Here is a 42,925-nt window from a genome sequence, read left to right on the forward strand (position 1 = left end):
CCAGGACCCAAAACCATGGCACAAGGATGGAGGCAATTCGCCGCCGTCCTCTCAGGCTTCCTCATCGCTCACCAACTTCCGTGAATCCCGTAGCCTCGGGGGTAGAGGGCTAGGAAGAAACCCTTTCTCCCGCCATCCTCAAATCCTCGACGAACCGTGCGAATTCCTCTTCCCTCGCTGCTTCGTCGGGCAGGCGCAGCAAATAGCTTGGATGCACCGTGATCCAGGCTTCGCCACCCTTATCAGGTAACTCCAGTGCCCGCCCACGTTCGCGGCCGATCGTCATCACCTTGCCGAACAGGCTTCGCGCCGCAGTCGCGCCGAGCGCGACCGTCACCCGGGGTTTCACCAGCACCCGCTCCTGGTCGATCCACCAGCGGCACGCCTCGATTTCGCCCGCGCCGGGTTTGGAATGAATGCGCCGCTTGCCGCGTTGTTCGAATTTGAAATGCTTGACCGCGTTGGTGACATAGACCGCCGCGCGCTCGATTCCGGCCTGCGCCAGCGCGCGGTCGAACATTTGCCCGGCCGGACCGACGAACGGCCGGCCCGCCAGATCCTCCTGATCGCCCGGCTGCTCGCCGACGAACATCAACGCGGTGTCGACCGGGCCTTCGCCGAACACGGTCTGTGTTGTGTCCTTGTACAAAGGACAGCGTGTGCAGCCCGCCGCCTCGTCGCGCAACGCGTCCCACGCCGCCTGGACATCTCCGCCGGTACGGCTGTGCATCTTGTCCTTCGCCGCCTCGATCATGCCGCTCTCCCGTGCTTGCGCCGCCGCGATCAGGCCAGGTACCAGCGCGGTTTCGGGCATGTTTTTCCAATATTTCTTCGGCATCTCCTTGAGCATCGCGCCGATCTTGACCCGCGCCGGATTGAAGATCGACGCGTAATAGGTCTTCCACACATCTTCGATCGGATCCCCGTCCGGCGCATCGCCCTTGGCCGCGCCGGGCCCCTGGCTTAGCGCCTTGCCGTCCCAATGGATCGAGATTTCGGGCGTCAGGATCGACCAGCGCATCGATGCGAAGCGGTTGACGAAGAAGGCCACGTTGGCGCGGACGATGTGATGCTCGGGTTCGAACCAGGCGACGAAGCGCGCACCATCCTCTTCCGACACTTCGCGGAAGCGCAGGAATGCGCGCATCTTGTGGATGTCGCGGCGCACCTGTGCGGCAAGATGGTCGAGCCGGCGGATCAACGGGTCGGCGCGATCGTCGATCAGCTTCGGCTGAATGAGTAGTCGCTTCAGCAGGGTATAGAGAAGCGCGAACCGCTCCGGATTGCTGTTCAATACAACGCTGCGCGCAAGGTCGAGAAAAGCGCGCGGCACCGAAAAGCCGGACGTGGCGAAAGAAGTTTGCGGCGTCGCGCCACCGGCAAACAAGTCGCCGTCGACATCGCCGACCTGCCAGACGACATCGTCCGGCGGCACCGCCTCGGCTGCCAGCCCGCGCGCGGCATCGCGCCAGCCCTCGAAATCGTCAGGCTCGGCAAGCGTGACAAGCCTCATCGCGACGATTTTACCGTTAAAGCGACACTAACCGCCATGATCATATGGTGAGCGCCGTGATAGCTGTGCAATCCGCTTTCGATCGAATCTCGCGTGGCGCAATGGCGATGCTGCTGCTGGTCCTGCTTGGCTATGGAATATTCTCGACGCCGGGGCTGATGGTCCGCTGGGGCGCGTCGCCGGGCGGGGTCGGCATTCTTGCGGCATGGAGCCTCACCGCGCTGTGGGCGCTTGCCACCACGATCCGCCGTTCGCGGTGGGCCGAATGGGTCGCGTTCGCGGTCATCGCGATCGGACTCCGGCTGGCCAGCGCTTGGCTGGCCGCGCCGCGCGTGTCGCCCGGCGATTCGCACTGGTATCTCGTGCTTGCGCACAATCTGATCGCCGGACGCGGGCTGGTGGTCGACGAGCCGTTCATGGGTGTCGCCTGCTACGCGCTTTTCCCGCCGCTCTATGGTGTTATTCTCGCGGGGTGGGGTGTGGTCGTCGGTTTCTCGACGCCTTCGCTGGTGGTGCTGTCGACGCTGATCGACCTCGGTACCGCCTGGTTGATCGTCCGGCTGGCGAGCTTTCTCGGTGTACGGCGCGCGGGGATCGCTGCGGCGCTGGTTTACCTCATCCTTCCGTCGGTGATCTTCTCCGCCCCGCTCGCCCAGAAAGAAGGATTGAGCGTGTTGCTGGTCCTGGCGCTTGCGTTGGGCTGGCTGCGTGCCGCGCGCGATGCGCGGCGTTGGCGTGATGCCCTTGCGATCGGCCTGCCCGCCGCTTTGCTTGCGCTGACTCAGCCGGGCGAGGCGATGCTCGCCTTGCTGTTCGGGCTGGTGTTGATCCCCGGCATCGGCTTGCGCCGTATCATGACGATCGGTGTACCGGCGGCGCTGATCGCGGTAGCGGTCATGCTGCCCTGGTGGATTCGCAATCTGATCGTGCTCGGCGCCTTTGTGCCGTTGACCAGTTCGGCCGGGTACAGCCTGTGGATCGGTAACAATGCCGATGCGACGGGCAATTGGCTGCCGCCACCCGAACAGCTGCGCGGCATGCCCGAAATCGCCTTCGGCAAGGCGGCGGCGGGGCTGGCCAGGGAATGGATCGTTCAGCACCCGGTTGGTTTCGTGCGGATCACCATCGCCAAGTTGCTGCGCGCCGCGGCGATCGGCGAATTCGGCGTGGTGCGCCTCGCTGCGATGAATCCGCCGATCTCCGCCGCGATCGGCGCGCTGCTGTTGCCGGTCTCGCATGGCGTGCATCTGTTGACCCTGGCGGGCGGCGCCGCCGCGCTTCGCCTGCGGCGCGATCCGGCGATCGCGGGGTTGACTGCGCTGCTGGTGGCGTGCGTCGCACAGCTTATGCTGTTCGGCATGTGGTTCGAATTCGGCGAGCGTCACCGCGAGTTCCTCACGCCTTTCCTATTGATCGCGGTGACCGTCGCGATACCGCGCTGGATACGGGTGAGTGACAGCCAGGGACTGCGACCCGCGATTGCCTAATCGCGTTCGTCGCTGCCCGGCGGAGTCGCCTCGGCACGTTCGAGTTCCTTCGGCTTGCGCGTCTCGAATATTTTGGCGAGCCGCGCTTCCTCAGCGCTGCTCAGCTCCTTGGCGGCGGCGGGGAACATCTCTTCCTCTTCCTCGTCGATATGGTGTTCGTAGCGGTGGCGCATTTCCCTGAACTTGGTCAGCCAGGCGCCCGTCGCCATGTCGATCTCTGCCAGTTCGCCAAGAAAATCGCCGATCTCCTTATGTTCGGACACCGAATGGCGCGCATCATCGCGCAATTCGGGATTGGCGAGCATGGTCGCGTAGAGCGATTCCTCCTCGGCGGCGGCGTGCGCCGAAACCTCGACGCGGAACGCCTCGAACAGGGTCTCGCGTTTCTCGCTTGCACCCGACGTCTCGCCGATTTGCGCGAGCAGTTTGCGGTGGCGATCGTGGTCGGCCTTGAGGTCGGCGAAGATGCGGGCGTCGGCCATGAAAATCTCCTGTCGGTTCGTGCAGGATAACCGACCGCGCCGCCGCTTGTTTCAATTGCGAATCGCTTTCACCCCAGTATCGACCGGCGCGCCGTCCGCCGGCATATCGGTGATCCAGCGCGTGAGCAACGCGATCGCCTCGGCATGGACGGTCGCGCGGCCCAGTTCTGGCATGGCGATGCCGGGGTCGGTGCTCTCCATGCGGAAAATCAGGATCGAGCGTTCGGGATGCCCCGGATCCACATCGAAATCGCGGCTGCCGCTACCGCGCCCCGCCGCGACCGGGCGTTTGAGGATGCCCCGCGCATTGGCGTCGGCCTGTTTCCAGTCGAGATAGAGTCCCGAATTTGACGCCGCGCCATTGGGGTTGTGGCAATGCGCGCAATTGGTCTCGAGATAGGCGGCGGCGCGATCGGCGAGCGGTGCGGCGTCATCGTCCCAGCGCGCCAGGCGTGGCGCATCGGCGGGCAGCCGGTCGATCATGCCGGCCTTGAGCAAAGCCTGAAGCTGTTTGCCGTCGTTGAGGTTGCGGATCTTCGGTCCGATTGGGGTGATCGCGCCCGACGATGCGTGGCAATCCTTGCACTGGTTCTGGTTGGGCACCGAATAGCTGATCGTGCGGCTTAGTCCCGACGGATCGGTGAAGGTCACCGGAATGCGCGTGCCGGCGCGCTTGAGTACCGCGTCGGTGCCATCGGCGTTCCACACATAGGGGATCGCGACCCAGCCGCCCGCGCGATGCAACAATAGCCGGGTCTCCAGCGCCTTGAACTTGCCCGCCTGTTGGTATCCGAACGTCTTCACAAGCGCGGACCCGACCGGCAGGTCGATGACCTTGTCCGGATCGTAGGCCGCGGCCTTGCCGCCCGGGACATAGAGATATCGCTGCTTCTCGGCATAGTCGGAGAAGAGCGGCGTGTTGAGCGTATAGGGGGTCACGCGGGCGGCGGGCGTGCGGGTCGCTGTATCGGTGAAGAGATCGAATTCCGACAAAGTCGCCGGATAACCGTCGCCGATGATCGCAGCATCGTTCACGCCGCGCGCGCCCGCTACCGCCGCGCCCAGGATGACCAGCGCGGCACAGGCGGACACGGTCGCAGCGATGCGCTGGGCGAGCCTCACCGCGCGGCCGCCTCCATCGCTTCGGGCAGTACGACCTTGGCGGGTTGCGCGCCCGCCACGCCCTTGGACAGGTCGATCGGCGCCGGCTTGGCCGTCTCCATCGGTGCCGCGAGCGCGAGACCCATGCCGAGCACCGTCACCTTGTCGGTCACCGCCAGGCTCGCCGTGTCGCCGGTGCCGTCCCACAGGATCGGGGGGATCGCTCCGCCGAACGCCGCCGCCAGCTGATCGCCACCCGGCAGTTGCGGTGCGAAGCCGGCCTTGCCATGACGATTGCCGCCGACCGCGATCTTGCGCGGCAGCGGATTATAGCGCGGGTCGGTAAAGGCATTGCGATAGCTGACGATCATCACGTTGGAGGTCGCGTTGCCCGACAGGTCGTTGTCGAACACATGGACATTCTCATTGGCCATCACCAGCACGCCGGTGCCGGTGCGCACGCTGGCGACGATATTGCCCTTGGGTGCGAAATTGGGCGTGTCGTTGTCGACCACCATGTTCTTGAAGACGCGAATATCGCGTCCGCCCATCACCGGCAGATTGGGCAGGTCGAACACCAGGATCCCGCCGGTATTGTGCGTCGCGGTGTTGCCATAGACATCGGCGTTGCGGCTGTTCTCGATCTCGATCCCGGCGACATTGCCCTCGGCGCGCGAGTTGCGCACGATGATCTGTTTCGACTGGCCGACATAGATGCCGGCATCGGACGCGCCTTTCACGATCGCGCCGTCGATCAGCACATCCGTGCTTTCGACCGGATAGACGCCGTAAGCGCCGTTGGTTTCCTTCGGCCCCCCGGTCCATTCGACGCGGACATTCTTGTAGACGATGCGGTCGGCGCCCTTGGATTTGATCCCGTCGCCCTTCGAATCCTCCACCGCGAAGTCGCGCAGCACGACATCGTCGGAGGTGACGAGCAAGCCCTCGCCCGCGCCCAATTGCCCCTTGAAGCTGAGGATCGTCTTGTCCGGGCCGGCGCCGCGCACCGTCACCTTGTCGACATCGAGCGACAGGCCGTCGGTCAGGTCGAAGCGTCCCGCGCCGATCTCGATCACGTCGCCCGGCGCCGCCTCGATCAGCGCGCCCTGCAGCCGCGACTGCGCATCGGCCCCCGGCGCGACGGTGACGGTCCTGGCCATGGCCGGGGCCGCGATGATCGCAAGTGCGGCGAACGGCAGGATGTGCTTCATATGCCTCTCCTTATTTTCCGGCATCATGGCGCGATCAGCCGAACAACTCCATCTGTTTTGCCTTGGGTGCAATCACCGCTTTCAGGCCGGCCTGATCGGTCAGCGCGCCGGGGCTCCAGTCTTCGGCGATCAGGAACGGGCGCATCCTGGTGATCGATACGGTCAGCCGGCCGATATCCTCGAGCCGAAGCCGCCGCCAGCGCCGTGCGGTAAGGATCGAATTGACCGCCTTCACCCCGAGTCCCGGCACGCGCAGCAGCATTTCACGCGGCGCGCGGTTGACGTCGACCGGGAACGAGCCGCGGAATTTGAGCGCCCAGGCAAGCTTCGGGTCGATGTCGAGGGGCAGCATGCCGGTCTCCGCATCGGTCGCCGCGACGACCTCGTCCGGCGCATAGCCGTAAAAACGCATCAGCCAATCCGACTGATACAAACGATGTTCGCGCATCAATGGCGGTCGCTGCAGCGGCAGGATCGCGCTGGCATCGGGGATCGGCGAGAAGGCCGAATAATAGACCCGCCTGAGCCCGAAGCGATCGTACAATGTGGACGCCTTGCGCACGATGTCGCCATCGGTCGCCGCGTCAGCGCCGACGATCATCTGCGTCGATTGCCCGGCCGGCGCGAATTTTGGCGCGGAGCGGTATTTTCGGCTCGCATCGGCGGTATCGATGATCGCCGACTTCATTTCGGTCATCGCACTCTCGATGCGCATCTCGGATTTTTCCGGCGCGAGCCGTTTGAGACCGCTCGCGGTCGGCAATTCGACATTGATCGAAACGCGATCGGCATGGAGCCCGGCCTGGTGCACCAGCTCGGAGTCGGCGTCGGGGATCGTCTTGAGATGAATATAACCGCGAAAATGGTGATCTTCGCGCAAGCTCCGCGCGACCTCGACGATCTGCTCCATCGTATAATTGGAGGAGCGGATGATTCCGGAGGAAAGAAACAGCCCCTCGATATAATTGCGCCGGTAAAAGGCGAGGGTGAGTTGCACCACTTCCTGCGCGGTGAAGCGCGCGCGGCGCACATTGCTGCTTTTGCGGTTAATGCAATAATGGCAGTCGAAGATGCAGCTGTTGGTCAGCAGGATCTTGAGCAACGAGATGCAGCGGCCATCGGGCGCATAGGCATGGCAGATGCCCATTCCACCATCGGTCGAACCAAGCCCCTTGCCGTCGCGTGAGCTGCGCTTGACCGTGCCGGACGAGGCACAGGACGCGTCGTATTTGGCCGCGTCGGCGAGGATTCCGAGTTTTTTCTGAACGTCGAGTTGCGCCATATGTTCAACATATGTTCTTTTGCGCAAAACGCAACACATTGATTGTGTTCAAATATAATTGTCGCTCGCGCGGCGAAAGGCGACGGCGATCAAGGTAGACGGGCGGAGTCAAATCCGGTCGGCGACGACTTTGGCTGGGTCGTCGCCGAACCCGGGCGTTAGATAGGGGAGACGCCGAAATATTTGAGCGCGCCGAGGGCGACCAGCAGGACGGCAATGGCTAGGATGATGTTCGCGACATTGATGCTGCTGCGTTCGACGACGACGTGTTCGTCGCTGCGGACTTCTGGCATGATCGAAACTCCTTATTGTTACGGTGCTAGAACCACCCGTTGTCACAACTGTTCCGCGCCGGCGGCCAGCGGCGCTGAATTCGCCGACATTACCGGCAAAGCGAATTTTATCGTTGCCATGTCACAATCGCCATCCTCCACCTCGTCTTGTTTACGACGGTGCATGGTGCACCCCGGAGAGTGACGATGACGCCAAGGATCAACAATCCGTTCAAGGCAGTGCCCGAGGGCATGAAAGCGATGATCGCGCTGGAGGCGAGCCTGGCGGCGAACGGGCTGGAGCACGGCCTGAAGGAGCTGGTCAAGATGCGCGCGTCGCAGATCAATGGTTGCGCCTATTGCCTGCACATGCACGCGACCGACGCGCGCGCGCATGGTGAGAGCGAGATGCGGCTTTATATGCTCAATGCGTGGCGCGAATCGCCCTTGTATAATGATCGCGAACGGGCGGCACTGGGCTGGACGGAGGCGCTGACAAAGGTCGCGGAGACCGGAGCGCCGGATGCGGATTATGACCTGTTGTGCGACCAGTTCAGCGAGGAGGAGCGAGTGCAGCTGACTCTGGCGATCGGTGCGATCAATCTGTGGAACCGGCTGCAGATCGGCCTTCGCGCGATCCATCCGATGGACGAGACACGTGCCGCCTCGTGAGGACGCGACCGAATTGTTCGAGGCGCAGCGGCCGCGGCTGCTGCGCCTAGCCTATCGTATGCTCGGCTCGGTCAGCGAAGCCGAGGATGTGGTGCAGGACGCGTGGCTGCGCTGGCGCCGGGTCGATGGCGCGGTCGATCATCCGGCCGCCTTTCTCTCGCGCATCGTCACGCGATTGTGCCTCGATGTGATGAAATCGGCACGCGTGCGACGCGAAACCTATGTCGGCGAATGGCTGCCCGAGCCGCTGTTCGACCCGGTCGAGGACGACGAGCCAGCCGATGACCTGACCCTAACATTGATGTTGGCGCTCGAACGCCTGTCGCCGCTGGAGCGGGCGGCGTTTCTGCTCCACGACGTGTTCGGGGTCACGTTGAACGAAGTCGCGACGACGCTCGATCGCGACGCGGGTGCGGTGCGCCAGCTCGCGGTGCGGGCGCGCAAGCATGTCCATGACGCGCGTCCGCGCTTCCCGGTCGAACAGCACGAGGCGGATCGCATCGCCGAGGCGTTCTTCACCGCGTCGCGCAGCGGCGACACCAAGGCGCTGCAGGCGCTGCTCGCGGACAATGTCGTGCTGCATGCCGATGGCGGCGGCCGCGTTCTCGCCTTCCGCAATCCGATCATCGGCATCGATCGCATGCTGCGCCTGTTCGCCGGCCTGTATCGCAAGTTCGGCGAAAACGGGATGGTGATGCTCCGCCCGGTGTGGATCGACGGCCTGCCCGGTTATGTCAGCAGCGAGCGCGGCGAGATATTGCAGACCACCGCGCTGGCGATCGAGAATGGCCGGATCGCCGGGATCTATATCATGCGCAATCCCGACAAGCTGAAGCATGTCGCACTGGCGTTGGCGGCCGAGGGGCAGTCCGGATTGCCCCATTGACCCATCATCAAAGGACAATCCGAGCCATGAGAACCACCTGCATCGTCATTGCGACGCTCCTTGGACTGGCCATGGCAGCGAATGGCGTGTTCATGCTCGCCGTCCCGCTCGACTGGTATTTCGCGGTGCCGGGGGTGACCTCGACCGGCGCGTTCAACCAGCATTTCATCCGCGATATCGGCATGGTCTTCGTGATGACCGGCGGTGCCTATATGGTGGGCGCCTTCCGCCCCAAACTGCGTGTACTGCTCTGGGCGATGGCGACGATATGGTATTCGGGCCATGCGCTGTTCCATTTGTGGGAAATCGCGGTGGGGATCTGCTCGCCGTCCGCATTCCCGCGCGACTTTCCGGCGGTGATGCTACCGGCGCTGATCGGCATCGGGCTGACGGCGTGGAGTTATGTCGATAGCCGGCGGCGCTGACGCGGGCCCTGTTCCGACAATAAGAAAGAGCGGGCCGGTATGGCTCCGGCAGGAGATGCTAGACCAGATTCCATGCCATGGTTGAATCAACCCGGGCGAGCCGACGAGCGCTGGGAGATATGGGACACCGGGAGCGTCTCGTATCTCAGGCTGTCACTTCGGCAGTTCTTTATATAATGTATCTATATCATATACTTAACATAAGCTTGAGGCATTGGGCAGGATCTGCGATCGAGGAGATATGGGACATCGCGCGGGCCCGCGTTCAACGCGCACTCTACTCCGCCGCGAGCAGGTTCTCCGCGCCACCAAGATCGACCGAGACTAGCCGGCTCACGCCCTGCTCGATCATCGTCACGCCGAACAACCGGTGCATCCGGCTCATCGTCACGGCGTTGTGCGTGACGATCAGGTAACGCGTCGCGGTCTCGCGCGTCATCGCATCGAGCAGGTCGCAGAACCGCTCGATATTGGCGTCGTCGAGCGGCGCATCGACCTCATCAAGCACGCAGATCGGCGCCGGATTGGTCAGGAACAGACCGAAGATCAGCGCGACCGCAGTAAGCGCTTGCTCGCCGCCCGACAGCAAGGTCAGCGACTGGAGTTTCTTGCCCGGCGGTTGCGCCATGATCTCGAGGCCCGCTTCGAGCGGATCGTCCGAATCGATCAACTCGAGATGCGCGCTGCCGCCGTTGAACAGCGTGGTGAACAGGCGGCGGAAATGCCCGTTGACCGCCTCGAATGCGGCGAGCAGCCGTTGCCGCCCTTCGCGATTGAGCGTGCCGATCGACCCGCGCAGCCGGTTGACCGCCTGGCCGAGCTCGTCGCGCTCGGCGCTGTTGCCGATGCTCGCGGCTTCCAGTTCGGCCAGCTCGCTTTCGGCGACGAGATTGACCGGGCCAATTCGCTCGCGTTCCAGCGACAGTCGCTCATGCGCGCTCGATTCCTCGGTCGGGCTGCGCACCGTATCGGCCTGAAAACCGACCCGCTCGGGCAGCACCGGGGCGGGGCATTCGAAACGCTCGCCCGACAGCCGCCCCATCTCGACCCGGCGCAATTCCTGATTCTCCGCGCGCGCCGCCGCCCCGGCGCGCGCTTCGCGTGCCTCGGCCAGCGTCTCGCCGGCGAGGCGCGCCATGGCATCGGTCTCACGCAGAATCCCCTCGGCCTCGCGCTCGATCCCCTGCGCGGTATCGGCCTCGGCGCGCGCCGTGCCATGCGTCGCGTCGAGTGCGGCGATGTCCTTGTCGAGCGCGTCTGGCCGGTCGGCGAGCGTTTCGGCCTCGGCCGTCAGTTCGCTCTCGCGCTTGTCCATGTCGCCGATGCGCCGCGCCGCCTCGCCAGCGCGCGCGCGCCAGCCCTTGGCCTCGCCGGTGCCGCTCGCCAGCCGATCGCGATCCTGTGCGATGGCGCGTTCCAATCCGGCGCGTTCGGCGCGAGCGGTCGCCACCGCCGTACGCCGGGTTTCCGCTTCGCCCGACAGCACGGCGACGCGGTCGCGGGTCGCGCTGCCATCGGGTAGGGTCGCCTTGTCGCGCATCGCGCGGTCCAGTTCGGCTTGCGCCTCCGCCAGTTCGGCGGCGATGCGCTGACGCCGCGATTCGAGGTCGGCGCGCTGAGTCTCGATCCGTTCCAGCGCGACCGACGCCTTGTCCTCGGCGCGACCGGCATCGCGCGCGCTGGTCTCGGCGCCTTCGAGCACGCGCCGCGCATCGGCCGCCGCACGCCGCGCCTCGGTGATCGCTTCGTCGATCCGGGCCAGTTCGCCATCGGCCGAATCGACCGCGCGCACCGCGGCGGGCCGCGCCGATTCGATCGTACGCAGCCGGTTCATCCGTTCGAGCCGTTCCGCCGCCGCCGCGCCGCCCGATTTGGCGACATAACCGTCCCAGCGGCGCAGCACGCCGCCCATCGTCACCAGCCGCTGGCCGACCGCGAGCGGCTGACCCTCGTCATTGTCCGCCACGACGATCTGCGCCAGGCGCCGGGCCAGCTCAGCCGGCGCCGCGACATGTTTGGCGAGCGCGACCGTGCCTGCGGGTGGCGACGGATCGCCGGGCAGCGTCGCGGCACCGGCCCAGAAGCGCTCTGCCGACGGATCCAGCCCGGTTTCGAGGTCGTCGCCCAGCGCCGCGGCGAGCGCGCGTTCATACCCCGGATCGGCGCGTACCTGATCGAGCAGCCGCTCGCGCCCGCTCGCGCGCGTCGCCTTGGCCAGCGCCGCCGCCTCGCTGTCGAGTGCGGAGAGTTCGGCGTGTGCCGCGGCACGTGCCGATTGCGCGCGGTCGCGCTGGTCGAGCGCCGAGCGCTCTCCGGCATCGGCGCGGGCCAGCGCGGTGCGCGCCGATTCGGCGTGACGCAGCGCCTGGGCGCGCGCCTCCGCGGCACGGCTCCGTTCGGCGAGCAGGGGTGCTGCATCGCCCAGCGCAGCGCCTTCCGACATCACCCGCGACAGGTCGCGCTCACTCCGTTCGACCCGGGACCGGCCCGCCGCCAGCGCCGCCTCGGCCACGCGTGCCTCGGCCGCCTCGGTCGCCTGCGCCGCGAGCGCCTGGGCGAGCGCGACCTCGGCGTCGCGCGCGGCGCGTTCGGCTACGGCCAGCACGGTATCGAGTTCGGGCGTGCGCCTGGTCGCCTCGGCTATGCTCGCCTCGAGCGTTTTGGCTTCCTCGACCAGACGCGCCAGTGCTTCGGCCGCGTCATTGGCCAGCGCACCTTCGCGCGCGCGGTCGTCGATCAGCCGCGCACGGTTGCCGGCCAGTTCGGTCAGCCGCCGTCCGATAGTCGCCTTTTCGGTGCGCAGGCTGGCGAGACGGTGGCCTGCCTCGCTCGCCCGGTCGCGTGCGGCGAGCGCGGTGGCGCGTGCCATCGCCAGCCGATCGGTCGCCTCGGCCTGATAGGCGGCGGCGGCGCGTTGTTTTTCCGCAGTCTCGCTCACCAGGGTTTCGGCCAGCGCGGCTTCGGCCTTGGCCGTATCCGCTGCCGCTGCCGCATCGCGCCAGCGTGCGAAGATCATCCGTGCCTCGGCGAGGCGGATCTGATCGGACAAGGTGCGATAGCGTTCGGCCTGGCGCGCCTGGCGTTTCAACGCGGCGGCGCGCGCATCCTGGTCGGCGATCACCTCGTCGAGCCGAATGAGATTGGCTTCGGTCGCGCGCAGCTTCTGTTCGGCGTCCTTGCGCCGGACATGCAGACCGGCAATGCCCGCCGCTTCTTCGAGCATTGCGCGGCGCTCGGCCGGCTTGGCCGAGATGACCGCGCTGATCCGGCCCTGGCTTACCAGAGCCGGCGAATGCGCGCCGGTCGCTGCGTCGGCGAACAGCAGGGCGACATCCTTGGCACGCACGTCGCGCCCGTCGATCCGATAGGCCGAGCCCGCGCCGCGCTCGATCCGGCGCACCACCTCGGTTTCCTCCGCGGCGGCATCCTCGATCAGCAGCGAAACCTCGGCGAATTCACGCGCCGGCCGCGTCGCGGTGCCGGCGAAGATCACGTCCTCCATGCCCGCGCCGCGCAACGACCGGGCGGAGGTCTCGCCCATCGTCCAGCGCAGCGCCTCAAGCAGATTGGATTTGCCACAGCCATTCGGGCCGACGATCCCCGTCAGCCCGGGCTCGATGCGCAGATCGGCGGCATCGACGAAGCTCTTGAATCCAGACAGCCGAAGCCGCTTGATCTGCACCTAGGCTACCGCCCCCCGCGGATGTTTGCCTGGGATCAGGCGCCCGCGCCTTTCAGGATCGGCTCGAGCTGGCCCCAGCTGACCGCATCGACCTTCTCGTCGTTGAGGATGAACGTCGGCGTGCCGGTGACCTTGCCCGATGCGCCCGCATCGTCGCTCAACTTGGCTGCCGCTTCGAGTTTTGCCTGGTCGTTGAGGCAGGCGCGCGCCTTGGCTTCGGGAATGCCGCGCTGCTTGACGAACTCGATCAGGCCCATCTGTTCGGCGAGCGCCGTCGCCACCTGATTGGGCTTCATGCTCGCGAACTTGGCCTGCATCTCCGGTGACATGGCCTGCAGCTTGTCGAGATAGCTTTGCTGATTCTGGTACATCTGCTCGAGCAGCGGGAAGAAGGGCTGCGGCCCGCCGCAGGTGCCGAGCAGGGCGGCGGCGAGATCGGGCGCGCCATGGACGAGGAAGTCGCGGAATTCGAAGCTGACCTTGCCGGTCGCGACGTAATTGTTGATCAGCGGCATCGTGCCCTCACGGCCGAACGCGCCGCAAGTCGGGCAAGTGCGCGAGCCATATTCGACCAGTTTGAGCGGCGCATCGGGATTGCCGACGCGATAACCGCCATCCGGGGTCACCGCGACCGTCTCGCTCCAGTTCTTGCCGGCTGGTGCCGCAACCTTCCCGATCGGAGTGGCCGGCGCGGAGATATTGCCGGTGGCATCCCCGCCGCCACAGCCGGCGAGCATGGCCAATGGGACGATCAACGGCAGTACCGCGCTTGCAAGACGAAACTTCATCACGATCACACTCCAGGAAGAATCACGAAATCATAGACTATTTTGGCAGGTCACCGGGCGCCGGCTGCCTTCAACACCGTGTCGAGCCCCGCCCATTCGGTCTTGGTATAGGGTTTGCCGTTAACGACGAAGCTCGGCGTGCCGCCACCTTGAGCGCCGGCAGCGGCGCTGATCGCCTTCCACGCCGCATCGGCCATCACCGCGATCTTGAGCAGGTCGTCATTGTTCGAAAAACAGGCGTCGAGCGCCGCATCGTTCAGGCCCTTGGCGCGACCGATATCGGTCAGCCCCGAGCCATCGGAAAGCGCGCGCAGCCGCGCGCTTTCCGAATAGAGCGCCATGCGACTGCCGTTGATCCGTTCATATTGAAAACCGCGCGGGGCCCAGTCGGCCTGCGCCGCGAACACCGCGTCGGTCGTCGCCGAGAAACCGGCAGTTCCGGTGCAGCGCGCGACCACAGCCGCCGCCAGATCGAGCTTGTCGCGAATCGCGTGGCGCAACTCGACGCTGGTCGAGCCGGAGCGGACATATTTGCCCTTCAGCACCGCCGCCGATTCTTCCGAAAAATGCGCGCAGTGCGGGCAGGTATAGCTGAGATATTCGATCAGCTTCACCTTCGCCCTGGGGTTTCCGATCACGAACGATCCGCTCGCCGTTCGGGTGGCGACCTTGGTCCAGTCGCGCGGCGGCGGGGCCGCGCTCACCACCAGCGGCGCCAGCAAAAATGCCAGCAACGGGGCAATCAATTTTCGAATCACTCGTCCCCCTTGCCCTCGATGGGGCTCCCCACGACCGGTGGTCCCTTGGTCGCCGCGACGCCTGCCGCGAGCGCCTCGAGCACCGCCTTTAATTCCGGATCGGCGATCATGCGCAGGCTCGCGCCAAGCTCGACCGGTATCGGTTTCAGCGACGGCGGCGCCGGACGCGGGCGCGGCGCCGGCACGTCGCCCTGGCGCATCTGCACGCGCGCGATCGCGGCATAACCGAAGAAGCGATTGACCCGTTCGATGATCTCGGGGGCGATATGCTGCATCATCGTGCCATGCGCGCCGCGCACCACCAGGTTGAGCGTGCCTTCGGACTTCTTGCCCTGTGGAAAGCGGATCGATTCGGGCGCCGACACGCCGGCATAGCGCGCGCCGACAATGTCACCCCAGCGGCTGACCACCGCGCTCTGCACAAAGCCGAAACGGCGGAACGCGGCGCGGCCGGCATCGGGCAGCAGTTCGGACACCGCACGGGCGCGGCCGCCGCGTTGCGGTTCGGACTCGGACTTGGGAACGCCGCGCTTGCTCATCACGCCTTCCATGCCATAGCGATGCCGTGCCCGCAAAGCCCCGATCCATCGCAGAACCGCTATTGGCCTGGTATGATCGCCATGCGCGCGATTTGCCGTGGCGATCGCCGCCGGGTGCGCCGGCACCCGATCCGTATCGGGTCTGGCTGTCGGAAATCATGCTGCAGCAGACGACGGTTGCGACGGTGCGGCCGAAATTCGACTATTTCACTGCGCGCTGGCCCGATTTCGCGAGCCTTGCCGCTGCCGATGAGACCGAGTTGATGACCGCCTGGGCGGGGCTTGGCTATTACGCCCGGGCGCGCAATCTGGTGGAATGCGCGCGGGTCGTGGTCGATCGGCATGATGGGATCTTTCCCGGCAACGAAGCCGAATTGCGCGCGCTGCCCGGGATCGGTGCCTATACCGCTGCGGCGATCGCCAGCATCGCCTTTGGCGAACGCGCGGTCGTGGTCGACGGCAATGTCGAGCGCGTCGTCGCGCGCTTGTTCGCGATCGATGAGCCGCTGCCGGCCGCGCGGACGGCGATTCGCGCTGCCACCGATTCGATCACGCCCGAACGGCGGCCGGGCGATTTCGCCCAGGCGATGATGGATCTGGGGTCGTCGATCTGTACCCCGCGCAGCCCCAAATGCCTGGCTTGCCCGTTGGTCGGCCAGTGCGCCGGCTTTGCGACGGGGGCGCCCGAAACCTTTCCGATAAAGCCGGCCAAGGCCGCCCGGCCGCAGCGTTACGGCACGATCTTCTGGGCCGAACATGGGGACCAGGTGCTGCTGGTGCGCCGGCCGCCGCGCGGCCTGCTCGGTGGGATGCGCGCACTGCCCACCGGCCCCTGGATTGACGCGCCGCCGGGGCTCGCCGATCCGCCGCTGGATGCCGACTGGACGATGCTCGATGCGCGCGTCGTGCACGTGTTTACGCATTTCCGGCTCGAACTCGCCCTTGCGGTCGGACGCGCGCAAGAGCATTCGAACGCGGGCGAATGGTGGCCGGTGGCGGATATCGAGTCGGCGGGACTGCCGACGGTGTTCGCCAAGGCGGCGGTCGGAATCAGGTCGGCCGGAATCAGGTCGGCCGGGATCAGGGCGGCAGGCATAGGGAGAGCGACATGAAGGCTGTGCGGTACATGGTTTCGGCGGGTGCGCTGGCGCTGCTCGCGGGCGGCGCGGTGTTTGCTCGTGACGCGGCACCCCAGGCCCAAGCTCAGGTCGCGGCCGTTGCCGCATCGCCATTGCCCGGTACGCAGGCGCTGCTCGATTCCTATGTCGCGGACAACAAGATGCCCGGCATCGTCGCGGCATTCGGTTATCGCGATCAGCCGTCGATGTTTCTGAGCGCGGGCAAGATCGGCGACGAGGCGACCGCCGCCAAGGCCGGGCCGGACAGCCTGTGGCGGGTCTATTCGATGACCAAGCCGATCACCGGCATGGCGGCGATGATCCTGATCGAGGACGGCAAGATGTCGCTCGACCAGCCGATCTCCGACTTCATCCCCGCATTCAAGAACATGAAGGTGCTGATCGGCCCGGACAGCCTCGACAGCCGTCCGGCGACTCGGCCGATCACCATCCGCAACCTGCTGACGCATACTGCGGGGCTTGGTTATACGATCGTCACCAAGGGGCCGTTGCTCAAGGAATATGAGCGGCTCGGCCTGACCCCCGCCGCGGTCAATGCCGCGCTCGAGGTCGAATCGCGCAAGACCCGTCCAGCGACGCTCGAGGAATTCGCCAACCGCACCGCAAGCGTGCCGTTGATCGCCGATCCGGGGACCAAATGGAGCTATTCGATCGGGCTCGACGTGATGGGCCGGGTGATCGAGGTGGCCAGCGGCATGAGCTTCGATTCGTTCGTGCAGCAGCGCATCTTCAATCCGCTCAAGATGACATCGAGCTATTGGACGGTGCCGGCGAGCGAGCTCGGACGCCTGTCGAGCAATTATATCATCATTGGCGAGAATCGCGCGCCGCTCGATCCTGCCGCGACCTCGGCCTGGCTCAAGCCGCCGAGCTTTCCCTATGGCGGCGCCGGGCTGGTCATGTCGGCGCATGACTATGACCGTTTCCTGCACATGCTGCAGAATTACGGGGAGCTCGACGGTGCGCGCGTGATGAAGGCGGATACCGCCAGGCTCGCCATGTCGAACCTTATGCCTGCGGGCGTGTTCTTCCCCGGCGCGGTTGCCGCAACCGGCGGTACGACTCAGCCGATGGGCTTTGGCGCGGGCGGATCGGTTACGATCGTCGATACGCCGGGCGGCCCGGCAAAGGGCACTTATGGCTGGGGCGGGGCGGCCGGCACGGTCGCGTTCGTCGACCCCGCGCATCAGGTACGCGGTACGGTGATGGTCAATTATTTCCCGGGCGAAAGATGGCCGCTGCGCACTGAGGTGCTCGCCGCGTTCAGGACCGATCTGGCGAAGAAGCGCCCGTGATTCCCGGATTTACTGGCGGCACGCTCGACCGTGCCGACCGCCTGCGCCACGACATGCAAGCCTTTGCGGCGGCGACCGGCGATTGGCGTGCGAAATTGCTCAAGCTGGAGAATTTCGAACCTGAGCTTGACGATGCCGGGCGGCTCGGCTGGACCAGCCTGGCTGATGCGCCCGAGGATGCCGAACTGGTGCTGCTCGGGCTCGACGGCGACAAGCCGCATTTCGCCGCGTTCACGCCCGGCATGCGCGCGCCGGCCGGACGATCGATGCGGCTGTTCGGCTTGCTCGACCGTTTCGCACCGGGCGAAGCGGCGACCTATGCCGCCGCGCGCAGCGTGCTCGACTGGCACAGCCGCCATCAATTCTGCGCCAATTGCGGCACGCAGACCGCGATGTTCCGCGCCGGCTGGGGACGAAACTGCCCCAATTGCCATGCCGAACATTTCCCGCGCGTCGACCCGGTGGTGATCATGATCGCCGAACATGACGGGCGCGCGCTGCTCGGGCGCCAGCCGGCCTGGCCGGCCGGGCGCTATTCGGCGCTGGCAGGGTTTCTCGAGCCCGGCGAATCGATCGAGGAAGCGGTCGCGCGCGAGATCATGGAGGAAGCAGGGGTACGCGTGACCGATGTGCGCTACATCGCCAGCCAGCCCTGGCCGTTCCCATCGTCGCTAATGGTCGCCTGTGTCGGTATGGCCGAGGGCGATGCGATCACGCTCGACACCAACGAGCTGGAGGATGCGATCTGGGTATCGCGTGAGGAGGTGCGCCGCGTGCTGGCGGGCGGCGAGGGATCGTTCCTCGCGCCGCCGCCCTATGCCATCGCGCATACACTGCTGACCGCCTGGGCGAACACCTGATCCCTTCCCGGCACGGGGAGGATCGAGACTATCCCCGCGGCCGTGCCTGCCGATACGTGCCCAGCAGCCGCATCCACTTCGAATGAAAGCCGAGTTCCTCAAGCGCGCGGTCGATCGCCGCGTCGCCGGGCTTGCCGACGATATCGGCGTAGAATTCGGTCGCCGCGAAGCTGCCGCCGCGCTGATAGCTTTCCAGCTTGGTCATGTTGACGCCGTTGGTCGCAAAACCGCCCATCGCCTTGTAGAGCGCGGCGGGCACGTTCTTGACCTCGAAGATCAGCGTCGTCATCCACGGACCGTCACCAAGCGCCTCATGCCCGGCGCGCGCGAGCACGACGAAACGCGTCGTATTATGATCGGCATCGGCCAGGCCCTCGGCGAGCATGTTGAGGCCGTAAATCTCCGCCGCACCAGGCGGTGCAAGCGCCGCCACCCTGGGGTCGTTCAATTCCGCGACCACCGCCGCCGCCCCGGCCGTATCGGGATAGGCGATCGCCGAAATGCCATGTTCGCGCAGCCAGTGACGGCATTGGCCGAGCGCCTGGGGATGGCTCATCGCCTCGCGCACCTCGTCACGGCGGCCGACACCCATCAGCGCGTGTTTAATGCCGAGGAAATGTTCACCGGTGATCACCAGCCCCGATTCGGGCAGCAGAAAATGCATGTCGGCGACGCGGCCGTGAAGCGAATTTTCGATCGGGATGATCGCGCAATCGGCACGGCCGTCGCGTACCGCATCGATCGCGTCGGCGAAATCGAAACAGGGCAAGGGCAGTCCGTCGGGAAAGGCCTCCATTGCCGCGACGTGCGAATTCGCGCCGGGCGCGCCCTGAAAGGCGACCGCGCGCTCGGGAGCGGCGGCGGCGGCCTCGGTCATCATCGCCACGATCGGGCGGGCGGGGGCGGCAAAATTTTCCATGTCGCCGCGCGCTTACGGGCATGACCGCGTTGCGACAAGCGCGGCTTGCGGTGTCGGCAACGCGAATCTAAAGGAAGCCAACTTTCCGGCCTATGACAGCACAGGGGCAAACGGCATAATGGACAACAGGACGAACACGATCGCGGGCTGGGTGCTGGCGGCTTTCGGCGCGGCGCTGGGGCTGTCGATCGTCGGCGGCATGGTGTATCACGCCGAAGCACCCGAAAAACCAGGCTACCCGATCGAAGGCGCGGAGGCTGAGGGCAGCGGCGGTGCGGCGGAAGTGCCGATCGCGACACTGCTGGCGGCGGCCGATCCGGCCAAGGGCGCCGATGTGTTCAAGAAATGCACCGCGTGCCACACCATCGCCCAGGGCGCCGCCAACGGCATTGGCCCGAACTTGTACGGGACGCTCGGCGAAGGCATTGCCGAGGGCAAGGCGGGCTTCGCCTTTTCCGACGCGCTCAAGTCGCATGGCGGCAAATGGGGCTTCGACGAAATGAACACGTGGCTGACCAGCCCGCGTAAGTTCGCCAACGGCACCAAGATGACCTTTGCCGGTCTGGGCAATGCGCAGGACCGGGCGAACGTGATCGCCTATCTCAATCAGCAGGGCTCGAACCTGCCGCTGCCGGCCGCTCCTGCGGCGGCAACGGCTGCCGCGCCCGCAACCCCCGCGACACCGGGCGCCAAGGCACCCGATCCCGTCGAGGATTTGTCGAACAAGGCGACCCTGGCAACCGGCGCGCCTTCGGTCGATCCGGCGGCCAACGCGCATTGATTGGATAGTGGGCGCTTAGGGAACCCGCTTCGCCGGGGAAGCGCCCTTATCTGACCGAGCGTGGGGCCGAATTTATTCCAGGACCACGCCGCTCTCGGGGCGTTCACGATAGAAGTCGCGCACGACCTGCCAGCCTTCCTCGGCCGTCTCGACGAACTTGAAGATGTCCAGGTCGCGTGCCGACACCACGCCTTCCTCGACCAGCGCCTCGAAATTGACCACCCGGTTCCAGAATTCGCGGCCATAGAGCAGCACGGGGATCGGCGCGATCTTGCCGGTCTGGATCAGCGTGAGCAATTCGAACAATTCGTCGAACGTGCCGAATCCGCCGGGAAACGCCGCAAGCGCGCGGGCGTGGAGCAGGAAATGCATCTTGCGCAGCGCGAAATAGTGAAATTGTACGCTTAAGCTGGGCGTCACATAGGGGTTGGGTGCCTGTTCGTGCGGCAGGACGATGTTCAGGCCGATAGATTCCTGGCCGACATCGGCCGCGCCGCGATTGGCCGCTTCCATGATCGACGGGCCGCCGCCGGAGCACACGACGAAATGGCGCTTGCCCTCGGTATCGCGCGGGAATTTGCTGACCATCCGTGCGAGTTCGCGCGCAACGTCGTAATATTTCGACTTGGCGATCAGGCTGTCGGCGATGCGGATCGCCTCTTCCCCCTGCGCCAGTTCACGCAGGGCTTGCGCCTTGGCCGGTTCGGGGATTCGCGCCGAGCCGTAAAATACGAAGGTCGAGGCGATATTGGCCTCATCGAGCACCAATTGTGTCTTGAGCAGCTCAAGCTGGAAACGGACCGGGCGAAGGTCCTCACGCAACAGGAAATCCATATCCTGAAAGGCGAGCTTATAGGCTGGATTCTCGGTCTGGGGGGTGCTGATGCCGGTCTTGGCGGTTTCGGCATCCTGGCGGGCGCGCGGAAAGACCCGCGACGGAACATGTGTATCACTCATCCCGGCACTTTAGAGCAAAGCGGCGGACGTTTGAAGCGGGGCGTTCTTGTTTGGTGAAGACGGTGCCGGCCCGCTCCCCCTCCCGGCCACCCATTCACGATACGCTGTGGGTGGCCGGGAGGGGGAGCGGGCCGGCACCGTCTTCGAAATTCGCTCTTGCGCGAATTTCCAACACCTAACGACAGAATTTGGCGCGATCCGCCTCGAGATGCAGGTGATTGTAATGCACCGCGTTGTAATCCGGGCTGAGCACCGTGCCGAAGCGCTTGCAGGCCGAGGTCTGGATCGTGCGCAGGAAAGCCTTCACGTCGCGGTCGTTCGATCGCCAGCCCTGCTCGATGCTGATGCGGCGACCGTCGCTAAGGATGAAGGCCGAAATATCGACCGCATTGGCGATGGCGTGCCCGGATAGCTTGCCGCCATTGCCCGCGCTGCCGACGATGGTGCGGCAGGCATAAGTGCCAAAGGTTTCGATCCGCACCAGATCGCTGCCGAGAATCTGCCGCGCGGCGGGTGCGACGCCATTGCGCGCCCAGCCGGTAAAGGCGCGGGCGAGGCCGCAGCGCATACCCTTCAGATTGGTGACGGGCAGGCCGATATCGATCAGCTGGACCGCGCCAACGACCTTGCACCCGCCGCCATAATCGCGGTCCGGCAGCGGGTTGAACTGGATATCGTCGCGCGCCAGGTCGGCATGGCACGCCCTGGTTTCGCTCGAAGTCGGCATGTTGAGCGTGACCGGCCGCGATCCGGCGCGGCGCGGTGGCGGGCGATCATCATCGCCACCGCCGAACAGACAGCCTGAAAGAAGGAGCGGCAAAGTGAGGAGCAACGCACGTTTCACCCGGCCGCGATAGCGTGGCTTGCTGAACGCCGCCAGAACGCAGCGCCCGATCGACGGCCCAGTCGGATGGATGCCGGACCGACAGACGCCCGCCCCGAAATATGGCCCGGAATATGGCCCCGAAATATGGCCGCCCGATCAAAGGCCGATTGACACGCGGCGACACATCGTTAGGTGCGGCGCCGGGCCACGCGGTCCCAACGCCGCGCGTGCTCTCTGTAAGGAGAGACTACATGACTGATCTATCTGCGCCTCTTGCGCAGGCTCTGCCTGCGCAACTCGAAAAGCCCCTGGGCTTACCTGCGCGTCCCTATTTTTCCTCCGGTCCCTGCGCCAAGCCTCCCGGCTGGGCTGCGGCGAATCTCGCCACCGAATCGCTCGGGCGCTCGCATCGTTCGAAGATCGGCAAGACGCGGCTGCAATATTGCATTGACCTGATGCGCGAACTGCTTCGGCTCCCCGACACCCACCGCATCGGCATCGTTCCCGGCTCCGACACCGGCGCGTTCGAAATGGCGATGTGGACCATGCTGGGCGCCAAGCCGGTCACCGCGCTCGCCTGGGAAAGCTTCGGCGAAGGCTGGGTGACCGATGCGGTCAAGCAGCTCGGGCTCGAACCGACCATCGTTCGTGCCGATTATGGCCAGCTGCCCGACTTGACTCAGGTCGATTGGTCGAACGACGTGCTGTTCACCTGGAACGGCACCACATCGGGCGTGCGCGTGCCGGACGGCGAGTGGATCGCCGACGATCGTACCGGCCTCAGCTTCGCCGACGCGACCAGCGCGGTGTTCGCCTATGACATTCCATGGGACAAGATCGATGTCGCGACTTTCTCCTGGCAGAAGGTGCTTGGCGGCGAAGGCGGTCACGGCGTCCTGATCCTCGGCCCGCGCGCGGTCGAGCGGCTGGAAAGCTACACCCCGGCATGGCCGCTGCCCAAGGTCTTCCGCCTCGTCTCGAAGGGCAAGCTGACCGAAGGCGTGTTCAAGGGCGAGACGATCAACACCCCGTCGATGCTCGCGGTCGAGGATGCCATTTCGGCGCTCGAATGGGCGAAATCGGTTGGTGGTGCGGACGGGCTGATCGCGCGCAGCGATGCCAATGCGGCGGCGCTCGATACGATCGTCAGCGAGCGGTCGTGGCTCGGCCATCTCGCCGTCGACACAGCGTCGCGGTCGAAGACCAGCGTCTGCCTGACGGTCGAGGGCGCCGATGAGGCGATGATCAAGGCGTTTGCCGGGCTGCTCGACAAGGCCGGCGCGGCGTATGACATCGCCGGTTATCGCGATGCGCCGCCGGGTCTGCGCATCTGGTGCGGCGCGACCGTCGACACCGCCGATATCGTCGCGCTCGGGCCATGGCTCGACTGGGCCTACGCGACCGTCACCGCCTGATCCTCCCGTCACTCCCGCGAAAGCGGGAATTCCGCTGCCTTTCCCCAGACCGAAGAAGCGGGATCCCCGCTTTCGCGGGGATGACGAAGAAACAGAAAGCCACCCAAACCATGCCTAAAGTCCTCATCTCCGACCAGATGGATCCCAAAGCCGCACAGATCTTCCGCGAACGCGGCGTCGAGGTCGACGAGATCACCGGCAAGACCCCCGAAGAACTGATCGCGATCATCGGCGACTATGACGGCCTCGCGATCCGCAGCTCGACCAAGGTGACCAAGGCGATCCTCGCCGCCGCGACAAACCTGAAAGTCATCGGCCGCGCCGGGATCGGCGTCGACAATGTCGACATCCCGTCCGCCTCGGCACAGGGCGTGGTCGTCATGAACACGCCGTTCGGCAATTCGATCACCACCGCCGAGCACGCCATCGCGCTGATGTTCGCGCTCGCCCGCCAACTGCCCGAGGCCGATGCCTCGACCCAGGCGGGCAAGTGGGAGAAGAACCGCTTCATGGGCGTCGAGCTCACATCGAAGACGCTGGGCCTGATCGGTGCGGGCAATATCGGATCGATCGTCGCCGACCGCGCGCGCGGCCTGCGCATGAAGGTGGTCGCGTTCGACCCCTTCCTGACGCCCGAGCGCGCGATCGAAATGGGCGTGGAGAAGGTCACGCTCGATGATCTGCTCGCGCGTGCCGACTTCATCACCCTGCACACGCCATTGACCGACCAGACCCGCAACATCCTGTCGGCGGAGAATCTGGCGAAGACCAAGCCGGGCGTGCGCATCATCAACTGCGCGCGCGGCGGGTTGATCGATGAAGCCGCGCTCAAGGCCGGACTCGATTCGGGCCATATCGGTGGTGCCGCGCTCGACGTGTTCGTGACCGAACCGGCCAAGGAATCGCCATTGTTCGGCACGCCCAATTTCGTGTCCACGCCGCATCTCGGCGCGTCGACCAACGAAGCGCAGGTCAATGTCGCGATCCAGGTCGCCGAACAGATGGCCGATTATCTGATGTCGGGCGGCGTCACCAACGCGCTCAACGTGCCGAGCCTGTCGGCCGAGGAAGCGCCGAAGCTGAAGCCCTATATGGCGCTGGCGGAGAAGCTCGGCTCGCTGATCGGCCAGCTCGCCCACGGTGCCTTGTCGGGTATCGCGATCGAGGTCGAAGGCGCGGCCGCCTCGCTCAACCAGAAACCGATCACCTCTGCGGTGCTGGCTGGCCTGATGCGGGTGCACACCGACACGGTCAACATGGTCAATGCGCCGTATCTGGCCAAGGAACGCGGTATCGACGTGCGCGAAGTGCGGCATGACCGCGAAGGCGATTACCACACGCTGCTGCGCGTGACGGTGAAGACCGATGCCGGTGATCGCTCGGTCGCGGGCACGTTGTTCGGCGATGCCGCGCCGCGTCTGGTCGAACTGTTCGGGATCAAGGTCGAGGCCGATCTTGCCGGCCACATGCTTTATGTCGTCAACGAGGATGCGCCCGGTTTCATTGGCCGGCTCGGCTCGTTGCTCGGCGAGGCGGGCGTCAATATCGGCACCTTCCATCTCGGTCGGCGCAATGCCGGTGGCGAAGCGATCCTGCTTTTGTCGGTCGACGAGCCGGTGACGCAGGATTTGCTCGCCAAGGTGCGCGGCCTTCCCGGCGTGCGTACCGCGATGGGCTTGTCGTTCTGAAAATGCGCTCAAGGCGCATTTTGCGGTGCCGGCCCCCTCCCCCTCGCGACCACCCACAGAATATCCTGAATGGATGGTCGGGAGGGGGAGCGGGCCGGCACCGCCCGTGAATTCGCTCTTTCGCGAATTCAACAACGGCACCATTCCGGCTTTGCGCCGGAATGCCGGTTAGGGCAGAGGGCTTCCGACATGACCCACGCTCTTCTCCCCGAAGGATTTCGCGACCGCCTGCCGCCGTTCGCCGATGCCGCCGCGCGCCTCGAACAGGCGATCCTCGGCGCGGCCTATGCCTATGGCTATGAACGCGTCGATCCGGCGCTGGCCGAGTTCGAAGCGGGGCTGGCCGGGCGGCTCAAATCCGCCCGGACTCAGGACGCGGTGCGTTTCGTCGACCCGGTCAGCCAGGCGACGCTGGCGATCCGGCCCGACATGACCGCGCAGGTCGGGCGGATCGCGGCGACGCGCATGGGGCATCACCCGCGCCCGGTGCGCCTGGCCTATGCCGGGCCGGTGATGAAACTGCGCGCGTCGCAGCTTCGCCCGGAGCGCGAGCTGCGCCAGATCGGCTGCGAACTGATCGGTCTCGATACCATCGCCGCCGCGCGCGAGATCGTCGAAGTGGTGGTCGAAGCGCTGGCCGCCGCAGGCGTCGCCGGCGTGTCGATCGACTTCACCTTGCCCGACCTGGTCGATATCCTCGCCGCCGGGCCGTTTCCGGTCGATGCGGCGCGGATCGATGCGTTGCGCGACCGGCTCGATGCCAAGGATGCCGGCGGCGTCGCGGCGATCGTGCCCGCCTATCTGCCGTTGATCGAGGCGGCCGGACCGTTCGAGGCGGCGCATGACCGGTTGTGCGCGTTCGATGCGGGCGGCACGCTGACATCGCGGCTCGACGGATTATGGAAAGTTGCCGAGGGATTGAAGGGGCGCGTCGCGCTGACGCTCGATCCGACCGAACGGCATGGCTTCGAATATCAAAGCTGGCTTGGCTTCTCGATCTTCGCCGACGGCGTGCTGGGCGAGATCGGTCGCGGCGGCAGCTATGCCATCATGCATGAGGATGGCACCGAGGAAGCCGCGATCGGCTTCTCGCTCTATGCCGATGCGATCGTCGCGGCGGGACTTGGCGATGTCGATCGCCGCCGCCTGTTCATCCCGTTTGGTACCGAACCTTCGCTCGGCGCTGCGATGCGCGCTCAGGGCTGGGTCACCGTCGCCGCGCTTGACCCGGGCGATACGCCCGAAGCGCAACTCTGCACCCATATTCTGGCCGGCACCGAAGCCCGGCCGCTCTGAGGATAGATCATGGCAAATGTAGCAGTCATCGGCGCCCAATGGGGCGATGAAGGCAAGGGCAAGATCGTCGACTGGCTGGCCGAGCGTGCCGATGTCGTGGTCCGTTTCCAGGGCGGGCATAATGCCGGCCATACGCTGGTCGTCGGCGAGAAGGTCTACAAGCTGTCGCTGCTGCCTTCGGGTATCGTGCGCGGCACGCCCTCGGTGATCGGCAACGGCGTGGTGCTCGACCCTTGGGCACTTAAGGCCGAGGTCGAGAAATTGCGCGGCCAGGGCATCACCATCACCCCCGACACGCTGATGATCGCCGACAATTGCGCGCTGATCCTGCCGTTCCATCGCGACCTCGATTCGCTGCGCGAGGATGCAAGCGGCGCGGGCAAGATCGGTACGACGCGGCGCGGCATTGGCCCGGCCTATGAGGACAAGGTCGGCCGGCGCGCGATCCGCGTCTGCGACCTCGCGCATCTCGATGCGCTCGATGCGCAGCTCGACCGGCTGACCGCACATCACGATGCGCTGCGCGCCGGGTTCGGCGAGCCGCCAATCGACCGCGCCGCGCTGCTCGACGAATTGCGCGCGATCGCGGATTTCGTGCTGTCCTTCGCCAAGCCGGTCTGGCGCAACCTCAACGACGCGCGCGCGCGCGGGCGGCGGATCCTGTTCGAGGGCGCGCAGGGCGTGCTGCTCGATGTCGATCATGGCACCTATCCGTTCGTTACATCGTCGAACACGATCGCTGGCACGGCGGCGGGCGGATCCGGCCTTGGCCCAAGCGCGGTCGGCTTCGTGCTCGGCATCGCCAAGGCCTATACGACGCGGGTCGGATCGGGCCCGTTTCCGACCGAGCTGGAGGACGAGACCGGCGAGCGGTTGGGCCAGCGCGGGCATGAATTCGGCACCGTCACCGGACGCAAGCGCCGCTGCGGCTGGTTCGATGCCGTACTGGTGCGGCAATCGGCTGCGGTCGGTGGTATCACCGGTATCGCGCTGACCAAGATCGACGTGCTCGACGGTTTCGACGAAGTGAAGATATGCACCGGATATCGGCTCGGCGACGAGACGCTGGATTATTTCCCGGCGCATGCCGCCGACCAGGCCAAAGTCGTACCGGTCTATGAGACCATGCCGGGCTGGAACGAGACCACGGCGGGCGCGCGCAGCTGGGCCGATCTGCCGGCGCAGGCGATCAAATATATCCGCCGCATCGAGGAGTTGATCCATTGCCCGGTGGCTCTGGTGTCGACCAGCCCGGAGCGCGAGGACACGATCCTGGTCCGCGATCCCTTCGCGGACTGACCGGCCCTTCGCACTGCGAAGAGCCGGCGGCGACTATTTGGGCTCGGTGGAGTTCGGTGCCGGGTCCATCGTGTTCATCGGCGTCATTGCCGCGTTGTCCATCGGCATGTCGTTTGCCATCGGCGTTTCGACGGTGTTGCTGGTGACGTTGTTGGTCATCGACTGGCCCGGTGCAGTCGTCATGGTCGCCAGCGCGGCGGATGAAAGACCCAGGACGGCGACACTCATTATCGTTGCGATGCGCATGTTGTTAGCTCCCGTTACACCCGTCTCATCGAGCGTCATCAAAGGAACGGCTTAGCGCGCGATACGGTCCGCATGGTTGCTCGCCCTGTCGCGCGACTCCAACAGGTTGTCGGAGAATTAACCACACTCGGTCGCCTGGGTCCTGAGTACCTCTCAAACCGAAGCCTTTGGTATCGACTGTCGTTGGTCGAATCCACCGGTCCTTGGTCGACCGATCGTTGCTGCTGTTCCACTCGAAGCACATCGCCTGGTGAATGCTATATGATTGTTCTGCCCGCTCCTTGGTCGCCACGGCATCATGCGCGGATTTGCGCAGCCTCGGCCGAAGGGCGGGCTTGCGATTCATGGTCTGGAGCTTTGCTGCAACGATACTGGTGCCTTACGAGGCCCATGCCCAACGCGTCGACGAGAATGCTGTCGCTCAGGCGGAGGATGCTTTCGGCATCAACGTCAGCGGGCAGAATCTTGGCCTTTACGATCCTGGCAACGCACGTGGTTTCTCTCCGAGCGCGGCGGGAAATATCCGCCTGGAAGGCCTTTATTTCGATCAGCAAGGCAATTTCACCAGCCGCCTGATCAGCGGAAACCGTATTCTGGTCGGGCCGTCGGTTCTCGGTCATCCATTTCCGGCGCCAAGCGGTGTGGCAGAATTCCAATTGCGCAAGCCGGGCGATCACGCCGTTCTTTCCGTATCGTCGCAGGTCGATAGTTTCGGCGGGCACCTCATCGAAGCGGACGGACAGCTTCCCGGGGTACTACCCGGCCTGGGGCTCGCCGGCGGGGTCGGTCTTTATCGCTATCAATTTCCCTATGGCGGAAAAGGCAGCACGATCTCCACCGGCCTGATCGCACGCTGGCAACCGACCGACCGACTGGAAATCACGCCGTTCTGGAGCCGGATTCGCGCCTGGGATAACGAATCAGCGCCGACGATCCTGTTCGATGGCACGCAATTGCCGCCGGCGGTGAAGCCGCGGCGGTTCATCGGCCAGCATTGGGCGGCCAATGACAATCGCGACTTCAATTACGGCGGGCTTGCGCGGACGTCGATCGGCAATTGGCAGCTTCGGGGTGGGCTGTTCCGCTCGACATCCGAAAGGCCGCATTCGTTCGCGCCTCTATTCCTTGGCACTTCACCATCCGGCGCAGCGGATCGTGTCGTACTGGCCGAGCGCGACAAGCTGTCGGCTGCTACCAGCGGCGAAATCGAGCTGTCGCGGTCCTTGGCCGAAGGGCCGCGAAAGCATCTCTTTCGCGTCGCGATTCGGGGCCGGGATCAACGCCGCCGATATGGCGCCAATGATGTCGTCGCGCTGGGGCGGGGCTCGATCGACCGACCCGATTTCACCGAACCGCCGGGATTTGTCTTTGGTGAACAGACCCGCGATCGGGTTCGACAATCGACCTATGGCCTCGCCTATGAAGGGACGTGGCGTAACATCGGCGTGATCAATCTTGGTATCCAGCGGTCGAGCTATCGCAAATCCGTGACCATGCCGTTGGCGACGCTGCCGGAATCGCGCGATCGACCGTGGCTCTACAATGCCGCGATCGCGCTGCGCCTGAATGACACGATGACCTTGTACGCCGGCACCAGCCGGGGCCTGGAGGAAAGCGATGTCGCGCCGACCATCGCGGTCAATCGCGACGAGGCACCGCCTGCAATCCGGACGCGGCAGATCGATGGCGGGCTGCGCTGGTCGATCGGCAGCCATGTCACGCTGGTCGGCAGCATATTCCGGATCGACAAACCCTATTACGGACTGGATGGGGCGCGGCGGTTCCGCGATCTCGGCATGATCCGCCACAAGGGGGCCGAACTGTCGCTCGCCGGCAGTCCGGTGACCGGACTAAGCGTCGTCGCGGGCGCGTTGTTGCTCGACGCGGTCGTATTTGGCGAGCAGGTCGATGCCGGGCTCGTCGGTCGACGCCCGGTCGGGTCGTCGCCGGGAAGTTATATCGCCAGCATTGATTATCGCCCGCCGCATTGGGGCGCGATATCGTTCGACGCCAATCTGTCGCATGACGCGCGCCGGATCGTCAGCCTCGACAACGCCGTCCACCTGCCGGACCGGACGCTGCTCGATCTCGGTTTGCGCTACCGATTTCCTTTGGGCGGCAAACCGGCGATATTTCGGCTCCAGGCGACCAACATCACCAACCGGTTCAACTGGACGGTTGCCGGCGCTAGCGCGCTTCAGGTCGATTCGCCACGGCAGATCGTCGGCCGGATCACGATCGACATTTAAGGCCGGGAAAGGCATCGCGTCGAACCATGCCTGCTGCCCCGCCATCACCGGACGAGCCGGACGACACCGCACCGGCGGTCGTGCCGGTTCGAATCGTGATGCTGTCGATCCTGTGTTTCTGGGCCTTTTATTTTGCGATCTCCACCGCCCGTGCGCTGATGGGTGGGGAACCGGGGCAATTGTTGAGATTCGTGCCGCGAACGATCGTCTCGGTCATCAGCATGGCGGCAACGGCGGTCATCTATCTGCTGTTGCGGCGGATCGCGACCGCGTTGCTGGCGCGCAGCATCGCCGTGGCCGCATTGCTCTCGGTGCCGGCGGCTGCGATCTACGGCACCGCGAACTGGTATATGTTCGATCGCTTCCTGCCTTATCTGACACGCACGGCGGTGGCGGCGGTCCCGGCAGTGGAAAGTTCGTCCAGCGCGATCGTCGTCGGGGCCGCCAAGATGAGCGAAGCGCCGTCGGCGCCGATCGTGGATATCGTCGGGACCGCACTCAGCGGTTATTTCTTCTTCGTTGGCTGGTGCGCGCTGTATCTGGCGCTCAGCTATGCCGGGCAGGTCGGCGCACTCGAACGCCGCGCGGCCAGGCTCAGCGCCGCCGCCCAGTCGGCCGAGCTGCGGGCGCTGCGCTATCAGGTCAATCCGCACTTTCTGTTCAACACGCTCAATTCGCTGTCGTCATTGGTCCTGAGCGAACGAACCGCGGCGGCCGAGCGCATGATCATCGGCCTGTCGACCTTCTTTCGTGCCAGCCTGACCGGCGATCCGACTCAGGATGTGGCGTTGCGTGAGGAGATCATGTTGCAGCGCCTGTACCTGGATATGGAGGCGGTGCGCTTCGGCGACCGGTTGCGCGTGACAATCGATGTGCCGGTGTCGCTGGAGACCGCCTGTGTGCCCGGCCTTATCCTGCAGCCGCTCGTAGAGAATGCCATCAAGCATGCGGTGTCGCGAACCAGGCGACCGGTCACGATCGGGATTGTCGCCGAAGAGCTGCATGGCAGGCTGGTTCTGCGCGTGCAGGACGACGGCAGCGCGGCATCGGGCGAGGTCGAGCATGGGCGGATCGGCGTGGGGCTTGCCAATGTCCGCGATCGCATTGCGGCGCGGTTCGGGACTGACGGCACCGCCGCCTGGGGGGCTATCGCTGGTGGCGGTTACGCGGTCACGCTTGAGATGCCGTTGAGCCGCGATGGCTGCTGACCGCGCGCTGCGCACCATCATCGTCGATGACGAGGCGCTGGCGGTCGAGCGACTGAGGATCCTGTGCGCCGCGCTCGACGGGATCCTGCTGGTTGGCACCGCAACCGACGGAGAGGCGGCATTCCGCCTGATCGAGTCGCTCGACGCCGATCTGGTGCTGCTCGATATCGCGATGCCGGAGATCGACGGACTGACCGTCGCGCGTGCGTTGGAGAAACTTCCGGTCGCCCCGGCGGTGGTGTTCTGCACCGCATTCGACCATTTCGCGGTGGAGGCGTTCGAAGTCGCGGCGGTGGATTACCTGCTCAAGCCGGTCACGAAGGAACGGCTCGCGCGGGCGGTCGATCGCGTCGTGCAGGCACGCCAGCGGCGGCACGAGCCGCGCCCAAGGGCGCAATGGGCAGAGGAATTTTGGGTGCCGCATCGCGCCGAGCTCGTTCGCATCGCGACTATCGACATCGACCGGATCGAGGCCGATCGAGACTATATGCGGCTTCACCTGGGCGCGCGGCACTTCCTGCTCAACCAGACGATCGCCCGGCTGGAGAGCCGGCTCGATCCGGATCGTTTTATCCGTGTTCATCGATCGCACATCGTGCGGCGCGATTTTATCGCCGGCCTGACCCATGACGGCATGGGGGTGTGGAACGTGCGTCTTGGTGACGGCACGTCGCTCAGGATCGGACGCAGCCATCTTGCGGCCGTCCGCGCGATGGCGGGGCGGATCTAGACCGCCGGTCGCCCGGAGTGGGGCTTTCGTCGATCATCGGGCCGATACAGCTTGTTGCCAAGCTATCGACACTGCCCTGCGCCCTCCTATTTCAAGGAACCGTCGATGTACCGCTTTCTGTTTATCCTGGCATCGCTGGTCGCCATGCCGATGGCGAACGCCGCACCGAAAACAGGTATGGAGCCGCACACCGCCGCCGCGGTCCTGGCTGCCGACAAGGCGTGGAGCGAAGCGGAGGAGCGTGGCGATGCGGCCTATGTCGACTGGCTGTTGCTGCCGGGTTATGTTTCGATCGGCCATGACGGCACGCCGCATACCAGGCTCGCCATCGTCGAAGGCGCGCGGAAGCGTGCGCAAGGCGACGTCGGGGACCGGGCGTCGAAGATCGTCGCCTGGCGGCTGGCGCATCCATATCGCAGCGAGGTCAAGCTGTTCGGCGACACGGCGGTCGTCTCGTTCCTGTCGACCAAGGCGGGTAGCGGAGAGCCGGTCAATTCATCCGACATCTTCGTCTATCGTGGCGGCCATTGGCACGCGATCTATTCGCAGCATTCCGACGCGGGCAGTTAAGCCCGGTTCAACCGCATTGCGCGCGGTGAAGTAGTTTCTGGTCCGCCAGGACAAGCGCGACCATTGCCTCGACCACCGGCGCGCCGCGGATTCCCACGCATGGATCGTGGCGCCCCCTGGTGGCGATTTCGGTCGCCGCGCCGTTGCGATCGATCGTCTCGACCGGGGTCAGGATCGAACTGGTCGGCTTGAATGCGACGCGCAGGCGTACCGGCTGGCCGGTGGTGATGCCCCCGGCGATGCCGCCGGCATGATTGGCGAGAAATTCCGGGGCCCCACCCAATTTGGCCGCGCCCGGGCGCATGGCATCGGCATTTTCCTCGCCGCGCAGCCGGGCCGCATCGAAACCGTCACCGATCTCGACGCCCTTGACCGCATTGATGCTCATGCATGCCGAGGCGAGTTCGGCATCGAGTTTGGCATAAAGCGGTGCGCCCCAGCCCGCGGGAACACCGGTCGCCTCACATGCGATCACCGCGCCGAGCGACGACCCGCTTTTGCGCGCACTATCGACCAGTGCCTCCCAACGCGCCGCAGCGGCGGGATCGGGGCAGAAAAAGGGATTGGCGTCGATCTGATCGGCGTCGAAATTCGCCGGGTCGATCGCGTCGCCGCCGATCGCCTCGACCCAGGCGCGGATGTTCACTTCGGGGATGACCAGGCGCGCGACCGCTCCGGCGGCGACCCGTGCCGCCGTCTCGCGCGCGGAGGATCGTCCGCCGCCGCGATAATCGCGAAAGCCGTATTTCGCATCATAGGCGTAATCGGCATGGCCGGGACGATAGGCCAAAGCGACCTCGGAATAATCCTTTGAGCGCTGATCGACATTCTCGATCATCAGGCTGATCGGCGTGCCGGTCGTCCTGCCCTCGAACACACCCGACAGGATGCGCACCTGATCGGGCTCCTGACGCTGCGTGGTGAAGCGCGATGTGCCGGGGCGGCGCTTGTCGAGGAAAGGCTGGATATCGGCTTCGGACAGTGTCAGCCCCGGCGGGCAGCCATCGACCACCGCGCCGAGCGCGGGGCCATGCGATTCGCCCCAGGTGGTGAAACGGAACACGCGGCCGAAAGTATTGAAGCTCATGCGCTGGTTCCGGTGTCGATCAGTTCGAGCCGATTGCCGAACGGATCTTCGGTGAAGAAACGCCGATGGCCGCCGACGGGCGAGTCGGTGCGGATAGGATAGCCGGCAGCGGTCAGTCGAGCTTCGAGTGCATCGAGATCATCGGTCGAAAGCGCGATATGGGCTTTCTTCGCTGCCCTGAAGTCCGGGTCGATGCCAAGATGAAGCTGCCGGTCGCCAAGCGCGAACCAGCATCCGCCGCGCGCTGCCAGCTCCGCCGGCTTGGGCAATTCCGTCAGCTCGAGCATTTCCCCGAAAAAGCGACGTGCCGCCGCTTCGCCACCCGCCGGAACTGCAATCTGAACATGATTTAGCGTCAGCGCCATCACGCCAAAGCGATATCCGGCGCGTCCTCGGCCTTCATGCCGATCACATTGTAACCGGCATCGACATGGTGCGTCTCGCCGGTCACGCCGCTGGCGAGGTCCGACAACAGGTACAGCCCCGCACCGCCGACATCCTCGATCGTTACGTTGCGCTTGAGCGGAGAGTTCAACTCGTTCCACTTCAGGATCAGGCGGAAATCGCCGATTCCGCTCGCGGCGAGTGTCTTGATCGGCCCGGCCGAGATCGCGTTGACGCGGATATTGTCACGGCCGAGATCGACCGCGAGATATTGCACGCTGGTCTCCAGCGCGGCCTTGGCCACGCCCATCACATTGTAATGCGGGATGACCTTTTCCGCGCCGTAATAGCTAAGCGTCAGCAGCGATCCGCCGTCGGGCATCATCGCCGCCGCGCGCTTGCACACCGCGACGAAGGAATAGACCGACACGTTCATGGTCATCAGGAAATTGTCGAGGCTGGTGTCGACATAACCGCCGCGCAGCTCGTTCTTGTCGGAAAAGCCGATCGCATGGACGACGAAATCGATCGTCGGCCATTCCTTGGCGAGGTTTTCGAAACACGCATCGAGGCTCGACATGTCGGACACGTCGCAATCGAACAGCCGCGCCACGCCAAGCTGTTCGGCAAGTGGACGCACACGCTTTTCGAGCGCTTCACCCTGATAGCTGAACGCCAGTTCCGCGCCGCCTTCGCTCAATTTTTTGGCGATCCCCCAGGCGAGCGATCGATCATTGGCGAGCCCCATGATCAGCCCGCGCTTGCCCTTCATCAAATCATTCACGCCGCCGTCGCCTCCTGTATGTCGCCTTGGCCGTCCACCTCTACTCCGTCATCATCGCCCTCGGCTAGAGCCGCATTCAACTGCGCGCCGACGACAAGGCCCAGGCCGACAAAGAAAAAGAAGATCAACGCGATCATCACGCCGGCAAGACTGCCATAAGTCCGGTCATAACTGCCGAGCGAGCCGAGGATCGGCGGCAACAAGGCGGTGACCAGCAGCCACCATCCGGCAGTGAACGCCGCGCCCGGCCATTTCGGGCATTTGCTCTCGCGATAACGGCGCGGGGTGAGCGAATAGAACAGCATATAGAGCGCAACGAACAGCGCGACCGCGGGTGCGAGCCGGGTCAGCGACACGATGCTCGCCGCGCCGGACGCGAAGGGCAGGACGCGCAGTATGAACTGCTCGATCGCGAGCAGCATGACCTGAAAACTGAACGCGATCAGCGTCAGGATCAGCGAGGCGAGGATCAGCCCGATCGACCACAGGCGATACTGCCAGAAGGGCCGGACAAACTGTACGCCGTAAGCGCGGCGCAGGATATCGCGGATGGTCTCGATAAAGCTCGCCGTGGTCCATAGTCCGACCAGCGCGCCGAACCACAGCAATGACCCCGAACGCGCGGTGAGCACGTCGTGGATCGGGCTCTGCAGCACGTTGGCGACGCTTGGCGGTACGGTATGCAGGAATGCGTTGACGGTGTGCAGCCCCTCCTCGGTGCGCCCGAACAGTTGCGCGACCGCGGCGGCGACGATGAAGAAAGGGAACAGCGTCAGCAACGAGAGATAGGCGAGATTGCCGGCATGGACGAAGCCGTCGCTAAAGGTGCCGACCACGACCCGCTTGATTATCTCGCGCGTGTAGCTGCCGGGCCGGGCAAAGGCGAGATGGCGGCTCACCTTGAGCCGCCCGTCCCCATGCCTCTTGCGGCGTTCCTCCGGGGATTCGGGTGATATTTCCTTCACAGACCGTTAGACGCCCATCCCACCGCGCGGGTTCCCCGTGTCGCGATCCTTCCAGCCGCGTACGAACTCGATCAAAGCGTCGTCGCCGACCGGCAAGTCGACCAGCAAGGTGACTAGCTGATCGCCGCGCGTGCCGCCCTTGCCGTGGAAACCGCGCCCGCGCAGGCGCAGTGTCTTGCCCGAAGTCGAGCCGGCGGGAACGGTCAGCATCACCGCGCCCTCGACCGTCGGCACGCGCACCGACGCGCCGAGCACCGCTTCCGACAGGCTGATCGGCAAGTCGATCCGCACATCGTCACCGACCCGGTTGAAGAAACGGTGCGACTGGACGGTGATCGTGACGATGCCGTCGCCGGCCCCGCCCGCGCCGACCTGTCCCTTGCCGCCAAGCCGCATCTGCGTGCCGTTCTCCACCCCGGCGGGGAGCTTCAGGTCGATCGTCTTGCCGTCGGCGAGCGCGATGCGTTGCGGCGCGAGCATGGCCGCATCGACGAATGGCACGGTCAGCTTATAGGCGATGTTCGCGCCCTTGGGCTGCGGCTTGCGTCCGAACCCGCCAAAGCCGCCGGCGAAACCACTACGCCCGGACGATTGGCCGAACAGCCCTTCGAACAGGTCGTTGACGTCGGACGGATCGCCACCAAAGCCGAAATCGCCGCCGCCGCCAGCGCCGGGCTTGAATCCGCCCTGACCGCCGCCTCCACCATTGCCGAAACCGAAGGGCGACGCCGGGTTGCCCTCACCGTCGATTTCGCCGCGGTCGAACCGTGCGCGCTTGTCCTTGTCGTTGAGCAGGTCATAGGCGTTGGTCGCCTGGCTGAACCGCTCGCTCGCCTTGGGGTTGTCCTTGTTGCGATCGGGATGCAGCTCCTTGGCGAGCTTGCGATAGGCTTTCTTGATGTCTGCCTCGCTGGCGGTGCGCGGCACGCCAAGCGTTGCGTAAGGATCGGCCACTTCATTCCCCGAATGCGTTTGGTATTCCGCGACCTATTTGGGGGATGTATGGCCCGAGCGCAATTCGTCGCGGTTCAATAAGGCGTGGCGAATCAACTTACTGGTTCGGTGAGCGGTGCGACGTCGACGCTGACGTCCATCTTCTGCGCGCCCGATCCGAGCACGATGCCGTCGATCGGCGCGATCTCGGCATAATCGCGGCCGATCGCCATGACGATGTGATCGCCCGCCATCCAGATGCCGTTGGTCGGATCGACCCCGACCCAACCGAGATCTGGCCCACACCATAACAGCACCCAGGCATGGGTCGCATCGGCGCCGACCAGCCGTTCCTGACCGAGCGGCGGGATGGTGCGGATATAGCCCGAAGCATAAGCGGCGGGCAGGCCGGCGGCGCGCAGGCCGGTGATCATGATCTGCGCGAAATCCTGACACACGCCGCGCCGCTTCTCGAACGCATCATGCGGCGCGGTATCGACCAGGGTCGCCTCGGCGTCGAATTCGAATTCTTCCTGGATCCGACGTGCGAGCGCGATCGCCGCGTCGAGACAGGGCCGCTCGGGATCGAGATCGGTCGCACACCAATCGGCGATATCGCGGTCGAGCGGGATCAATGGCGAGGGGAACATATAACTTGCCGGACCGGCCGGCGAAGCATCGCGGCTTGCTCGTGCGGCGGTGGCGATCTGCGCCAGCGTCGGATCATCGGGCGAAGGCATCGGCACCGGCCGGTCGACCGTCATGCGCGACACGCTTTCGATGAGGAGATGGCGCACCGGCTTCTCGACCACCAGCCGCATGACATTGGCGAGACCGGCTTCCGCGCGGGCGGGCGCGCACCGGCCAGAGGGCGAGATGCTGAGGCGATAGCTCTCCAATATCTGGCCCGACCAGTGGATCGGCTTGAGGCGCAGATTGCAGCGCGCGAACTTCACGCTCGCGCCGTAATCGAAGCGGGTGACGTGGCGGATGTCGTAGATCACGCCAGCGTCATCCCGGCCGCGCGCAATGGCTCAGCGCCTTGCAGGAAATAGCGCCGTGCGATCGCGTCGGAGAGCGCGAATAGCCGCCGCTCGAGATCGCCGAGCGAGTCCTCGGTCAGGCTCACCGCGGTCGCGGTCGATATGATCGCGACCAGCCCGGCGGCCATCGCCTGTTGCGGCTCGTCCATGCCGTCATCCTCGAGCACCGGCAGCGCGCGGACATGTTCGCAGATATGGTCGATCTGGAACGCCAGCGCACGCGGATTGCCCGGGTCGAGCGCGACCAGATCGACCACCGGAATACGCGCAATGCCGGTCAGGTAACGCTGGCGATAGCTGATCTGGCTGTCGGCCAGGTCGAGCAGGGTGGACAAGTCGTCGACACTGCCCTGCGGCATGCCAAAGGCGCGCAAGGCGCGGGTGATCGCCAGCGCGCGTTCGATCCGCCGTCCCAGGTCGTGGAAACGCCATGCGGCGGTCCGGCCCATATGTTCGGCCGACAGGCCCGACAGCGCGGCGTAGCGGCGTTGCAGCGATCCGGCGCGATCGAGCATGCCGCCGCGCGTCGGGAAGGGCGCATCGAGCAGCCGCACCATGTCGGCGGAGAGCCGGTCGCGCGATCCCTGGCCAATACCGCACGCCAGCCGGTTGATCGCGCGCACGCTATGCCAGCTTTCCTCGGCCTCCAGCGCCGTCCTGGTGAAAGCGGCAAGATCGGCGCGACGCAGGGTGGCGGGATGCGATGCGCCGCCGCCCGCCACGACCAGGCCGACCAGCCGGCCGACCGTGTGCGGGCCGAGCGCGGCGCCGGCATCGGCATCGATCGAATTGCCGAGCATTACGCGGATCACATTGAGCAGCGCCTCGCCGCGCTCGAGATAGCGGCCGAGCCAGAAGAAATTGTCGGCGACGCGGCTCGGCAAGGTGCCGGGATTGCGCCGGACATGGACCGAATCGGTCGTCGGCAAAAGCGAAACGGGCGCGACGGCGTCATCGCCATGGATCACGACATCGGCCGACCAGCTGCCTTCGCCCATCACCGCAGCGCGCGGATCGGGATGTTCGCCGATGCGCGCGAAGCCGCCGGGCATCACCGTCCAGGCGCCGTCGGCGCCGCGCGCCGCAAAGACGCGCAGGGTGAAGGGGCGCGCGACCAATGCCGCGTCGGCGACCACCGGCATGGTCGACAGGCGCACGATCTCCTGTCCGACATAATCCTGCGGCCGTCGCGCCATGTCGGCGATCAGCGCCTCGCGCGCCGTGCCGGTGATCTCCGATCCGGGCCTTGGCTGGCCGTCGGGCAGGCCGAGCGGGGCGACGCCGAACGCCGGGCCAATGAGCATCGCATCGAAATCTTCGATGACGCGTGCGCGTTCGCTGTCCTGGCCGCACCACCAGGTCGCGATATTGGGCAGCAACAGGTCGCGCCCGGTCAGGCGCATCGCGAGCTTGGGCAGGAACGCGCCGAATGCGGGCGATTCAAGCACGCCGACGCCGGGCGCGTTGGAAATGACCACTTCGCCTGCGGCCATCGCGTCGATCAGTCCAGGCACGCCGATCTTCGAATGCGAATCGAAGGCGAGCGGATCGAGCATGCGCGGGTCGCTGCGTTGCCACAGCGCATCGACGCGTTTGAGCCCGCCGATCGTGCGGATATAGAGCTTGTCTTCGAGCACCGCGAGATCGGCGCCCTCGACCAGCAACAGGCCGAGATAGCGCGCAAGATGCGCCTGTTCGGTATAGCTTGGGCTGAACCGGCCGGGCGTGAGCAGCCCGATACGCGGCTCGACCCGACGACACACCGCCGCCAGCCCCTCGCGAAACGCGGCGAAGAAGGGCGCGTGACGCTCGACATTGAGCCGCGACTGCAGCCCGCCCAGCGTGCGCGACACGGCAAGCCGGTTCTCCAGCGCATAACCGGCGCCGGCGGGCGCGCGCAAATGATCGGCGAGCACGCGCCATTCGCCGGTCGGCCCGCGGCCCAGGTCGATCGCGACGAAATGCAGCTGATAACCGCCGGGCGGCACCAGCCCGGCCATCGGGCGCAGGAAGAATGGGCTGCCGCCGATCAGCGCGGCGGGAATCAACCCACGCTCGACCAGCTTCGCATCACCATAGAGATCCTCGAGGATGGCCTCCATCAGTTCCGCGCGCTGCACCACGCCGGCGGCGATGCCGCGCCATTCGGCGCCATCGATCAGCAGCGGGACGGGTGAGACCGGCCAGGGGCGCTCCTCGCTTTCGCCGATGATGCGGAAACCAGTGCCGATATCCTCGGCGTGGCGCTGCACGCGTTCACGCGCATGGGCCAGATCGTCGCCGGCGACCGCCGCCAGTTCCTCGAACATCGCGGTCCAGGCCGGATCGTCAGCCTTTGCGCAGAGCACGTCACCCTGGAGTTTCTGGCCGCAATATTCCGCGATCCAGCGTGCGGCATGCGTACCCGGATCGAGCAGGGAAGGAGCGGCGAGGCTGGCCATCGGCTCTATCGGCTGCGCCCATCGGGGCCGCATGTTGGACATATCCGCGCCATCGTCGCTCCCCGCACTTCATGGCGACTCGACCACAATCCCTTCGCGGGTGCAACAAGCTTATCGACGGAGTCGCGGTGCCGGCCACCTGAGGTGATTCTAGTTTGATTCTCGATCCGGTCTGAAAACGCAGCGTATTTCACGTCCGTTTCCCGTAGCTGCGGGAAGTCCTGCGGGAAAAAGCTTTTTTGGGGTTCCTGCGGGAACCTGCGGGAAAAACTGCGGGAAAAACCGCGTTGCATGACGGGAAAAATGCCCGGCGGTTGCGGGAAAAAACGGGAAACGTCGGGGGAAGTCATAGCTTGGTCGATCCCGGTATTGTTCGATTCAAATGCTCGATCGGATGGGCTTAGGAGCGGCGCGCCCAAACCCGAGAGCGGACATGACGATGTCCGAAAGCGATGTGAATCGATCACGCATATCCGCCCCGAATGCCGATCAGCCCTGGATAGCATCCGTATCGATCACCCGATCGATCAGCGCGTCGTCGATCGGCACCTGGCCGTCGAGCATCAGCATCGCCAGCCCGTGCGCGATCGCCCAAGCCTGAAGCGCGATCACTTGCGCATCGCCGCCCTTTCCCTTCGCCAGCAGCGCGGCATTGGCACGCAGAAACGCCATTGCATCGTCCTCATGCCCGTCGAGTTTCAAGTGGATCGCGGGGTTGGCGAAGATCAGCCGAAACAGGGCCGGATTGACGAGCGCAAAGCGAACATAGGCCGCGCCCGTCGCGCCAAACCCGGCGACGCCGCCGCCCGCAGCCTCGGATGCCGCATGTTGTACGCTCGCCAGCCGTGCCAGCCCCTCGGCCGCGAGCGCCGCCATCAGCGCGCTCTTGTCGGGAAAATGGCGATAGACCGCAGTCGCGCTCACCCCGACCGCGCGCGCAACCTCACGCAGCGACAGATCGTCAGCGGTGCGCGTCTCGAGCAGGTTGAGGCCCGCATCGATCAGCGCGCTGCGCAGATCGCCATGATGATAGGCTTTTTTCGGAATTTCCGATTCCAATGTTGACACTGTTACCTTTGGTGCTTAATGTGAACGTTGTTAACTTTACACGTAAAAACCCATCATTGGGAGACCATAATGGCAAGCATGATCGAAACCGCAATCCGCAGCACGGTGGCCAAGGGCATCGGCGTGGTGGCCGACTTCAACCGCAAGCGGCTGGATGCCGATATCGATCATCCCTTCCTGACCGGCATCCACCAGCCGATGGCCGATGAGCTGACGCTGGAGGATCTGCCGGTGACCGGGACGATCCCGGCGGTGCTCGATGGGCGTTATCTGCGCATTGGCCCCAACCCGGTCGCACCCGATCCTGCCGGCTATCACTGGTTCACCGGCGACGGCATGGTTCACGGTGTGGCGATCCAGCAGGGCAAGGCGCTGTGGTATCGCAACCGCTGGATCCGGTCGCGGCGGGTTGCCGACGGTCTGGGCGAACGCGCCGCGCCGGGGCCGCGCCATGGCGGCTTCGACACCGTCAACACCAATGTGCAGGCGATTGGCGGCCGCACCTTCGCGCTGGTCGAAGCGGGGAGTTATCCGGTCGAGCTGTCGGACACGCTCGACGAGCAGACCTATAATCCGTTCGACGACACGCTGACCGGAAGCTTTACCGCGCATCCGCACCTCGACCCGCTGACCGGCGAACAGCATGCCATCGCCTATGAAGCGACCGACCCGGAGACGATCCGGCATATCATCCTCTCCCCCGAGGGGCGGGTGGTGCGCGAGGAGCCGATCAAGGTGAAGCACGGACCCTCGATCCATGATTGCGCGATCACGGCGCGGTTCGTGGTGATCCTCGACCTGCCGGTGACGTTTTCAATGAAGTCGCTGATCGGCGGGCACAGCTTTCCCTATCGCTGGAACCCCGATCATCAGGCGCGGATCGGCCTGTTGCCGCGAAATGGCCGGGGGAGCGAGACGATCTGGGTCGATGTCGATCCCTGTTATATCTTCCATGTCGCCAATGCCTTCGACTTGCCCGATGGCCGGGTGGTCATGGATGCGGTGGTCTATGACACGATGTTCGCCGACAGCACGCTCGGGCCGGACGCGATGTCGCGCGGGCTGGAACGCTGGACGATCGATCCGGCGACCGGCACGGTCGAGCGCCGCACGATCGACGCCACGCCGCAGGAGTTTCCCCGCCCCGATGAACGCCGGTTCGGCCAGCCCTATCGTTATGCCTATACGCTGGGCCTGCCCAAGCATGATGAGAGCTTTATCGGCGAGAGCTTCATCCTGAAGCACGACCTGGAGACAGGCATCCGCGAGGTGCATGATTTCGGCGAAGGACGGTATCCGGGCGAGTTCGTGTTCGTGCCGGCCGGGGTCGATGCGGGCGAGGATGAAGGGTGGCTGGTCGGCCTGGTCGTCGACCTGCCGCACCAGACGACCGATCTGGTCATCATCGATGCGCGGTCATTTGCCGGTGAACCGGTGGCGAGCGTTCATTTGCCCCACCGCGTCCCGCCGGGTTTTCATGGCAATTGGCTGGCGCGGGAGGCGGGGGCTTAATCTTCCCCCATCGGGGAAGGGCGACCATGAGCCGTAGGCGAATGGTGGAGCGACTATCTGGATTGTCAAACTGCATGCGCGAGGTGCGCGCGCGTTTCGCGTGCCTTTGCGTTGAGCCTGACGAGGAGTTTG

Annotated in this window: 39 protein-coding genes; 17 read left to right on the forward strand and 22 right to left on the reverse strand. The window is 65.3% G+C overall.

All coding sequences use genetic code 11. The features are described from left to right. Nucleotides 1-109: 109 nt before the first annotated feature. Nucleotides 110-1,513: a UdgX family uracil-DNA binding protein gene (locus ACVWZA_RS21250; RefSeq protein ID WP_457313440.1), complete on the reverse strand. Its 1,404-nt coding sequence runs from the start codon at nucleotides 1,511-1,513 to the stop codon at nucleotides 110-112. Nucleotides 1,514-1,614: 101 nt separating this feature from the next. Between ACVWZA_RS21250 and ACVWZA_RS21255 the strand changes: the two genes are divergently transcribed. Further along, nucleotides 1,615-3,000, forward strand: a complete 1,386-nt coding sequence (locus ACVWZA_RS21255) for a glycosyltransferase family 39 protein (protein WP_457313441.1) — start codon at nucleotides 1,615-1,617, stop codon at nucleotides 2,998-3,000. On the opposite strand, the gene ACVWZA_RS21260 is transcribed toward ACVWZA_RS21255, so the two are convergent. The 5 genes from ACVWZA_RS21260 to ACVWZA_RS21280 form a co-directional block, all read right to left on the reverse strand. Continuing rightward, the gene (locus ACVWZA_RS21260; protein WP_457313442.1) at nucleotides 2,997-3,482 is read right to left on the reverse strand and encodes a hemerythrin domain-containing protein; all 486 of its coding nucleotides are present in this window, start codon (nucleotides 3,480-3,482) and stop codon (nucleotides 2,997-2,999) included. The two genes, ACVWZA_RS21255 and ACVWZA_RS21260, sit on opposite strands and share 4 nt — an antisense overlap. A gap of 51 nt (nucleotides 3,483-3,533) precedes the next feature. Beyond that, entirely contained in the window at nucleotides 3,534-4,604 is a 1,071-nt protein-coding gene (locus tag ACVWZA_RS21265; protein WP_457313443.1) for an SO2930 family diheme c-type cytochrome, read from the reverse strand. Beyond that, on the reverse strand, nucleotides 4,601-5,794 hold the full coding sequence (locus ACVWZA_RS21270; protein WP_457313444.1) for a parallel beta-helix domain-containing protein: 1,194 nt from the start codon (nucleotides 5,792-5,794) through the stop codon (nucleotides 4,601-4,603). Before ACVWZA_RS21270 ends, ACVWZA_RS21265 begins: the two co-directional genes overlap by 4 nt. Nucleotides 5,795-5,828: 34 nt before the next feature. Next, on the reverse strand, nucleotides 5,829-7,076 hold the full coding sequence (locus tag ACVWZA_RS21275) for a putative DNA modification/repair radical SAM protein (protein ID WP_457313445.1): 1,248 nt from the start codon (nucleotides 7,074-7,076) through the stop codon (nucleotides 5,829-5,831). A 158-nt stretch (nucleotides 7,077-7,234) separates the two neighbouring features. Continuing rightward, entirely contained in the window at nucleotides 7,235-7,369 is a 135-nt protein-coding gene (locus ACVWZA_RS21280; protein ID WP_457313446.1) for a hypothetical protein, read from the reverse strand. 186 nt (nucleotides 7,370-7,555) lie between these two features. On the opposite strand from ACVWZA_RS21280, the gene ACVWZA_RS21285 reads away from it, so the two are divergent. From ACVWZA_RS21285 to ACVWZA_RS21295, 3 genes are read left to right on the forward strand one after another with little or no spacing between them, the layout of a single operon-like run. Then, nucleotides 7,556-8,020 carry a carboxymuconolactone decarboxylase family protein gene (locus ACVWZA_RS21285; protein WP_457313447.1) on the forward strand — a complete coding sequence of 155 codons (465 nt, stop codon included), beginning with the start codon at nucleotides 7,556-7,558 and terminating at the stop codon, nucleotides 8,018-8,020. After that, nucleotides 8,007-8,906: a sigma-70 family RNA polymerase sigma factor gene (locus ACVWZA_RS21290; RefSeq protein WP_457313448.1), complete on the forward strand. Its 900-nt coding sequence runs from the start codon at nucleotides 8,007-8,009 to the stop codon at nucleotides 8,904-8,906. Before ACVWZA_RS21285 ends, ACVWZA_RS21290 begins: the two co-directional genes overlap by 14 nt. 26 nt (nucleotides 8,907-8,932) lie before the next feature. After that, a complete protein-coding gene (locus ACVWZA_RS21295) occupies nucleotides 8,933-9,331 on the forward strand; it encodes a hypothetical protein (RefSeq protein ID WP_457313449.1) in 399 nt (132 codons plus the stop codon). Nucleotides 9,332-9,608: 277 nt separating this feature from the next. Here ACVWZA_RS21295 and smc read toward each other — a convergent pair whose 3' ends face one another. From smc to ACVWZA_RS21315, 4 genes are read right to left on the reverse strand one after another with little or no spacing between them, the layout of a single operon-like run. Next, nucleotides 9,609-13,013 (reverse strand): chromosome segregation protein SMC, encoded by a 3,405-nt coding sequence (smc, locus tag ACVWZA_RS21300; RefSeq protein ID WP_457313450.1) that lies wholly within the window; start codon nucleotides 13,011-13,013, stop codon nucleotides 9,609-9,611. 35 nt (nucleotides 13,014-13,048) lie between these two features. Next, a complete protein-coding gene (locus tag ACVWZA_RS21305; RefSeq protein ID WP_457313475.1) occupies nucleotides 13,049-13,801 on the reverse strand; it encodes a thioredoxin domain-containing protein in 753 nt (250 codons plus the stop codon). Nucleotides 13,802-13,851: 50 nt separating this feature from the next. Then, nucleotides 13,852-14,559 (reverse strand): thioredoxin domain-containing protein, encoded by a 708-nt coding sequence (locus ACVWZA_RS21310; RefSeq protein WP_457313451.1) that lies wholly within the window; start codon nucleotides 14,557-14,559, stop codon nucleotides 13,852-13,854. Continuing rightward, nucleotides 14,556-15,110 carry a DUF721 domain-containing protein gene (locus ACVWZA_RS21315; RefSeq protein WP_457313476.1) on the reverse strand — a complete coding sequence of 185 codons (555 nt, stop codon included), beginning with the start codon at nucleotides 15,108-15,110 and terminating at the stop codon, nucleotides 14,556-14,558. Before ACVWZA_RS21315 ends, ACVWZA_RS21310 begins: the two co-directional genes overlap by 4 nt. Before the next feature lie 14 nt (nucleotides 15,111-15,124). Between ACVWZA_RS21315 and ACVWZA_RS21320 the strand changes: the two genes are divergently transcribed. From ACVWZA_RS21320 to nudC, 3 genes are read left to right on the forward strand one after another with little or no spacing between them, the layout of a single operon-like run. After that, on the forward strand, nucleotides 15,125-16,210 hold the full coding sequence (locus ACVWZA_RS21320; RefSeq protein ID WP_457313452.1) for an A/G-specific adenine glycosylase: 1,086 nt from the start codon (nucleotides 15,125-15,127) through the stop codon (nucleotides 16,208-16,210). After that, nucleotides 16,207-17,532, forward strand: a complete 1,326-nt coding sequence (locus ACVWZA_RS21325; RefSeq protein ID WP_457313453.1) for a serine hydrolase domain-containing protein — start codon at nucleotides 16,207-16,209, stop codon at nucleotides 17,530-17,532. The genes ACVWZA_RS21320 and ACVWZA_RS21325 overlap by 4 nt, the downstream gene beginning before the upstream one ends. A gap of 53 nt (nucleotides 17,533-17,585) precedes the next feature. Then, a complete protein-coding gene (gene nudC / locus ACVWZA_RS21330) occupies nucleotides 17,586-18,392 on the forward strand; it encodes an NAD(+) diphosphatase (RefSeq protein WP_457313477.1) in 807 nt (268 codons plus the stop codon). A gap of 28 nt (nucleotides 18,393-18,420) precedes the next feature. Here the strand turns inward: nudC and ACVWZA_RS21335 are convergent, their stop codons facing one another. Beyond that, nucleotides 18,421-19,311 carry a prephenate dehydratase gene (locus tag ACVWZA_RS21335; protein ID WP_457313454.1) on the reverse strand — a complete coding sequence of 297 codons (891 nt, stop codon included), beginning with the start codon at nucleotides 19,309-19,311 and terminating at the stop codon, nucleotides 18,421-18,423. Between the two features lie 118 nt (nucleotides 19,312-19,429). Here ACVWZA_RS21335 and ACVWZA_RS21340 point away from each other — a divergent pair, with 118 nt between their 5' ends. Further along, a complete protein-coding gene (locus tag ACVWZA_RS21340; RefSeq protein WP_457313455.1) occupies nucleotides 19,430-20,092 on the forward strand; it encodes a c-type cytochrome in 663 nt (220 codons plus the stop codon). Between the two features lie 72 nt (nucleotides 20,093-20,164). On the opposite strand, the gene ACVWZA_RS21345 is transcribed toward ACVWZA_RS21340, so the two are convergent. After that, complete coding sequence (locus ACVWZA_RS21345; protein ID WP_457313456.1) at nucleotides 20,165-21,049, reverse strand: LOG family protein; 885 nt, start codon at nucleotides 21,047-21,049, stop codon at nucleotides 20,165-20,167. 175 nt (nucleotides 21,050-21,224) lie between these two features. After that, on the reverse strand, nucleotides 21,225-21,893 hold the full coding sequence (locus tag ACVWZA_RS21350) for an extensin family protein (protein ID WP_457313457.1): 669 nt from the start codon (nucleotides 21,891-21,893) through the stop codon (nucleotides 21,225-21,227). 233 nt (nucleotides 21,894-22,126) lie between these two features. On the opposite strand from ACVWZA_RS21350, the gene ACVWZA_RS21355 reads away from it, so the two are divergent. From ACVWZA_RS21355 to ACVWZA_RS21370, 4 genes are all read left to right on the forward strand, one after another. Next, complete coding sequence (locus tag ACVWZA_RS21355) at nucleotides 22,127-23,290, forward strand: phosphoserine transaminase (protein WP_457313458.1); 1,164 nt, start codon at nucleotides 22,127-22,129, stop codon at nucleotides 23,288-23,290. A 110-nt stretch (nucleotides 23,291-23,400) separates the two neighbouring features. Beyond that, nucleotides 23,401-24,978 carry a phosphoglycerate dehydrogenase gene (serA, locus tag ACVWZA_RS21360; protein ID WP_457313459.1) on the forward strand — a complete coding sequence of 526 codons (1,578 nt, stop codon included), beginning with the start codon at nucleotides 23,401-23,403 and terminating at the stop codon, nucleotides 24,976-24,978. 189 nt (nucleotides 24,979-25,167) lie between these two features. After that, nucleotides 25,168-26,274 (forward strand): ATP phosphoribosyltransferase regulatory subunit, encoded by a 1,107-nt coding sequence (locus ACVWZA_RS21365; protein WP_457313460.1) that lies wholly within the window; start codon nucleotides 25,168-25,170, stop codon nucleotides 26,272-26,274. Between the two features lie 9 nt (nucleotides 26,275-26,283). Further along, nucleotides 26,284-27,573, forward strand: coding sequence for an adenylosuccinate synthase (locus ACVWZA_RS21370; RefSeq protein WP_457313461.1), 1,290 nt, complete (start codon nucleotides 26,284-26,286; stop codon nucleotides 27,571-27,573). 33 nt (nucleotides 27,574-27,606) lie between these two features. Here the strand turns inward: ACVWZA_RS21370 and ACVWZA_RS21375 are convergent, their stop codons facing one another. Beyond that, the gene (locus ACVWZA_RS21375; protein WP_457313462.1) at nucleotides 27,607-27,819 is read right to left on the reverse strand and encodes a hypothetical protein; all 213 of its coding nucleotides are present in this window, start codon (nucleotides 27,817-27,819) and stop codon (nucleotides 27,607-27,609) included. 344 nt (nucleotides 27,820-28,163) lie between these two features. Here ACVWZA_RS21375 and ACVWZA_RS21380 point away from each other — a divergent pair, with 344 nt between their 5' ends. From ACVWZA_RS21380 to ACVWZA_RS21395, 4 genes are all read left to right on the forward strand, one after another. After that, nucleotides 28,164-30,068, forward strand: coding sequence for a TonB-dependent receptor domain-containing protein (locus ACVWZA_RS21380; RefSeq protein ID WP_457313463.1), 1,905 nt, complete (start codon nucleotides 28,164-28,166; stop codon nucleotides 30,066-30,068). 26 nt (nucleotides 30,069-30,094) lie between these two features. After that, nucleotides 30,095-31,276, forward strand: coding sequence for a sensor histidine kinase (locus ACVWZA_RS21385; RefSeq protein ID WP_457313464.1), 1,182 nt, complete (start codon nucleotides 30,095-30,097; stop codon nucleotides 31,274-31,276). Then, nucleotides 31,266-32,006 carry a LytR/AlgR family response regulator transcription factor gene (locus ACVWZA_RS21390; RefSeq protein WP_457313465.1) on the forward strand — a complete coding sequence of 247 codons (741 nt, stop codon included), beginning with the start codon at nucleotides 31,266-31,268 and terminating at the stop codon, nucleotides 32,004-32,006. Before ACVWZA_RS21385 ends, ACVWZA_RS21390 begins: the two co-directional genes overlap by 11 nt. 105 nt (nucleotides 32,007-32,111) lie before the next feature. Next, nucleotides 32,112-32,576 carry a nuclear transport factor 2 family protein gene (locus ACVWZA_RS21395; protein WP_457313466.1) on the forward strand — a complete coding sequence of 155 codons (465 nt, stop codon included), beginning with the start codon at nucleotides 32,112-32,114 and terminating at the stop codon, nucleotides 32,574-32,576. Nucleotides 32,577-32,583: 7 nt separating this feature from the next. Here the strand turns inward: ACVWZA_RS21395 and aroC are convergent, their stop codons facing one another. The 8 genes from aroC to ACVWZA_RS21435 all read right to left on the reverse strand — a co-directional run bounded on the left by aroC (nucleotide 32,584) and on the right by ACVWZA_RS21435 (nucleotide 41,281). After that, a complete protein-coding gene (gene aroC / locus ACVWZA_RS21400) occupies nucleotides 32,584-33,663 on the reverse strand; it encodes a chorismate synthase (RefSeq protein ID WP_457313467.1) in 1,080 nt (359 codons plus the stop codon). Next, nucleotides 33,660-34,028 (reverse strand): VOC family protein, encoded by a 369-nt coding sequence (locus tag ACVWZA_RS21405; RefSeq protein WP_457313468.1) that lies wholly within the window; start codon nucleotides 34,026-34,028, stop codon nucleotides 33,660-33,662. The genes aroC and ACVWZA_RS21405 overlap by 4 nt, the downstream gene beginning before the upstream one ends. Continuing rightward, a complete protein-coding gene (gene fabI, locus ACVWZA_RS21410) occupies nucleotides 34,028-34,831 on the reverse strand; it encodes an enoyl-ACP reductase FabI (protein WP_457313469.1) in 804 nt (267 codons plus the stop codon). The genes ACVWZA_RS21405 and fabI overlap by 1 nt, the downstream gene beginning before the upstream one ends. Beyond that, nucleotides 34,828-35,730 (reverse strand): YihY/virulence factor BrkB family protein, encoded by a 903-nt coding sequence (locus ACVWZA_RS21415; protein WP_457313470.1) that lies wholly within the window; start codon nucleotides 35,728-35,730, stop codon nucleotides 34,828-34,830. The genes fabI and ACVWZA_RS21415 overlap by 4 nt, the downstream gene beginning before the upstream one ends. A gap of 72 nt (nucleotides 35,731-35,802) precedes the next feature. Then, the gene (locus ACVWZA_RS21420) at nucleotides 35,803-36,750 is read right to left on the reverse strand and encodes a DnaJ C-terminal domain-containing protein (protein ID WP_457313471.1); all 948 of its coding nucleotides are present in this window, start codon (nucleotides 36,748-36,750) and stop codon (nucleotides 35,803-35,805) included. Nucleotides 36,751-36,842: 92 nt separating this feature from the next. Next, a complete protein-coding gene (locus tag ACVWZA_RS21425) occupies nucleotides 36,843-37,733 on the reverse strand; it encodes a transglutaminase family protein (protein ID WP_457313472.1) in 891 nt (296 codons plus the stop codon). Beyond that, entirely contained in the window at nucleotides 37,730-40,213 is a 2,484-nt protein-coding gene (locus tag ACVWZA_RS21430; RefSeq protein ID WP_457313478.1) for a circularly permuted type 2 ATP-grasp protein, read from the reverse strand. The genes ACVWZA_RS21425 and ACVWZA_RS21430 overlap by 4 nt, the downstream gene beginning before the upstream one ends. Nucleotides 40,214-40,702: 489 nt before the next feature. Continuing rightward, nucleotides 40,703-41,281, reverse strand: coding sequence for a TetR/AcrR family transcriptional regulator (locus ACVWZA_RS21435; protein ID WP_457313473.1), 579 nt, complete (start codon nucleotides 41,279-41,281; stop codon nucleotides 40,703-40,705). A gap of 69 nt (nucleotides 41,282-41,350) precedes the next feature. Between ACVWZA_RS21435 and ACVWZA_RS21440 the strand changes: the two genes are divergently transcribed. After that, complete coding sequence (locus tag ACVWZA_RS21440) at nucleotides 41,351-42,793, forward strand: 8'-apo-carotenoid 13,14-cleaving dioxygenase (RefSeq protein ID WP_457313474.1); 1,443 nt, start codon at nucleotides 41,351-41,353, stop codon at nucleotides 42,791-42,793. The last annotated feature ends 132 nt before the right edge of the window (nucleotides 42,794-42,925 follow it).

It is taken from the genome of Sphingomonas sp. UYAg733, assembly GCF_054057355.1.

What these genes read in the sequence shown, in the direction of transcription:
- ACVWZA_RS21370 (WP_457313461.1), top strand. Translation starts at nt 26,284, where the DNA reads ATGGCAAATGTAGCAGTCATCGGCGCCCAATGGGGCGATGAAGGCAAG.
- ACVWZA_RS21315 (WP_457313476.1), bottom strand. Translation starts at nt 15,110, where the DNA reads ATGGAAGGCGTGATGAGCAAGCGCGGCGTTCCCAAGTCCGAGTCCGAA.
- ACVWZA_RS21270 (WP_457313444.1), bottom strand. Translation starts at nt 5,794, where the DNA reads ATGAAGCACATCCTGCCGTTCGCCGCACTTGCGATCATCGCGGCCCCG.
- ACVWZA_RS21280 (WP_457313446.1), bottom strand. Translation starts at nt 7,369, where the DNA reads ATGCCAGAAGTCCGCAGCGACGAACACGTCGTCGTCGAACGCAGCAGC.
- ACVWZA_RS21275 (WP_457313445.1), bottom strand. Translation starts at nt 7,076, where the DNA reads ATGGCGCAACTCGACGTTCAGAAAAAACTCGGAATCCTCGCCGACGCG.
- ACVWZA_RS21440 (WP_457313474.1), top strand. Translation starts at nt 41,351, where the DNA reads ATGGCAAGCATGATCGAAACCGCAATCCGCAGCACGGTGGCCAAGGGC.
- ACVWZA_RS21325 (WP_457313453.1), top strand. Translation starts at nt 16,207, where the DNA reads ATGAAGGCTGTGCGGTACATGGTTTCGGCGGGTGCGCTGGCGCTGCTC.
- ACVWZA_RS21260 (WP_457313442.1), bottom strand. Translation starts at nt 3,482, where the DNA reads ATGGCCGACGCCCGCATCTTCGCCGACCTCAAGGCCGACCACGATCGC.
- serA (WP_457313459.1), top strand. Translation starts at nt 23,401, where the DNA reads ATGCCTAAAGTCCTCATCTCCGACCAGATGGATCCCAAAGCCGCACAG.
- ACVWZA_RS21380 (WP_457313463.1), top strand. Translation starts at nt 28,164, where the DNA reads ATGGTCTGGAGCTTTGCTGCAACGATACTGGTGCCTTACGAGGCCCAT.
- ACVWZA_RS21255 (WP_457313441.1), top strand. Translation starts at nt 1,615, where the DNA reads ATGGCGATGCTGCTGCTGGTCCTGCTTGGCTATGGAATATTCTCGACG.
- ACVWZA_RS21385 (WP_457313464.1), top strand. Translation starts at nt 30,095, where the DNA reads ATGCCTGCTGCCCCGCCATCACCGGACGAGCCGGACGACACCGCACCG.
- ACVWZA_RS21295 (WP_457313449.1), top strand. Translation starts at nt 8,933, where the DNA reads ATGAGAACCACCTGCATCGTCATTGCGACGCTCCTTGGACTGGCCATG.
- ACVWZA_RS21395 (WP_457313466.1), top strand. Translation starts at nt 32,112, where the DNA reads ATGTACCGCTTTCTGTTTATCCTGGCATCGCTGGTCGCCATGCCGATG.
- ACVWZA_RS21390 (WP_457313465.1), top strand. Translation starts at nt 31,266, where the DNA reads ATGGCTGCTGACCGCGCGCTGCGCACCATCATCGTCGATGACGAGGCG.
- ACVWZA_RS21305 (WP_457313475.1), bottom strand. Translation starts at nt 13,801, where the DNA reads ATGAAGTTTCGTCTTGCAAGCGCGGTACTGCCGTTGATCGTCCCATTG.
- ACVWZA_RS21335 (WP_457313454.1), bottom strand. Translation starts at nt 19,311, where the DNA reads ATGGAAAATTTTGCCGCCCCCGCCCGCCCGATCGTGGCGATGATGACC.
- ACVWZA_RS21250 (WP_457313440.1), bottom strand. Translation starts at nt 1,513, where the DNA reads ATGAGGCTTGTCACGCTTGCCGAGCCTGACGATTTCGAGGGCTGGCGC.
- nudC (WP_457313477.1), top strand. Translation starts at nt 17,586, where the DNA reads ATGCAAGCCTTTGCGGCGGCGACCGGCGATTGGCGTGCGAAATTGCTC.
- ACVWZA_RS21430 (WP_457313478.1), bottom strand. Translation starts at nt 40,213, where the DNA reads ATGGCCAGCCTCGCCGCTCCTTCCCTGCTCGATCCGGGTACGCATGCC.
- ACVWZA_RS21340 (WP_457313455.1), top strand. Translation starts at nt 19,430, where the DNA reads ATGGACAACAGGACGAACACGATCGCGGGCTGGGTGCTGGCGGCTTTC.
- ACVWZA_RS21285 (WP_457313447.1), top strand. Translation starts at nt 7,556, where the DNA reads ATGACGCCAAGGATCAACAATCCGTTCAAGGCAGTGCCCGAGGGCATG.
- ACVWZA_RS21375 (WP_457313462.1), bottom strand. Translation starts at nt 27,819, where the DNA reads ATGCGCATCGCAACGATAATGAGTGTCGCCGTCCTGGGTCTTTCATCC.
- ACVWZA_RS21355 (WP_457313458.1), top strand. Translation starts at nt 22,127, where the DNA reads ATGACTGATCTATCTGCGCCTCTTGCGCAGGCTCTGCCTGCGCAACTC.
- ACVWZA_RS21345 (WP_457313456.1), bottom strand. Translation starts at nt 21,049, where the DNA reads ATGAGTGATACACATGTTCCGTCGCGGGTCTTTCCGCGCGCCCGCCAG.
- aroC (WP_457313467.1), bottom strand. Translation starts at nt 33,663, where the DNA reads ATGAGCTTCAATACTTTCGGCCGCGTGTTCCGTTTCACCACCTGGGGC.
- ACVWZA_RS21405 (WP_457313468.1), bottom strand. Translation starts at nt 34,028, where the DNA reads ATGGCGCTGACGCTAAATCATGTTCAGATTGCAGTTCCGGCGGGTGGC.
- ACVWZA_RS21365 (WP_457313460.1), top strand. Translation starts at nt 25,168, where the DNA reads ATGACCCACGCTCTTCTCCCCGAAGGATTTCGCGACCGCCTGCCGCCG.